Source organism: Erwinia sp. B116, from assembly GCF_002865965.1.
Taxonomy (GTDB): domain Bacteria; phylum Pseudomonadota; class Gammaproteobacteria; order Enterobacterales; family Enterobacteriaceae; genus Erwinia.
On the sequence record NZ_JRZZ01000018.1, the window covers coordinates 1 to 55,395 of the forward strand.

General features: G+C 59.2%; 49 protein-coding genes and 1 tRNA gene. 10 read left to right on the top strand and 40 right to left on the bottom strand.

Annotated features, from left to right (window positions below; translation table 11 throughout):
- The 8 genes from NV64_RS13480 to pmbA all read right to left on the bottom strand — a co-directional run.
- Window positions 1-277 (bottom strand): DUF4312 family protein (locus NV64_RS13480; protein WP_101506105.1); only part of this gene is annotated, 277 nt, incomplete at its 3' end.
- Window positions 274-636, bottom strand: coding sequence for an SFCGS family glycine-rich protein (locus NV64_RS13485; protein WP_056235504.1), 363 nt, complete (start codon window positions 634-636; stop codon window positions 274-276). The genes NV64_RS13485 and NV64_RS13480, both read right to left, overlap by 4 nt.
- A 50-nt stretch (window positions 637-686) precedes the next feature.
- On the bottom strand, window positions 687-1,025 hold the full coding sequence (locus NV64_RS24085; RefSeq protein WP_056235503.1) for a glycine dehydrogenase: 339 nt from the start codon (window positions 1,023-1,025) through the stop codon (window positions 687-689).
- 346 nt (window positions 1,026-1,371) lie between these two features.
- A complete protein-coding gene (cybC, locus tag NV64_RS13495) occupies window positions 1,372-1,758 on the bottom strand; it encodes a cytochrome b562 (protein WP_056235499.1) in 387 nt (128 codons plus the stop codon).
- Window positions 1,759-1,961: 203 nt separating this feature from the next.
- Window positions 1,962-3,221: an MFS transporter gene (locus NV64_RS13500; protein ID WP_056235496.1), complete on the bottom strand. Its 1,260-nt coding sequence runs from the start codon at window positions 3,219-3,221 to the stop codon at window positions 1,962-1,964.
- An 81-nt stretch (window positions 3,222-3,302) separates the two neighbouring features.
- On the bottom strand, window positions 3,303-5,432 hold the full coding sequence (locus NV64_RS13505) for an alpha-galactosidase (protein WP_101506107.1): 2,130 nt from the start codon (window positions 5,430-5,432) through the stop codon (window positions 3,303-3,305).
- Window positions 5,433-5,608: 176 nt separating this feature from the next.
- Window positions 5,609-6,619: a substrate-binding domain-containing protein gene (locus tag NV64_RS13510; RefSeq protein ID WP_056235490.1), complete on the bottom strand. Its 1,011-nt coding sequence runs from the start codon at window positions 6,617-6,619 to the stop codon at window positions 5,609-5,611.
- A gap of 94 nt (window positions 6,620-6,713) precedes the next feature.
- Window positions 6,714-8,054, bottom strand: a complete 1,341-nt coding sequence (pmbA, locus tag NV64_RS13515; RefSeq protein ID WP_101506108.1) for a metalloprotease PmbA — start codon at window positions 8,052-8,054, stop codon at window positions 6,714-6,716.
- 150 nt (window positions 8,055-8,204) lie between these two features.
- Between pmbA and yjgA the strand changes: the two genes are divergently transcribed.
- Window positions 8,205-8,750 (top strand): ribosome biogenesis factor YjgA, encoded by a 546-nt coding sequence (gene yjgA, locus NV64_RS13520; RefSeq protein ID WP_056235483.1) that lies wholly within the window; start codon window positions 8,205-8,207, stop codon window positions 8,748-8,750.
- Window positions 8,751-8,884: 134 nt separating this feature from the next.
- Here yjgA and mpl read toward each other — a convergent pair whose 3' ends face one another.
- A complete protein-coding gene (gene mpl, locus NV64_RS13525; protein ID WP_056235480.1) occupies window positions 8,885-10,240 on the bottom strand; it encodes a UDP-N-acetylmuramate:L-alanyl-gamma-D-glutamyl-meso-diaminopimelate ligase in 1,356 nt (451 codons plus the stop codon).
- A gap of 167 nt (window positions 10,241-10,407) precedes the next feature.
- Between mpl and fbp the strand changes: the two genes are divergently transcribed.
- A complete protein-coding gene (gene fbp / locus NV64_RS13530) occupies window positions 10,408-11,406 on the top strand; it encodes a class 1 fructose-bisphosphatase (protein WP_056235478.1) in 999 nt (332 codons plus the stop codon).
- 170 nt (window positions 11,407-11,576) lie between these two features.
- Here fbp and NV64_RS13535 read toward each other — a convergent pair whose 3' ends face one another.
- Complete coding sequence (locus NV64_RS13535) at window positions 11,577-13,133, bottom strand: methyl-accepting chemotaxis protein (protein ID WP_101506109.1); 1,557 nt, start codon at window positions 13,131-13,133, stop codon at window positions 11,577-11,579.
- Window positions 13,134-13,542: 409 nt separating this feature from the next.
- Between NV64_RS13535 and ppa the strand changes: the two genes are divergently transcribed.
- On the top strand, window positions 13,543-14,073 hold the full coding sequence (gene ppa, locus NV64_RS13540; RefSeq protein WP_056235473.1) for an inorganic diphosphatase: 531 nt from the start codon (window positions 13,543-13,545) through the stop codon (window positions 14,071-14,073).
- A gap of 55 nt (window positions 14,074-14,128) precedes the next feature.
- Here the strand turns inward: ppa and NV64_RS13545 are convergent, their stop codons facing one another.
- The 6 genes from NV64_RS13545 to NV64_RS13570 all read right to left on the bottom strand — a co-directional run bounded on the left by NV64_RS13545 (window position 14,129) and on the right by NV64_RS13570 (window position 24,296).
- On the bottom strand, window positions 14,129-16,579 hold the full coding sequence (locus NV64_RS13545; protein WP_146005489.1) for a fimbria/pilus outer membrane usher protein: 2,451 nt from the start codon (window positions 16,577-16,579) through the stop codon (window positions 14,129-14,131).
- A 3-nt stretch (window positions 16,580-16,582) separates the two neighbouring features.
- A complete protein-coding gene (locus NV64_RS13550; protein WP_072166342.1) occupies window positions 16,583-17,287 on the bottom strand; it encodes a fimbria/pilus chaperone family protein in 705 nt (234 codons plus the stop codon).
- Window positions 17,288-17,351: 64 nt separating this feature from the next.
- On the bottom strand, window positions 17,352-18,023 hold the full coding sequence (locus NV64_RS13555; RefSeq protein WP_056235469.1) for a type 1 fimbrial protein: 672 nt from the start codon (window positions 18,021-18,023) through the stop codon (window positions 17,352-17,354).
- A gap of 413 nt (window positions 18,024-18,436) precedes the next feature.
- Complete coding sequence (locus NV64_RS13560) at window positions 18,437-18,787, bottom strand: gamma-glutamylcyclotransferase (protein WP_101506111.1); 351 nt, start codon at window positions 18,785-18,787, stop codon at window positions 18,437-18,439.
- Between the two features lie 2 nt (window positions 18,788-18,789).
- Window positions 18,790-22,560, bottom strand: coding sequence for a translocation/assembly module TamB domain-containing protein (locus NV64_RS13565; protein WP_056235463.1), 3,771 nt, complete (start codon window positions 22,558-22,560; stop codon window positions 18,790-18,792).
- Window positions 22,557-24,296, bottom strand: coding sequence for an autotransporter assembly complex family protein (locus tag NV64_RS13570; protein WP_056235460.1), 1,740 nt, complete (start codon window positions 24,294-24,296; stop codon window positions 22,557-22,559). The genes NV64_RS13565 and NV64_RS13570 overlap by 4 nt, the downstream gene beginning before the upstream one ends.
- Window positions 24,297-24,771: 475 nt before the next feature.
- On the opposite strand from NV64_RS13570, the gene NV64_RS13575 reads away from it, so the two are divergent.
- The gene (locus NV64_RS13575) at window positions 24,772-26,100 is read left to right on the top strand and encodes a hemolysin family protein (RefSeq protein ID WP_056235456.1); all 1,329 of its coding nucleotides are present in this window, start codon (window positions 24,772-24,774) and stop codon (window positions 26,098-26,100) included.
- 93 nt (window positions 26,101-26,193) lie between these two features.
- On the opposite strand, the gene NV64_RS13580 is transcribed toward NV64_RS13575, so the two are convergent.
- Window positions 26,194-26,400 carry a DUF1107 domain-containing protein gene (locus NV64_RS13580; protein WP_056235452.1) on the bottom strand — a complete coding sequence of 69 codons (207 nt, stop codon included), beginning with the start codon at window positions 26,398-26,400 and terminating at the stop codon, window positions 26,194-26,196.
- 320 nt (window positions 26,401-26,720) lie between these two features.
- On the opposite strand from NV64_RS13580, the gene NV64_RS13585 reads away from it, so the two are divergent.
- Entirely contained in the window at window positions 26,721-27,275 is a 555-nt protein-coding gene (locus NV64_RS13585; protein WP_056236368.1) for a YtfJ family protein, read from the top strand.
- Between the two features lie 209 nt (window positions 27,276-27,484).
- Here the strand turns inward: NV64_RS13585 and cysQ are convergent, their stop codons facing one another.
- A complete protein-coding gene (gene cysQ / locus NV64_RS13590; RefSeq protein ID WP_056235449.1) occupies window positions 27,485-28,231 on the bottom strand; it encodes a 3'(2'),5'-bisphosphate nucleotidase CysQ in 747 nt (248 codons plus the stop codon).
- Between the two features lie 303 nt (window positions 28,232-28,534).
- Between cysQ and NV64_RS13595 the strand changes: the two genes are divergently transcribed.
- Window positions 28,535-30,472: a bifunctional 2',3'-cyclic-nucleotide 2'-phosphodiesterase/3'-nucleotidase gene (locus tag NV64_RS13595; protein WP_056235446.1), complete on the top strand. Its 1,938-nt coding sequence runs from the start codon at window positions 28,535-28,537 to the stop codon at window positions 30,470-30,472.
- Window positions 30,473-30,684: 212 nt separating this feature from the next.
- On the opposite strand, the gene fklB is transcribed toward NV64_RS13595, so the two are convergent.
- Window positions 30,685-31,305 carry an FKBP-type peptidyl-prolyl cis-trans isomerase gene (gene fklB, locus NV64_RS13600; RefSeq protein ID WP_056235443.1) on the bottom strand — a complete coding sequence of 207 codons (621 nt, stop codon included), beginning with the start codon at window positions 31,303-31,305 and terminating at the stop codon, window positions 30,685-30,687.
- A complete protein-coding gene (locus tag NV64_RS23700) occupies window positions 31,286-31,636 on the bottom strand; it encodes a hypothetical protein (protein ID WP_162237188.1) in 351 nt (116 codons plus the stop codon). The genes fklB and NV64_RS23700 overlap by 20 nt, the downstream gene beginning before the upstream one ends.
- A gap of 49 nt (window positions 31,637-31,685) precedes the next feature.
- On the opposite strand from NV64_RS23700, the gene NV64_RS13605 reads away from it, so the two are divergent.
- On the top strand, window positions 31,686-32,228 hold the full coding sequence (locus tag NV64_RS13605) for a LysM-like peptidoglycan-binding domain-containing protein (RefSeq protein ID WP_233208985.1): 543 nt from the start codon (window positions 31,686-31,688) through the stop codon (window positions 32,226-32,228).
- A 95-nt stretch (window positions 32,229-32,323) separates the two neighbouring features.
- Here NV64_RS13605 and rplI read toward each other — a convergent pair whose 3' ends face one another.
- The 5 genes from rplI to yjfP form a co-directional block, all read right to left on the bottom strand.
- A complete protein-coding gene (rplI, locus tag NV64_RS13610; protein WP_056235441.1) occupies window positions 32,324-32,776 on the bottom strand; it encodes a 50S ribosomal protein L9 in 453 nt (150 codons plus the stop codon).
- Window positions 32,777-32,816: 40 nt separating this feature from the next.
- Window positions 32,817-33,044, bottom strand: coding sequence for a 30S ribosomal protein S18 (rpsR, locus tag NV64_RS13615; protein ID WP_002210155.1), 228 nt, complete (start codon window positions 33,042-33,044; stop codon window positions 32,817-32,819).
- Window positions 33,045-33,048: 4 nt separating this feature from the next.
- Window positions 33,049-33,366 (bottom strand): primosomal replication protein N, encoded by a 318-nt coding sequence (gene priB, locus NV64_RS13620; RefSeq protein ID WP_056236364.1) that lies wholly within the window; start codon window positions 33,364-33,366, stop codon window positions 33,049-33,051.
- A gap of 6 nt (window positions 33,367-33,372) precedes the next feature.
- Window positions 33,373-33,768, bottom strand: a complete 396-nt coding sequence (rpsF, locus tag NV64_RS13625; RefSeq protein ID WP_056235438.1) for a 30S ribosomal protein S6 — start codon at window positions 33,766-33,768, stop codon at window positions 33,373-33,375.
- Window positions 33,769-34,113: 345 nt separating this feature from the next.
- Window positions 34,114-34,863, bottom strand: coding sequence for an esterase (yjfP, locus tag NV64_RS13630; RefSeq protein WP_101506113.1), 750 nt, complete (start codon window positions 34,861-34,863; stop codon window positions 34,114-34,116).
- Window positions 34,864-35,085: 222 nt separating this feature from the next.
- Between yjfP and bsmA the strand changes: the two genes are divergently transcribed.
- Entirely contained in the window at window positions 35,086-35,400 is a 315-nt protein-coding gene (bsmA, locus tag NV64_RS13635; protein WP_101506114.1) for a biofilm peroxide resistance protein BsmA, read from the top strand.
- Between the two features lie 51 nt (window positions 35,401-35,451).
- On the opposite strand, the gene rlmB is transcribed toward bsmA, so the two are convergent.
- The 14 genes from rlmB to nnr all read right to left on the bottom strand — a co-directional run bounded on the left by rlmB (window position 35,452) and on the right by nnr (window position 52,354).
- Entirely contained in the window at window positions 35,452-36,186 is a 735-nt protein-coding gene (rlmB, locus tag NV64_RS13640) for a 23S rRNA (guanosine(2251)-2'-O)-methyltransferase RlmB (RefSeq protein WP_056235428.1), read from the bottom strand.
- Window positions 36,187-36,285: 99 nt separating this feature from the next.
- A complete protein-coding gene (rnr, locus tag NV64_RS13645; RefSeq protein ID WP_056235425.1) occupies window positions 36,286-38,730 on the bottom strand; it encodes a ribonuclease R in 2,445 nt (814 codons plus the stop codon).
- A 16-nt stretch (window positions 38,731-38,746) separates the two neighbouring features.
- Entirely contained in the window at window positions 38,747-39,190 is a 444-nt protein-coding gene (gene nsrR / locus NV64_RS13650) for a nitric oxide-sensing transcriptional repressor NsrR (protein WP_056235422.1), read from the bottom strand.
- Between the two features lie 322 nt (window positions 39,191-39,512).
- The gene (locus NV64_RS13655; RefSeq protein ID WP_056235418.1) at window positions 39,513-40,811 is read right to left on the bottom strand and encodes an adenylosuccinate synthase; all 1,299 of its coding nucleotides are present in this window, start codon (window positions 40,809-40,811) and stop codon (window positions 39,513-39,515) included.
- 124 nt (window positions 40,812-40,935) lie between these two features.
- Complete coding sequence (locus NV64_RS13660) at window positions 40,936-41,136, bottom strand: DUF2065 domain-containing protein (protein ID WP_056235415.1); 201 nt, start codon at window positions 41,134-41,136, stop codon at window positions 40,936-40,938.
- A 93-nt stretch (window positions 41,137-41,229) separates the two neighbouring features.
- Window positions 41,230-42,234 carry a protease modulator HflC gene (hflC, locus tag NV64_RS13665; protein WP_056235413.1) on the bottom strand — a complete coding sequence of 335 codons (1,005 nt, stop codon included), beginning with the start codon at window positions 42,232-42,234 and terminating at the stop codon, window positions 41,230-41,232.
- A 3-nt stretch (window positions 42,235-42,237) separates the two neighbouring features.
- The gene (gene hflK / locus NV64_RS13670) at window positions 42,238-43,488 is read right to left on the bottom strand and encodes an FtsH protease activity modulator HflK (RefSeq protein WP_056235410.1); all 1,251 of its coding nucleotides are present in this window, start codon (window positions 43,486-43,488) and stop codon (window positions 42,238-42,240) included.
- A 64-nt stretch (window positions 43,489-43,552) separates the two neighbouring features.
- The gene (gene hflX / locus NV64_RS13675; RefSeq protein ID WP_056235407.1) at window positions 43,553-44,836 is read right to left on the bottom strand and encodes a ribosome rescue GTPase HflX; all 1,284 of its coding nucleotides are present in this window, start codon (window positions 44,834-44,836) and stop codon (window positions 43,553-43,555) included.
- Between the two features lie 209 nt (window positions 44,837-45,045).
- Window positions 45,046-45,357 (bottom strand): RNA chaperone Hfq, encoded by a 312-nt coding sequence (gene hfq, locus NV64_RS13680; RefSeq protein ID WP_056235404.1) that lies wholly within the window; start codon window positions 45,355-45,357, stop codon window positions 45,046-45,048.
- Between the two features lie 103 nt (window positions 45,358-45,460).
- Window positions 45,461-46,411 (bottom strand): tRNA (adenosine(37)-N6)-dimethylallyltransferase MiaA, encoded by a 951-nt coding sequence (gene miaA, locus NV64_RS13685; protein WP_056235401.1) that lies wholly within the window; start codon window positions 46,409-46,411, stop codon window positions 45,461-45,463.
- Complete coding sequence (gene mutL, locus NV64_RS13690) at window positions 46,408-48,513, bottom strand: DNA mismatch repair endonuclease MutL (RefSeq protein ID WP_101506115.1); 2,106 nt, start codon at window positions 48,511-48,513, stop codon at window positions 46,408-46,410. Before mutL ends, miaA begins: the two co-directional genes overlap by 4 nt.
- A gap of 153 nt (window positions 48,514-48,666) precedes the next feature.
- A complete protein-coding gene (gene amiB, locus NV64_RS13695; RefSeq protein ID WP_101506116.1) occupies window positions 48,667-50,361 on the bottom strand; it encodes an N-acetylmuramoyl-L-alanine amidase AmiB in 1,695 nt (564 codons plus the stop codon).
- Entirely contained in the window at window positions 50,358-50,834 is a 477-nt protein-coding gene (gene tsaE / locus NV64_RS13700) for a tRNA (adenosine(37)-N6)-threonylcarbamoyltransferase complex ATPase subunit type 1 TsaE (protein WP_056235394.1), read from the bottom strand. The genes amiB and tsaE overlap by 4 nt, the downstream gene beginning before the upstream one ends.
- Window positions 50,831-52,354 carry a bifunctional ADP-dependent NAD(P)H-hydrate dehydratase/NAD(P)H-hydrate epimerase gene (nnr, locus tag NV64_RS13705; protein ID WP_101506117.1) on the bottom strand — a complete coding sequence of 508 codons (1,524 nt, stop codon included), beginning with the start codon at window positions 52,352-52,354 and terminating at the stop codon, window positions 50,831-50,833. Before nnr ends, tsaE begins: the two co-directional genes overlap by 4 nt.
- Here nnr and queG point away from each other — a divergent pair.
- On the top strand, window positions 52,353-53,492 hold the full coding sequence (gene queG / locus NV64_RS13710) for a tRNA epoxyqueuosine(34) reductase QueG (RefSeq protein ID WP_101506118.1): 1,140 nt from the start codon (window positions 52,353-52,355) through the stop codon (window positions 53,490-53,492). The two genes, nnr and queG, sit on opposite strands and share 2 nt — an antisense overlap.
- Before the next feature lie 313 nt (window positions 53,493-53,805).
- Here queG and NV64_RS13715 read toward each other — a convergent pair.
- Window positions 53,806-53,881, bottom strand: a tRNA-Gly gene (locus tag NV64_RS13715).
- A 287-nt stretch (window positions 53,882-54,168) separates the two neighbouring features.
- Here NV64_RS13715 and NV64_RS13720 point away from each other — a divergent pair.
- On the top strand, window positions 54,169-55,137 hold the full coding sequence (locus NV64_RS13720; protein WP_082502327.1) for a siderophore ABC transporter substrate-binding protein: 969 nt from the start codon (window positions 54,169-54,171) through the stop codon (window positions 55,135-55,137).
- Window positions 55,138-55,395: the final 258 nt, after the last annotated feature.

Genomic DNA, 55,395 nt, shown 5'->3' on the forward strand with positions numbered 1-55,395 from the left:
CCTGGGCGGTATCGATGGCGGTGACGCTGACTTCAACCGCCAGCTCAACGCGGTAATGCCGCCGTTCGCGCGGCAGAAAGAAGAACAGAAACTTTTCGGTGCGCACCTGCAGCTGCGCGCTCAGCACCTGCACGTCCAGCGGCTCGATGCGCAACAGCACCTTTGCGCTCGACTGCAGCAGCTGCGGCTGCACGCGGCTCAGGGCGTCGGCAAAGGCTTTATCACTGCTGGCCCCCTTGCCGCTGACGTTCACCGTGGTGGTGAAATGTTCCTTCATCCGCCGTACTTCTTCAGCCACGCCTGCACCAGACGCTCGCCCAGCTCTTCTTTATCCATAAAGCCGAAGCCGAGCACCGTAGCCCCCTCGTTAATGGCGGTAACGCCCTCATCGATCGAGCGCATGCCGTGCTTCGCCTTGTAGCCATATTTATTCTGCGCGGTAATTGCCCCCGCGCCGCCGCTGCCGCAGAACGAGATGCCGAAGCTGGCATTCTCCGCCTTCATCACGTCGCCCAGCTTCATATCCGCCGCCACGCCGGGCACCACCACCGCGCGCCCGCCCGCTTTTTCGATGCCGGCGGCCACTTTCTGCCCTTTACCCAGACGATCGCCGATCACTACCGTAATTTGTGACATATTTTGCCCCTTGTCCGACTGTCCGCCTGAGCCGTTGCTCAGGCAGAGGATTAATGTTCTGTGGCGACTTCGATATGTACCGACAGCAGCCAGGCCTCTTCCACCGGCAGGTTGCCGAACAGATCCACCACCTGCTGCGCCAGCGCCATTGAGGCGGGAGAGATCTCGTCAAACAGCTCGGCCTCCACCTCCGGCAGCGCTTCGCCGGTCACCGAGCGCAGCGCCATCGCCTTAACGTGCGAGGTCAGCATCTGCAGCTGAACGGCGTCAGGTTGAATGCCTGCCGCGGCATACAGCCGGCTGATTTGCGCCAGTACCCGCTCTGCCAGCTGTCGGATGGCCCGATCCTGCCCGGCGATAGCCTCTGCCGGCTGCGTTCCATTACTCACGGTGTTCCCCTTGCTGTGGCTGTTACCGCAGAGTACGCAGCCGGACGGCGGCTGTTGAGAACCACTTTTTCCACTTTGAAACGGAAATCCGTCAGACGGGCGGGCGCAGGATCGCAAAACGCGACGAAACCGCCCATGCGCACGGCTGGTGCCGTCAGCTGAAGAAGCGCCTGAAGCTGAAGGTGGCTGAGTCTGGGACGGGGACCGAAAATACGCAGACAGCGCTGAACCTGTGGTGAATCCGCTGCTTTTTCTGAAAAGTGGTGGGTAATGCGTTTGCTGAGAAATAAAACGGGCCCTTAACGGGCCCGGAGAGACAGGGTGATGCTGCGTAGTGCTCTGCGGATTAACGGAACTGCTTATGGCCTTCGTTGCGGATCGCATCGAAGCCTTTGGCCTGCTCCTTCGCACCCGCCAGGTCACCGGCGTTAGCCAGCCTGAGGCTGGCGTCGATCCTGCCAATCAGCTGGTCAAGCAGGCCGTGGTACTGCTTAACCTGCTCGCTGTCCGCCGCCTGCCCCTGCAGCTTGTCCGGCGTCTGGGTTTTGGCATCGGTGGCCGCGGCGCGCATATCGGTCAGCGCGCGCACCATCTCCGCTTTATCATCGGTTTTCTGCACGGTACGGGAAGCGCCTTTCAGCACGTCCATATCGGCAGACAGGTCCTGCGCCAGGGCAGCGACGCTGGTAAATAACAGGGTGGAGCTCAACATTGCAATCAGTAATTTACGCATCAGTTCAGTCCTTAGCGCCCCTCATCCTGCGCGGGCAACGCCGCGGCAGCCGGGGACTGTTATGGGAACAAAAAAGGCGGCCGGTTAAGCGGCCGCCTTCATCATATCCCTAAAAACTGCAGGGTCGAACGGGGATTGTGTTGCTGGCTGAGAAAAGTTCTGCTGCCGTCACAGACTTCCCGGGCGCCAGCGTCAGCCGGCGGTCAGGCGGTGCTGCCCAGCGCCACCCTGCCGCGTGCGCCGCCGGACAAGGTAAAGGCCGAGATTACCGTGAAGGTCAGGGCAATCAGACCGAGGATCATATAGGTCTGACTGAAGCCGATGCGGTCATACAGGTTCCCCGCCGCCGACGAGAGGAAAATCGACATCAGCTGCTTGGAGAACTGGAAGCCCACCAGGTAGATGGTGGCCGACAGCCGCGTATCAAAGGTGCCGGCGATATACTTGAACACGCCAATCAGCAGGAACGGCACCTCAAAGGCGTGCAGCATTTTCAGGATAATCACTTCCGCCACCGTGGTGGCGAACGCGGACCCGAGGATGCGCACCGACATGATGGTGCCGGCCACCAGCAGCGCGTTCTTCGCGCCGATGCGGTTAATAATCCACGGCGACAGGAACATAATCAGCGCGTTAGCCAGTTCACCGCCGGTGGTGACGAAGCCGAACACCAGGTTACCCTGCTGCGGTGAGCTGAAGAAGGATTTAAAGAAGTTGGCGAACTGCTGATCGAACACGTCATAGATACAGGCCACGCCGACCACGTACAGCACCAGCAGCCAGAATTTACGCTGTCTGAACAGGCCGGTCACCAGGCCAAAGTTAAACGCGGGGGCGTTGGCGCCCAGCGCGTCGATCACCGTGCTTGACTGACGGGTCTCCGTTTTCGCCAGCAGCAGCAGCACCGCCAGCAGGATCGCCGCACCGGAGCCCATCCAGAACACGATGTCCGGATCCACGCTGAACAGGATGCCGGCGGTCGAAGCGCAAATCCCCCAGCCGAAGCAGCCAAACATGCGCGCTTTGCCGTACTCAAAGGCGCTGTGGCGGCTGACTCTTTCCACGTAGGCCTCAATCGCCCCGGCCCCGGCGCTGAAGGAGAAGCCGATATACAGCCCCCCCAGCAGCGCGCCGAGCAGGATGTTGAGCTTCAGCAGGGGGGCAAAGACGTAGAGGAAGAACGGCGCGAAAAACAGCAGCAGCAGGGTGATCACCCACAGCAGATGTTTGCGCACCCCGAGCTTGTCGGAGAGTACCCCGAGCACCGGCTGGAACAGGATGGCAAACAGCGACAGGCTGGAGAAAACGATGCCGGTGTCGGTCTTGTTCAGGCCGATCACCTCATGCAGCCAGATCGGCAGGAACGGGAAGCAGGTTGCCATGATAAAGAAGTAGAGGAAGAAGAACGCGCCAAAGATCCAGAAGTTGCGGTTATTTTTGTAGTAGCAAGAGGTCGTAGCCATGTGGGTTTGTCCGCGAAAAGAGTTCTGCTGTTCTGAACGACCGCTATAGCGGCCGTTCAGCGTCGGTGCATCTGCGCGCTGCTACCGGACCTGAGTCAGTCCGATCAACAGCGCACTTTCCGGTGCAATCACCGGTAGTGCCAGGCCGGCCTGCATCAGCCAGGCGCCGGACACCACCCGCGGTTCGCGCAGCCAGGCGGGCAGGTCGCGCATGGCACCGCCCCCCTCGCGCACGGTTTTAATCTCAGGTGCGTCCAGCAGGCGCACCTCGTAGTGCGCCTCGGGCAGCAGCCCCGGGAAACAGAGGTTGCCGGCCAGCGAGTAACGCAGCATGCGCAGCTGCGCCAGCATAAACACCGCCTGCGAACCGTCCTGGCTGACCACCCCGTTCACCTGCACAGAATCGTCGGGCATATCCACCCGCCAGCTGATGCCGCCGTGCAGCAGCGGCCGCAGCGTTTTATGCAGCTGGATATAGTGGCGATAGCCCTCCAGCTCCTCGTCATCGGCCTTCACCGGATCCAGCTCGATGCCCATATGGCCGAACAGCGCCGTCAGCCCGCGGAAGCCGATGCTGTGCTGACGCTGGGTGGCGTGGCAGCGGCGGTGGCCGATATGCTGGCCCATCACCTCCGGCGGGAAGAAGTAGCTCATGCCGCGCTGGATGGTCTGCCGCTCCAGCGCGTCGTTGTTGTCGGACACCCAGAAGCGCGGCGTACGCGCCAGCACGCCGTAGTCCACGCGCCCGCCGCCCGAGGCGCAGGACTCGAACTCCACCTGCGGGAAACGCTGGTTGAGCGTATCCAGCAGCCGGTAAAACTGCTTCGTCTGCGCATCGGCCGCCAGCCGTCCCTGATGGCCCGGCTGCACCAGCTCACGGTTCATATCCCACTTCACGTAGGCGATCGGATGGCTGCCCAGTAGCCAGCTCAGGCGCTCCAGCAGATACTCAAACACCTCGGGATTGCTGAGGTCGAGGACGTACTGATAGCGGCCGGTCGGCTGCTGATAGCCCGGCAGCTGCAGCACCCAGTCGGGATGCGCGCGGAACAGATCGGAGTCCGGGTTGATCATCTCCGGCTCAACCCAGATGCCGAACGCCATACCGAGCCGCCGGACGTGGTCGATTACCGGCATCAGCCCCGCCGGATATTTTTTCTCATCGAGATACCAGTCGCCGAGGCCGGCCTGGTCGTGGTCACGGCCGCGGAACCAGCCGTCGTCGATGATAAAGCGCTCGACGCCGATCGCGGCGGCACGGCTTGCCATCTGCATGATGTATTCCGGATCGTGATCGAAGTAGATGCCTTCCCACGTATTGAGGTGCACCGGACGGGTGGCACCGGCGGAAAAGGGGATCCGCGCCTGGCGCAGCCACGCGTGAAACGCCTGGCTCATACCGTTCAGGCCGTTGGCAGAGCGGGTGGCACAGACCCACGGCGTGGAGAACTCCGCCCCCTCTTCCAGCACGATCTCTCCCGGCAGGTAGAGCGCTTCCGCCTGCACCACGCGGCGGCCATCGGTTTTGATGTCGGCACGCAGGCGGTGGTTGCCGCTCCAGGCGAGGTGAACGCCCCAGACTTCGCCGCGCTGCTCGCTGAAGCCCGTATCGCCCAGCACAAAGCCCGGGAAGTATTCGTGGGAGCTGCGCCCGCGGCGGCTCTCCTGGATAAAGCCGCCGTGCGCCAGGTTAACGCGGTGGGTGTGGAACTCCCTGAGCCAGCGGCCGTGGAAGGCCATCACCTCGGCAGCGCGCTCCGGCACCGGCAGCGTTACGGCCAGGCGGTGCAGCTGCCACGGCAGGGCGTGCAGGTTTTTCAGCGTGTGGCGCACCTGCAGCACGCCGGTGTCGGCGTCGAGACGCAGCTCGCTGGTTAAGCGCAGCCCGGCCTGCGGGTCTTCAGCGGTGACGGTCAGCAGGTCACCGGTCAGCGCCACCGCGCTGGTGGTAAAAATGGGTGCGGCGTCCAGCCCCTCGCGGTGCCCCTCAATGCCGGGGGAGCCAAACTGGCCGCGCCCGTACTCCATCGCCAGCGTCAGCGGCAGGTCGACGTCCAGCCTGCCGTTGGCAATCGGGCGCTGCAGCGCCTGCACGTCCTCGGCGGAGAAGCATGCCAGCGTCGGTCCCCAGTAGACTATTTCGGCGTAAGGTCGGCAGCGCACCACCAGATCGCTGGTGGCGCTGCGCAGTCGTACAATATCGTTATTCATATCTGGCCCCTGTGTCATTGATGAGGCCATAGTTGATCTTAAACGTTTAAGTGATCAACTTAAACGTTTAAGAAATGTGATTGCGTTAAAAAAAACGCCATTACTGGCGTAAAGCGTTAATCAGGGTATATCACGCTGAAACAGGGGAGTTCAGGCGTTAAACGGCGGGGAAAAGCTCAGCCTGTGCAGGGAAAGGTGGTGATCCCCTGGCGCAGCACCGGCTGCCACAGCACCTGGATCGACCCGGCCGGTTCACCGGCGATCAGCGCCAGGGTCATGCGTGCAATCTGCGCACCAATCTCCTCGCGCGTCGACTGCACCACGGCGGTGGCGTCAATATTATTCAGCGAGTCGTCCGGCAGGCCGTCATAGATAACCAGCGCGATCGCATCCGGCCCGGTCAGCCTTCCCGCTTCGCGCAGGGCGGCCACCGCCCCTTCGCCCTGAATATTGCCGTCGGTGAGGATCGCCGTCGGCGGGGAGTGCTGCGCCAGCAGCTCCAGCGTGGCGCGGTAGCCGGCGCGGCGCGTGGCGTCCACCGCGCGGAACCCGACGTCAGGCGACAGCCCGTGGCGCTGCAGCGCATCACGGTAGCCGGCACGGCGCTGCAGGATAAACGCCTGCTCACGGTCTTCGCTGAGCATGGCAATGCGCCGGTGCCCAAGGGCGATCAGATGCTCGGTGGCCATGCAGGCCCCCTGCTGGTTATCGAAGTCAAACCAGGCGTAAGGCTGCGGCAGCTGGCTGCGTCCGAGCGCCAGAAACGGCAGGTTTTTCTGCTGCAGCAGCGTCAGGCGCGGATCATGCTCCAGGGTATGGGCGACGATCAGCGCATCGATCCGCCGGCTGTCCAGCAGGCGCATAAACGACTGCCCCTGATCGTGACGATCGTCGGTGATCAGCAGTAAATCCACGCCGCTGGCCGCCAGATGGTGGCCGATCGCCCCCACCATGGCAAAGAAGTAGTCGTTGCTCAGCGAGGAGGCGTAAGGATAGACCAGCCCCACCGCGTCGCTCTTGCCCTTTTTCAGCCGCTGGGCGTTGGTGTTGGGCTGGTAGCCAATCCGCGCCGCTTCGGCCTGGATCAGCCTGCGCGTCTCTTCCGAGATATCGCTGTGGCCGTTCAGCGCCCGGCTCACCGCCGCGATCGACAGCCCAAGATTTTGCGAGATAACCTTCAGAGACATAATGTTTTACCGAATAAAGGGCGCGCATCGCCGCGTTGAACAGGGCGGCCAGCTGAGTGAGTGGCCGCCCTGCGCGCGATGGCAGACGGGCAGACTACTGACCGGCGATTTTCATCTCCGGCAGCAGGACAGAGCCACACTGGATATTGCTGCGGGTTTCGATATCGCTGCCGATGGTCACCATATTGCGCCACATATCGCGCAGGTTGCCGGCGATGGTCACTTCGCTGACCGGGTACTGGATTTCACCATTTTCCACCCAGAAGCCGGACGCGCCGCGCGAATAGTCGCCGGTCAGCCCGCTGATCGCCGAGCCCATCAGCTCGGTGACCACCAGGCCGGTGCCCAGCTGCTTCAGCAGCTGTTCAAAGCTGTGGCCCTGGCCGGCAATGCGCCAGTTGTGGATGCCGCCGGCGTGGCCGGTGGTCTGCAGCCCCAGCTTGCGCGCCGAATAGCTGGTCATCAGCCAGGTCTGCAGCACGCCGTCTTTGACGATGTCACGCGCCGTGGTGCGCACGCCTTCGCTGTCGAACGGCGTCGACGCCAGCCCTTTCAGCAGGTGCGGCTGCTCTTCAATGGTCAGCCATTCCGGCAGGATCTGCTGGCCCATCGAGTCGAGCAGGAAGGTCGATTTACGGTAAACGCTGCCGCCGCTGATCGCGCCGACCAGATGGCCAAACAGCCCGGTGGCCACTTCCGCCGCGAACAGCACCGGCGCTTTCATGGTCGACAGCTTGCGCGGGGACAACCTTGACAGGGTGCGGCGCGCGCACTCTTCCCCGACCCACTCCGGCGACCTGAGGTCTTCAATGGCGCGGCCAATGGTGTAGGCGTAATCACGCTCCATATCGCCGTTATGTTCGGCGATCACGCAGCTGGAGAGCGAGTGGCGGCTGGAGCAGTAGCTCTGCAGCATCCCGTGGCTGTTGCCGAACACTTTGATGCCGACGTGGCTGTTAAAGCTGCCGCCTTCGGTGTTGGTGATGCGCGTATCCGCCTTCAGCGACGCCTCTTCCGCGCGGGCGGCCAGTTCGATCGCCCGATCGGCGTCGATCTCCGTCGGATGGAACAGATCGAGATCCGGTGCGTCGAAGGCCAGCAGATCGCGATCCGCCACGCCGGCGTAAGGATCGGCCGAGGTGTAGCGGGCAATGTCGATCGCCGCCTGCACGGTACGTTTGATCGCCTCGGGGCTGAGATCGGTGGACGATGCGCTGCCCTTGCGGTTTTGATGATAAACGGTGATGCCCAGCGCGCCATCGCTGTTGAACTCAACGTTTTCCACTTCGCTGTAGCGGGTGCTGACGCTGATGCCGGTGGTTTTACTGACCGCGACTTCGGCACCGTCAGAGCCGGCCTGCGCCAGCTCCAGCGCGGTGGCCACCGCCTGTTCAAGGATCTTACGCTGTTCTGCAACCTGTGAGAGTAATTTCATTGGCCTGCCATATAATTAACAGTGCGATTTCAACGCTGAGCAAACCGCGACTGGGTGATAACGATTGATTTGAGTCTAACAGACTCAGAGAACAATTTCGCAGTAGCGGCGTAACCTGATAGCATTAGCCTCTTTTTCAGGAGCCTAACCATGACCAAGCAGCCCGACGACTGGCTCGATGACGTACCCGATAACGAAGAACAAGAAGACGACGAGATTATCTGGGTCAGTAAAAGTGAAATTAAACGTGATGCCGAAGAGCTGAAACGCCTCGGCGGAGAGATGGTAGATCTGGGAAGCAACTCCCTGGATAAACTGCCGCTGGATGACGATCTGCGTACCGCCATTGAGCTGGCGCAGAAAATCAAAAAAGAGGGCCGTCGCCGCCAGATGCAGCTGATCGGTAAGATGCTGCGCTCGCGCGACGTTGAGCCGATCCGTACCGCGCTGGACAAGCTGAAGAACCGCCACAACCAGCAGGTGTCGCTGTTCCACAAGCTGGAAGTGCTGCGCGATCGCCTGGTAGAACAGGGTGATGACGCGGTGGCTGAGGTGCTGAACCTCTACCCGGACGCCGACCGCCAGCAGCTGCGTGCGATGATCCGCAACGCGCAGAAAGAGAAAGCGGCCAACAAGCCGCCGAAAGCCTACCGTCAGATCTTCCAGTATCTGCGCGAGCTGGCCGAAGCACAGTAGTCCTGCCCTTGCGGCAACGGGCGGTGATAAACCGGTACGCCTGACGCTATCTTCATAGCCATTCAGCGTCGGTTTATCACTGCTCCTGCCGGGCTGTGGGTGGCTCAGCCCGGCAGGATTGAGCCCGCTCCCCCCTACTTCGCCAGCCTGTCCAGCAGCTTCTGATGAATACCGCCAAAGCCGCCGTTGCTCATCACCAGAATGGTGTCGCCCGGCTGGGCTTTTCTGGCAATCATCTCCACCAGCGCATCAATATCCGCACTCCAGTGGGCCGGCTGCACGCAGGCTTCTGCCACCTCAGACACCTGCCATGGAATGTGGTGCGGCTGGAACAGGAACACTTCGTCGGCGCGCCCGAGCGACGGGGCCAGATCGACCTTATTCACGCCCATCTTCATGGTATTGGAGCGCGGCTCCAGTACCGCCAGGATACGCGCGGTGCCGCCAACTTTGCTGCGCAGCGCCGCCAGCGTGGCCAGAATGGCGGTCGGGTGGTGGGCAAAGTCATCATAGACCTTGATGCCTTTGCTTTCGCCGCGCAGTTCCAGCCGGCGACGGGCGTTGATAAAGCTGTCCAGCGCCCGGCCGGCGTCTTCCGGCTTCACGCCAACGTGACGGGCGGCGGCAATCGCCATCAGCCCGTTATGCATGTTGTGTTCACCCACCAGCGACCAGTTCACTTCGGCCACCCGCTCCCCCGCCAGCCACACTTCCCAGCGTGAGGCGTCTGCGTTGAGCTTTTTCGCCTGCCACTGGCCGTGTTCACCTGCCAGCTCCTGCTCGCTCCAGCAGCCCATCGCCAGCACCTGTTTCAGGTTCGTGTCGCTCTCCGGCAGGATGATTTTGCCCTGCCCGGGCACGATGCGCACCAGATGATGGAACTGCTTCTGGATCGCCCGCAGGTCGTCAAAGATATCGGCGTGATCGAACTCAAGGTTATTGAGGATCAGCGTACGCGGCGCGTAATGCACAAACTTGGAACGTTTGTCGAAGAACGCACAGTCGTACTCATCGGCCTCGATCACAAAGAACGGGCTGTTGCCCAGCTGTGCCGACACGTCGAAGTTGCCCGGCACGCCACCGATAATGAAACCGGGTTCATAGCCGCACGACTGTAAAATCCATGCCGCCATCCCGGCGGTAGTGGTCTTACCATGGGTGCCGGCCACCGCGATAACCCAGCGGTCACGCAGCACAAAATCGTGCAGCCACTGCGGGCCGGAGAGGTACGGAATATTGCGTTCCAGCACCGCTTCCACGCAGGGATTACCGCGGGTCATCGCGTTGCCGATGATCACCAGGTCCGGTGCCGGATCGAGCTGGGATACATCAAAACCCTGAATTAAATCAATGCCCTGCTTTTCCAGCAGGGTGCTCATCGGCGGGTAAACATTGGCATCAGAGCCGGTGACGTCATGTCCCTGGGCACGCGCCAGCATCGCCAGACCGCCCATGAAGGTGCCGCAGATACCGAGGATGTGAATACGCATAAAAAGTCCGTTCCTTTAAAGTTCGCCGCACAGTGTACCGCTGCCATCGTGCGGAAGAAACGGATTTACCCTATGTTCTTTAGCGTTCAATCGGCTAAACTGCGTGCACATACGTAGGCACTCTGTTAACCAGGCTGCCACTCCTCCGCAGATTCAGGGATTGTGTTATGAAAACGTTGGGCGAATTCATCGTCGAGAAGCAACACGACTTTCCACATGCTACCGGTGAACTGACCGCTTTAATCTCCGCAATTAAGCTGGGCGCTAAGATCATCCACCGCGATATCAACAAAGCCGGCCTGATTGATATTCTCGGCGCCAGCGGCGCAGAGAACGTGCAGGGTGAACAGCAGATGAAGCTGGACCTCTACGCTAATGAAAAGCTGAAGGCGGCACTGAAGGCGCGCGGCATCGTTGCCGGCATCGCGTCTGAAGAAGAAGATGAGATCGTGATGTTTGAAGGTGTGGAAAACGGCAAGTACGTGGTGCTGATGGACCCGCTCGACGGCTCTTCGAATATCGACGTAAACGTTTCCGTTGGTACCATCTTCTCGATCTACCGCCGCATTACGCCGGTGGGCACGCCGGTCACGGAAGCCGATTTCCTGCAGCCGGGCAGCCAGCAGGTCGCCGCCGGTTACGTGGTGTACGGCTCATCCACCATGCTGGTTTACACCACCGGTAAGGGCGTACACGCCTTCACCTACGATCCGTCGCTGGGCGTATTCTGCCTGAGCGCCGAGAAGATGACCTTCCCGGAGAAGGGTTACACCTATTCGATCAACGAAGGCAACTACATCCGCTTCCCGCAGGGCGTGAAGAAATACCTGAAGTACTGCCAGGCGGAAGATGAGGCTACCCATCGCCCATATACCACCCGTTATATCGGCTCGCTGGTGGCAGACTTCCACCGCAACCTGCTGAAGGGCGGCATCTACCTCTACCCGAGCACCGCCAGCCACCCGAAAGGCAAGCTGCGCCTGCTGTATGAGTGCAACCCGATGGCCTTCCTCGCCGAGCAGGCGGGCGGTAAAGCCACCGACGGTAAAAACCGTATTCTCGATCTGCAGCCGTCCGCGCTGCACGAACGCTGCCCGTTCTTCACCGGCAACGAAGATATGGTCAATGACCTTGAGCGCTTCCTGCGCGAGTACCCGGACAACTGATTCCGGACGGGCGGCCTGCGGGTCGCCCGGCATCTTCCTGCCTGACCAACCACTACTGCCTGCTTAACCGACCAGCTGCCGGGCTCCTGCTTCCTGACATCGCTATCATCATGCATTACGCCCGATAAAGGCGATACGTCAGCTTCGCCTTTATCGGGCTACGGGACCTGTCAGGCCACCTTAAACACCGCCATGGTCTCTACCAGCTGACGCGCCTGCTCTTCCAGCGACTGGGTGGCCGCCGCCGCTTCTTCCACCAGCGCGGCGTTCTGCTGCGCCACCTCGTCCATCTGCGTTACCGCCTGATTGACCTGCTCAATGCCGTTACGCTGCTCGTCGGAGGCGCTGGAGATCTCCTTCATCAGCGTGGTCACCCGCATCACTTCGCTGGAGATCTCATCCATCGTCTCGCCGGCTTTGGTGGCCATGCTGTTGCCTTCGTTGACCCGCGCCTGTGAATCACCGATCAGCGTGCGGATCTCTTTGGCTGCGGTGGCGCTGCGCTGCGCCAGCGTGCGAACCTCATTGGCGACCACCGCAAAGCCCCGCCCCTGTTCACCGGCGCGTGCGGCCTCCACCGAGGCGTTCAACGCCAGGATATTGGTCTGGAAGGCAATGCCGTCAATCACTTCGAGAATGTCACCGATGCGCTGCGAGCTGTTGGTGATCTCGGCCATTTTTTCCATCACGTAGCACACTACTTCCGCGCCGCGGTCGGCTGTATCAGAGACCGAACGCGCCAGCTGGTGAGCCTGACGGGCATTCTCGGCGTTCTGCTGCACGGTGGCGGTGAGCTGCTCCATGCTGGCGGCGGTCTCTTCCAGCGAAGCGGCCGACTCTTCGGTACGCTGCGACAGGTTGAGGTTGCCGGCGGCCAGTTCGCGGCTGCCGACGTCAATCTGCAGGCTGGCGTCACGCACCTGGCTGACCGAGTTCAGCAGCGACTGCTGCATGCTCGCCAGCGCGGCGTTCAACCGGCCCAGTTCGTTTTTACCGCCGGCGGGCAGCGGCTGGGTGAGATCGCCGTCGGCGACATATTCCAGGTGTTCAATCGCCCGATCCAGCGGTTGCAGCAGCAGCGCACGCAGCAGCCACCAGGACAGCGCCACCAGCAGCAGGGTCAGCACGCCGCTTACCGCGATCAGCAGCGTCATCAGCCGCTGGTTATGCGCAGCCTGCGCCAGCTGCTGCGCGCTGACCTCGTCTGCGTAGACGTCAAAATCGGCCACCGTGTTGGCAAATGTCACCGCCAGATCGGAGATGTTTCCCTCCAGCAGCGCGTAGTAGCTACCGATGTCCTCTTTTTGCAGTGCGGCGACCAGCGGGGCGATACCGGTATCAAAATAGACCGCATAGCTGGCGGCGATGGCCTCCGCCAGCTTTTTACCGTGAGCGGTCACAGTCCCGGCCTCAATAAATTTCTGCATCTCTTGCTGCGACTTTTCCGCATAGCTGGCGGTGCGTTTGACCGTAGCGGCATAACGATCGTGGCGACCGATCTCCAGCTCCCGTATCGCCTGTGCGGCCGTAGCGCGCGTGCGCAGCAGGGTGCCGTTGGTAATGTAGAGCGCGTTAAGTTCTACCCCCTGAATGCGCTGAATGGCGTCCAGTGATTTGTTGCCTTTGTGAATGGCGGTGATGCCCATTACGCTGACCAGCAGCAGCAGCAGCGTCATGGTGGCCAGTAACACTAACAGCCCGGTGCGGATTGAGATTTTTTTTAGCATGATTATTTTCCCGATTGGTGAGTCTGGTTATTCCTGGTACTAAAAACGACGCAGTTATCGGCAATAAACCAACTTAACTTTATAACTTATGATGATTCTTGAAGGTTAACATACAGATCACATGGACTTCATTGATAAAAAACATGGAAAAATAAGCAAATAGAATTAAATATCGCGATTAACCGTAGAATGATCATCACGTAAAACAACAAATAAAATTAATACTTTATGATTAAGCTAAATCCACTCGTCACCTGAGGCGCTCTGCCGCGTGGTCAGCACAGCCACTGTGCTGACGGGCGCTGACTGACTCAGGAGAGTCTGAAAGGCAGATAAAAGGGGAGTGCAACAGAGGGAGAGATGGCTATAATAGCCGCCACTCAACCTGCAACGATTGAAGGAATTCATCATGAGCCTGAACCACGTGCCAGCTGGCAAAGATCTGCCAGACGATATCTATGTTGTTATCGAGATCCCGGCTAACGCCTCACCGATCAAATACGAAGTCGACAAAGAGACGGGCGCACTGTTCGTTGACCGCTTTATGGCGACGGCGATGTTCTACCCGGCCAACTATGGCTACATCAACAATACCCTGTCGCTGGATGGGGACCCGGTTGACGTGCTGGTGCCAACCCCGTACCCGCTGCAGCCAGGTTCAGTGATCCGCTGCCGTCCGGTGGGCGTGCTGAAGATGACCGACGAGTCAGGCGAAGATGCCAAGGTTGTTGCAGTGCCACACAGCAAGCTGAGCAAAGAGTACGATCACATTAAAGATGTGAACGACCTGCCTGAGCTGCTGCGCGGCCAGATCACCCACTTCTTCGAGCAGTACAAAGCGCTGGAAAAAGGCAAATGGGTGAAGGTTGACGGCTGGGAAGGCGTGGACGCGGCGAAAGCCGAAATCGTCTCTTCCTTCGAGCGTGCTGCGAAGAAATAAGTGCCCGGCGGGCGCCCCGGTGCCCGCGTTAAGGCATTCGCGTCAGGGCTGAGGTTTACCCGGCCCTGACCGCCGCACCGGTTGGTTCCCCACCACCGGGCAGCAGCAGGCAAACCCCGCTGACCTGCTGATAAGGCGCATCGTTTTCTCCCTCATCGTTCAGCTGATAATCCACGCGACAGCGGCGGTTTTCTCCGTTAATCGCGATTTCCAGCGTTCCCTTCACGGGTGAATTCTCCAGATAGATCGTGCCATCATCCAGTACCGTGGTGATGATATTTTGCCGATCGTCCCGTACCAGCCCGCCACGGGGTACGGGTCTGCCGTCCGGCAGACGCAGCGTCAGCAGTACCCGCCGGCTGGTCAGTATGTTGTAGCGGATTCGTTTCACCGACCCGCGCGCCATTGCCAGGCGGTGATGCCCGTTCCCCACGTCACTGTTTTTAGGCAGGCTTTCCGTATCAAGATCGAACATCGCGGGGTGCCAGGCAGGAATATCCGCTGCCAGCGCCAGGCCACGCCAGTCGGTCCAGCTGGTGCCACCGGGGGTACGAACAGCCACGCCCGCCAGCCGTTCGCTCAACTCAATCATGCCGAAAGTCTGCCCGACCGGCTGGGGGGAGAACAGCAGATGGCTGCCGACCAGCGCCATGCCACCGCTGCCGCTGAGCGAGACATTTCCCGCCTGTTCGCTGTTCATGCTGGCGGCCAGCGCCATGCGCGTATAGTGCAGGTTGGCGGAAACGCTCCCCTGAACGGACTGCATGCGCGCCTGCATATCCCGGCCGGACGAGAGGTAATAGGTGCCGTTTTTCCCCAGCGCACCGTCGATCTGCGCACCCAACTGCCCACCGCTGCCTGAGCGGCGATAATAGCTGCTGAAATTCTGCCCGCCGAGCGGCAGGCTGAAGTTGACCGAGAGCTGCCGGTTACTGCTGTTGCCGCGGTTGCGGGAGACGTTAACCGACAGCATGGCCTTTCTGAAGGGGAGGCTCCATGACAGCATATCGTAACGGGAAATACCGTTATCCCCGAAGCGACTGCTGGCAGAGTAGCTGTAAGAGAAGTAGCCTGCCGACGGGCTGTTCCAGCCAGCCGAGAGCCTGTACTGCAGATTGTCGTTTTCATATCGCTCAGCAAGGCGGGCGCTGGCCGTGGCGAGGGATACAAATCCTGGCGTATTTTTACTGACGCTGGCATTGAAGGAGAGCGAGGACGTCAGGCTGTAGCTGCCTGACAGCGACAGCTGCATGCTGCTGGTATGCTGCTGCCTGTCATTCGCCGCAACAATTTGCGCGGCCAGCTGCGCCCCCTGTAGCACCGGCCCGGCCAGCGAGGCCCCCAGTGACTGATACATTTTCGTTAACAGCAGCCCGCTTTGCAGCGACAGGCGACGAACCTGCCAGTTCTGATTCAGAGTTAGCAGTGCCGGGACGCCGCTCCCCGACTCCCCGGCCTGGTTCAGCCGCCCGGCGGCGATTGACAGCCCCCGGTTTCCGGAAGGGTTAACCCGCATCGCGCTGGCGGGCACGGTGAAACGCTGCTGATGGCCATCGGTTTCCAGCACCGTGACGTCCAGGTCGCCGTTCAGATTGTGCAGTGGAATGCCGTTTAAATGAAACGGCCCCGCAGGCACCAGCGTGCTGAACACCAGTGCGCCATACTGACGGACCTCAACCCGGGCCTGCGAGGTGCCGGCAATGCCCTCAATGCTGCCGCTTTCGCTGCTGTCCTTTTCCAGCCCCCGATCCGGAATGACCTGGATACCGTCAATCTCTCCCAGCGAGAACAGCGTATTGCTGACGCCGATTTGCCCAAACTGAATCCGCTTGCGCCAGCCGGGAACGGGGCGTTCGGCATACAGCGTTCCCCGGTTAATATTTACCTTTCCCCGATCTTCATTCAACTGCTGACGGCCACGCAGCATCCAGTTGGCCATATTGATGCCATCTTCCAGCATCAGGTAGCTGTAGCGGCTCTGCCTGCCGCGCACGCGGCTGACGCCGCTGTAATAGTTATAGTTAAGCAGCGCGCCATGCCCCCCCATCTCCCCACTGTACTGTGGCTCATCCGCCAGCGCCTGCTGCGGTACCACAATACTGAGCGCCAGCTTTTGCGGGTCGGCTTTGAGGTTAAAACCGGGCTGCTGCGACAAATCAATACAGCCTGGATCAGCCAGCTGTGCGGGTTGCTTCAGCCCAAGCTGGTCAATTAAGTCGGGGGTAAAACAGATCTGCCCCTGTCGGCCAGTCATCACCCGCTGCGAACTTTTCAGCTCTCCGTTCACGCTGATATCCAGCAGGTTTTCACCCGCAGGCAAAGCGTTCGCCTGATTGAGGGAGCTGAGAATGTCAGGATCGATCCCACGGGCTCGCAGGATCTGCGCGGCTCTGGACTGTTTTTTTTCGTTTTCATCTGCAGCAACCTTTGCCGACAACAGCAGGCTCGCGACCAACAGCATCAGCTGACCGAGTCGCTTAAGCTGCCGGCATTGCAGGGCAGGCATCAATCAGCGGCCAGTGGCGATCGGCTGTTCCACCTCTCCGGCCTTAAAGCCATAATCAGACAGCGTTGCAAAGCGCACTTTACTGGCGGCCAGCGGCGCGTTTGCTGCAGCCAGGGAAAGAGTCAGCTTTTGCCCGGGCAGGAGATAGCCCTGCGGCAACTGCACGCTCTTCACGGCGGGCAGCACCGTGATATCCTGCCCCATTCTGACCACGTAAGCGCCGGGGTTGTGCACCGTTAATTGTCCGTTACTCAGGGACCAGTTCAGCGCTTTCCAGGGTTCTGGATTTTCCGGCAAGCCACGCGGATGAATAATCACCGGCAGGTTCTGGCGAATATTGACGTCAACGCGGTTTTGCCCGGCATCATCAACCAGCGGAATCCCCTCAAAGGTGACACGTTTCAGGTGTTCGGTGGTTAATGGCCCTTCGGTGGTCAAAATAAAACGTACCCGCTGTATACCCCCAGCGGCCACACGCACCACCGGCTGAGTCACCACCAGTCGGGGCTTTTTGTCATCCGCCAGGTCAATGACCTTAACGTAAAGTAACGCATCTTTGTCATCGGTATTGGTCACATTGATGCTGCCGCCACCGGCCGACTCATTAATTAACACCATCGACGTTTGCGGTTGCATTACTGCGCTGGCGGGGAACAGGCTGAAGAGGGTCAGCAGTGACAGGATCTGTGAGAGTGAAAAGCCGGGCATCTTATTCCACCATGAGCGGTAAAAAAACCGGCATGAACTCAGTGAATCATGCCGGTGGTGGGAGTTACATATAAATAACTTCGAACGTGGTGCTGCCATTCAGATTAATACTGCTCTGCACGCCATTTTTGCCCACTGGCGCAATAGAAGGCTTAACCTCAAGCGAATAAACTTTGTTTGATACCGCTTTACGTTCCGTGTCACTGGCTAAGTCCATACCGGAAACAGGAACCAGCTGTGCGTTTTTGAAATAATAGCCGCTCTCATCAGTGACAAATTTCCAGATATTATCGGGCTGCAGCGAATACGCTTTCTGAACCTGCTGATCTTCCACGCTGCTGCTATCCCGGTCAAGCTTGATGGTGTAGACGCCGATAGCTTTACCATTCGCATCGTTACCGAGGCTAAACAGGGTCTCTTTGTTGGCACCCGGCTTTTCAGCCACCGCGCCACTGTTATCCACCGCGCGAATACCATAGTAGGATGCACCATCGCACCCAACGGTGACCCGGGTTTTTTCCGCTTTCAGATCGGTAAATTTGTCTTTACTTAGCGAGCCAGGGTTGATGTTATTGAATGAGAGAGCCCCCTCAAGGCTGATGTTACAGGAAGGCGGCAGAATGGTGCCCTGTACCTTCATGGTCGCTTTAGCACCGGTAACCATTCCCTCGGCCATTGCGGCTCCGGAAGCCATCATCCCGCCCATCAGCACCGCGATTAGCGTAATTTTTTTCATTGCATATTCCTTTATCTGATTAACGACGTAGCTTGCAGGGAAATAATTCCCTGTCAATACAGTCAGCTAAGATCCGGATCGACAACATGATAATATTGTTAACCCTGCTTATGTTCTGACACGTGCCTGCCAATATAAAAAGACAACAGGCATCCGCAGAATCCACAAGAATAATAAACACACCACACCGTAAAGCAATTGGATGTTTTGCTATTTATCAAAAGCAAACTAATAGCACAAAAGTCAGCGTAGTTTAATAATGACAAATGTCGCATAAAAATATAATACAGATCAATATTCTGTTTTTTTATTTTTCAAAGTAAAAATCTGCACTATTTACGACCGGGAGAGAGCGCCATAAAAAAACACCGCACAAAGCGGTGTTTTCGTATTGTTTCAACGTCTGACTGCGGTCAGGCGTTTTCCCGATCCCGCAGCAGCCAGTCGCCGCTTTCGATGCGTTGCCTGCCCGCCACCGATCGCTGATAGACATACAGCCAGGCGCTGCCGTACGGCGTTTGCAGCAGCTCCCGTTTGTACTCCCCGCCCTTGCTGCGCAGCGCATCCAGCTCGCCCAGCGTTGACGCATCAATCCGGTAAACTTCGCAGTAAACCTGACCGTCCCCGGGAACCACCCCAGGGTAATGGCCCAGACTGTAAAGTTCGTAACCGTCGATCAGATGATCGCCCAGCCACTGCCCGTTCGTCATCCAGTGACTGTTGCCCTGCTTACGTCGCAGGCTGCCATAGACAATTATTCGCATTGCTAGAACTCGAACTGATAGAGCACATCCAGCGCCTGGTCGATACCAGACACGGCTTCCAAATAGAGTTTAGGCATCAGGCGATAACGTAACGTTAAGGTCGCCAGTGAATCAAAGATGCCAACACCGTATTTTACCTGTAGACCCGGCAGCACATAGCCGCTGACCTGCACCTGCTGGCTGTCGCCAACCCCTGCAGTGTCCAGCGCCAGATTGCTGACGCCGAAGGTCTCACCGATTTTACCCACAATCTGCCCACTTTGTGCAACCCCCAATCCCACTAATGCTGAGGTTAATGCATCGCTGTCGCTGCCGGAGGCGTTCAGCCCCTGGCCTCTGAGCAGATAAGAGAGCGCTTCCTGCTGCGACATCGCCGGATCAGAGAAGACTTCCGCCTTCGGCTCGTCGGCCAGCCCGGTGACGCGCACCCCGGCGGTGACGTCATCTTCCGTCGCTTCCGGATTACGGATCGCCTCGATATTCAGGTAAGGCTGGTCCGGCGGCCCGGCAAACTGCAGCTCGCCTTTACGCACGATCAGGTCCTGACCGTACGCGTGGAAGCGGCCGGACGGGATGTTGATCTGGCCATTCAGCCCAAGCCCGCGCTTGTCCTGCACCAGCTTCAGGTCGCCGTTCAGCTTCGCTTTCAGGCCGAAAGCGCTCAGGCGTACGTCGTCACCCACATGGATAATCAGGTTGCTGTTGATCGGGATCGCCGTCGACTTCGGTGCGATCGGCTTCAGCTGCGGGTCCAGCAGCACTTCGTCGGCGGAGACGCCCACCGCGCTCTCCGGCACCTCCTGCACGGTGATGCGCGCCCAGGGGATATCCACCCGGCCGTCGAGGTTGAACAGCGACGGCGTGGCCTCAAACACCAGGTCCGGCGACACGTCCATGCGCACCATCGGCGGCACCGTGACGCGGATTTTCTGGCCTTTGGCCGCCACCCGCGCCCGCCAGTTATCCAGCTGGCTCCAGTCGGCGTCGCCGTTCAGCGCAATCTGCCCCTGAGAGGTCTGAATCACTCCTTCGAGCGTCGAGCTCATGCCGTTAAACAGCATGCTCAGGTTAGCAGTGGTGAGATCCACCGGCATAAAGCTGCCTTCAACGTCGACGTTGCGCAGCCCCAGCTGGCCGAACACCTGCGGCCGCTGCAGGTTACCGCCCAGCCGCAGGTTGCTGTTCAGTACCCCGGCGACCTTCTCGCCGCGCATCAGCGCCGGATTGAGCATCGCCAGCGACAGGCTGGTGATATTGACGTTGCCGGAAAGGGCGCGCCGCCCCTGCGGATCGGCGATCTGCACGTTGCCGTCGAGCTGGCCGTTACCGGCGATGCGGATCAGCCAGTCGAGCTGCGCCTGGCCATTTTTCAGCGCGGCGTTAAGGTTCAGCGTATTAAAGGCCACCGGCAGCGTATTGCCCTGCACGTCCTGCGCCAGCTTCACGCCGTTGCCTTTCAGCGACACGCGCCCGGTTGGCAGCCTGCCGTCGGCGGTCCAGCTGACGTCGGCATCGCCACTGAAGCCGCCGTTGACCTGGGTGCCTTCCGGCATAAACGGCTTGATCATCGCCAGGTCGAAGCGTTCCAGCACCACGCGGGCGTGGCCGGACGGGCCGGCCTCCACCGTCTGCGGCACGCACAGCTGCGCATTGGGGTTCTGCCAGCAGTGCGGGCCGATCGACACCGTCTGCTTCGCGTTAAGGTAATCCAGCGCGATCGCGCGGGTCAGCCGCCACTCGCCCACCGGCGTATCGAAGCGGGTGTTGTTCAGTTGCCCCTGCCAGCGCTGGGCGGCACGGTCAAAACTGCCGCTTAAGGCCAGCTGACCGGAGACCGGCTCACCCTGCAGGTTCAGCTTCAGCTGGTGCTGTTTCTCGCTGCCGCTGGCGTCGAGGGTCAGCAGGTTCACCGCCAGCGCATCCTGCTTCAGCTGCTCCACGCGCAGTTTGAGCTTGCCCTGGATCTGTTCGCCGGAGCTGACGTCGCCGTCAAGCTTGATGCGGCCGACGCGCAGCGCCTGCCAGCGCAGCCCGCTGGCGGTGAGGTCCGCCAGCAGCTGCGGCGTTTTCAGATCGCCACGGGCGCGGATCGTCCCTTTCGCCACGCCACCAAGGCCCGGCAGCGCGTTATCCAGATGCTGCGCGTCGATGTCGGCGTCCAGATTCAGCTTATCGCCCAGCGAACCTTTCAGGCTGACGTTGTTGCGCCCCAGAATCAGCTTAATGCCGGGAATATCCCACTGGTTATAGCTGTTGCCGTACAGGGTGCCGTCGGCGCTCACCGCGTTATTACGCACGTTGCCGCGCAGCCTGAGCTCCGGGACGCGCATCTGCCAGCTGCCGCCGTACAGGCTGCCGCGGGTGGTGATTTTGCCCTCCAGCTTCGCCGGCCAGTCCGGGTACTGTTTCGCGGTATTGATGCCGTTCAGCTGCAGTTCGCTGCGCCAGCTGATGGCTTTACTCCAGTCCACCAGCGCGCTGAGATCGGCGGTGCCCTGCAGCGCCGCCAGCCGCAGCTTCTCAAGGTTAAACTGTTCGACGTTGCCTTTGCCGTTCAGCGTCACGGTGGCCGGTGGCAGCCCCTGTCCCTGCAGTGCCGCCTTCAGCGACAGCGCATAGTCCGTCACTTTGCCCTTAAAGCTGAAGCTGAAGTTATCCGCCGCCATCTGCGCCTCGCCGGCCAGCGGCCAGCGCAGCTGCGGGCTTTGCAGCGTCATATTCAGCGGCAGACCGGCTTCCGCCAGCCGGGTATCGGCATCCAGCTGCGCGCGCAGCGGGCCGGAGAGATTCAGCGCCAGCGTCAGCGTTTCACGCAGGTTGCCGTCAAGGGCCATTTTGATCTTCTGCCCTTTAATCGGATCAAAATTCAGCGCGCTGTTCAGATTAAAGCTGACCGGCCAGTTCCCGCTCAGCGTCGCCTTACCGCTGGCATTGAGCTGCCCCTGCGGTGAGTCGACGTCAAAGGTTTGCAGCTGCAGCTGGTCGTTAACGGTATCCGCCCTGACCAGCAGGCGGTTAACGGTGATATCGGTGTCGCCGGTCAGGCGCAGCTGCTCGCCGAGGATCTGCTGCACACTGAGATCCAGCGGCAGGCTGAACTGCGGCAGATCGGGCAGCAGCGGTTTGGCAAACATCGCCTGCAGCGTTTCGCCCAGCGGCTTTTCATCCGGCTGCGGGTTCTGCACCTTCGGCTGTACCACCTGCTCATCGGCAACGATCGCCGCCTTCGGCAGTGCGATCAGTAATCCCTGAATATGGGTTGGCGTCAGCGTCAGGGAGCGTCCCTGCCAGCTCATGCCACTGGTAAAATCGGCCAGTGACACCGCGGTATCGTCGATTTTGACGTTGATATTGTGCAGCGCGATGCGCTTCAGGCTCAGCGGGTACGGCGTGCTGAAGTCACCGCTGCTCTGCTGCTCTTCCGGCTGTTCTGCCGCCGGCGACAGCTTGCTGCTGTCCACCACCACGTTGACGTCTTTCAGCGACAGGTCGTTGATGCAGAAAGCGCTGTTCTTCAGGCAGCTGAGCTGCACGGCGAGGTGGAACTCCCCGGCGCTGACCGCCACGCCCGGCATCTCATACTTTACGCCTTTAAGCGTCAGGTTACGCCAGCCGCCGTCCACCTGCTGGATCGCCAGCCCCGGAACCCAGCGCGCCGCGGAATTCAGCACCAGATGTAAGCCACTGGTGGTGCCGATTAAGAACGCCACGCCGCCCAGCAGCAGTACGATAAAAATCAGAATGCCAGTCAGGCCCTTTTTCCACCACTTCATAGTTCAGGCCCCAGTCCAATGTAAAACTGAATGTCACGATCGTCCCTGTCACCGATTGGCCGGGCGATATCGACCTTAATCGGCCCCACCGGTGATTGCCAGCGCACGCCGAAGCCGGCACCGGTCTTAACGTTGCTCTGCTTGATATCGTTTACCGCTTCACCGGAATCGACAAACACCGCCCCCCACCACTTGCCGGTGACGTTGTACTGATACTCCAGCGAGCCGGTAGCCAGTTTGGAGGCACCGGTCAGCTTGCCTTCATCGTCACGCGGGGAGATGCCCTTGTATTTGTAGCCGCGAATGCTGCGATCGCCACCGGCGAAGAAACGCAGGTCCGGCGGCACTTTCTCGAAGTTGTTGGTCTCGATCCAGCCGAGATTGCCGCGCACCACAAAGCGGTGCTTCTCTTCCAGGGTGCGGATCCAGACGTTCTGCGCCTGCATCACCGCGAAATCGACGTCAGAGCCCCAGGTGGTGTCGGAGACGTCCAGCGAGTAGCGCTGCGAATCCCCCCAGTCCGGCATCAGCCCGCCGCGCGAGCGGGTACGGTTAACGCTGACGCCAGGGTAGATCAGCATGGTGGTGTTGGTGACTTTACCCTGGGTAAAGTGGTCGAGGCTCCAGCGCAGGTTAATGGCGCGCTGCCAGCCGCTGGAGCTGTCCCAGTAGCGTGAGCCGGCCAGGGTGGTGGAGTCGGATTTGGTGTCGTTGAGGTCGGTGCGTTTCACCCCGCCCTGCACCAGGTAGTACTGCTCAAGCGGGCTTTTACGCAGCGGCATTTTGTAGCTGAAATCCAGCTGCTGCTCGGGCGCAGAGATATTGGCGCTGGTGGAAAAGCTGTGACCACGATCGTTGACCCAGGGTTTTTTCCAGGTGGCCTTCACCCGCGGGCCGACGTCGGTGGAGTAGCCCACGCCGGTTTCAATGGTATTCTCGGTACGCGGCGACATCACGCCATGTAGCGGCAACACTTTGCTGTTACGCGCTTGTTTAAAGTCCGGTGCCACCACCACCGAGTTAAACCAGCCGGTGGCCGACAGGCGGCGGTTCATCTCCGCCAGATCGCGTGAGTTGTAGTAATCACCCTGCTTGAACGGCACCAGGTTTTGCAGATAGTCTTCGCGGATCTGCGACCCTTCAAAGGTCACTGCGCCAAAGCGGTAACGCTGCCCGCTGTCATAGTCGATATCCCAGAACGCTTCACGCCGTTCCACTGCCACGCCGAGCTGGCTCTTTTTAAAATCGCCGTCAAAGTAACCTTTGCGCAGAGCCATATTACTCAGCGAACTTTTAAACTTATCGTATTTGCCGTGGTTGAGGATGCTGCCGATGGCCGGTTTGCCGTCGCGTACCAGCTGCTGGTAGTCGCTGTCCGTCCGCGCATCACCGCGCAGGATGATGGTTTCTCCGGCGATCTTTACCGGTTCCCCGGCGCTGACTCTGGCCAGCAACACGGGACGGCCGCCTTTGGCCGGAGCGGGCAACAGTTCGAAGTCTATCTGCGGCTCATAGTAGCCCAGCGCCTTCAGCCCCTGTTTGATCGCGTCACTGACCCTTGCGCGAAAGCGCCCGTCGGCGTTCACTTCATCGCTGCTGATGGTGGACAAACGTGCCCTGACGTTTTTTTGTAACTCTGCGGATAATCCGGTGACCTGCAAGCGCACGTTGGCCGCCTGAGCGGCCGGTGCGGCGATCAGCAGGCCACAGATGCAATAGATTGGAAATCTCGGCACGCGTGCTCCCCTGTGTTATGCCAGCCCGCACTCCGCCGGGCCCACCCTGGTAACTATAAAGTAGCTTAATGTGCGCTACGGATTGGCAAAAATGACGATAAGTGATGAAAAAAAGCTGAGGATCGGCAATCCGGTTAAATTAACGCAAATTAGCTGAATATTGTCGGCGAAACCCCACAGGGTTACAACCCCGGTTAAGGTCAGCGATTAATGCCGCAATTGTAAGCATTCACCGGCAAGGCTATAATCACTGCCGGTGGCTGTTCAACAGCCCCGATAACCCTTCTGCCCCGGCGTTTCAGCCGACCTGGCGCAGACATTTTTGGCACGGATAGCCCTGTAAGCACCATCTATTGCCCGCAGAATCTCGCGCGCTGCCCAGGCCAAAAATGACAAGTACTTAACCCGGCCACGCGATGCAGCGCAATTTCAATGCAGATTGACGATCGGCGCCGAGCCATTGTATGGATGTTCTATGTTAGACAGCTTGCTTGTCATCTTACTGCTGATTGCCATCAGCTCATTCTTCTCATTGTCGGAAATCTCTCTGGCGGCCGCACGCAAAATTAAGCTTAAGCTGCTGGCCGACGAGGGTAACGTCAACGCGCAGCGCGTGATGAAAATGCAGGAAACCCCGGGCATGTTCTTCACCGTGGTGCAGATCGGCCTGAACGCGGTGGCGATCCTTGGTGGTATCGTCGGCGATGCCGCCTTCACCCCGGCTTTTCGTTCCCTGTTCGAGCGCATCGTCGCACCGGAGCTGGCCGAGCGCCTGAGCTTTATCTGCTCATTTACCCTGGTCACCAGCCTGTTTATCCTGTTTGCCGATCTGTTCCCGAAACGTCTGGGCATGATTGCGCCGGAGTCCATGGCGCTGAGGATCATCAACCCGATGCGTTTCTGCCTGTTCCTGTTCACCCCGCTGGTGTGGTTCTTCAACGGCGGCGCCAACATCATCTTCCGCCTGTTTAAGATCCCGCTGGTGCGTAAAGACGATATCACCTCCGACGATATTTACGCGGTGGTGGAAGCCGGCGCGCTGGCCGGCGTGCTGCGTAAACAGGAGCACGCGCTGATTGAGAACGTGTTTGAGCTGGAGTCACGCACCGTGCCGTCGTCGATGACCTCACGCGAGAACGTGGTGTGGTTTGACCTGCATGAAGACGAAACCAGCCTGAAGCAGAAGATTGCCAGCCACCCGCACTCGCGTTTCCTGGTGTGTAACTCAGATATCGATCACGTGGTCGGCTACGTCGATTCAAAAGAGCTGCTGTTACGCGTGCTGGGCAATCAGAGTATGACCCTGAACAGCGGCGTGCAGATCCGTTCGGCGCTGATCGTGCCGGATACGCTGACGCTGTCAGAGGCGCTGGAAAGCTTTAAAGCGGCGGGTGAAGACTTCGCGGTGATTATGAACGAATACGCGCTGGTGGTCGGTATCATCACCCTCAACGACGTGATGACCACGCTGATGGGCGACCTGGTCGGCCCGGGGATGGAAGAGCAGATTGTCGCGCGTGACGAGAACTCGTGGCTGGTTGAGGGAGGAACGCCGATTGAAGACGTGATGCGCGCGCTGGATATCGATCAGTTCCCGCAGTCCGGCAACTATGAAACCATCGGTGGCTTTATGATGTTTATGCTGCGCAAAATCCCGAAGCGTACCGACTTCGTCAAGCTGCAGGGCTATAAGTTTGAGGTGGTGGATATTGATAACTACCGCATCGACCAGCTGCTGGTGACGCGAGTGGATGAGCGTCCGGCCGCGGCAATATTGCCGAAGGCGGCAGAGACCGAAAAGTAAAAGGCGGAAGATTGCGCCCGTAGCCGCACTGAGCGATCGATGCGGCCTGCAGCTGACTCTCTAAAAAGGCACCCACGGGTGCCTTTTTTCACTTTAGTTAAACTCAGACTGCAGACGCAGTACCTGACGGTTAACCTCTGACATCACGCTGTAATGTTGCTTGTCTTTAACACGCGGCACCAGGATTTTGCCCTTATCAAATTCAAATGCCCCGACGTCCTTGATATATAAACGGCCGCGGAACAGGATTTTGACGTACTTTGCCACCTGCAGTGGGTTGTAACGCTGGAAAATTTTCATTCTCTTTCTACTCCTGAATATTGAACGTACGCTTCGTCGCGGCCTAATCGGGCCAGCATCCGTGAAGCGCAAAGTACCTGTACTATAGAACACAGCCAGCGGCGAATGTTCCTAAAATTGAATTTTTTTACTGATTTTACACATCATGACAGAACTCTCTGTTGCCTGACGCTCTGCAGCCAGTATAAACCTTCAGTTAAAAGGGATTTGTGCGGCAGCTAGCAAAGCTGACACTTCGCTGCGACAGGCGCATCATCCGCACTTATTATTGCAGTGATATGACCAACTGGTCGGATCACACAAACAGTGGAGCTTCCATGATGAGTGCATCGCGTTTTACCGCCCTTCTCTGCCTGTTACTGCCGCTCGGCGTTGCGGCCCACAACTTCCATACCGGCCAGCGCGTGGCCCCGGTCGGTATCGCCGATCGCGGAGAACTGCTGTGGCAACATGATAAGTTTAGCTATAAAAACTGGAACAGCGCGCAGTTACCCGGAAAAGTTCGCGTGCTTCAACATATTGCCGGCCGCTCTTCCGCTAAAGAGCAGAACGCCGCGTTGATCGAGGCGATTAAAGCGGCAAAGCTGCCGCACGATCGTTATCAGACCACCACCCTGGTCAACACCGATGACGCCATTCCCGGCACCGGCATGTTTGTGCGCAGCAGCATTGAGGGCAATAAGCAGCAGTTCCCCTGGTCACAGTTTATCGTCGACAGCAACGGTGCAGCCAGGCAGGCGTGGCAGCTGAATGAAGGCGGTTCGGCGATCGTGGTGCTGGATAAGCAGGGGCAGGTGCAGTTTGCCAAAGACGGCGCGCTGACTCAGGACGAGGTTAAGCAGGTGATGGCATTACTGCACAAACTGCTGGAATAAGAAGCCGCTGCTCTGAAAAGACGCTACTCCCGGAAGCTGCGGCAGAACGGGCAGGAATTACCCTCTGACGTTTGCTAAAATCAGCCACTGCGCAGAGGCTGCAGGGTGCTTAGCGCCGGGACTGAGTACCGCATCATCTCGCTGGCGATAAAGGCCAGGCGTTTCTGGCAGCCTGAATAAGGCCGCCAGAGGTATCCGATCGGTGCCAGTCAGAAGATCGACACGCGGAAGCCCGGATTGAGGAACGACTCGCGCGGGGTGTAATCCAGCGTGTTGCCCTGCCAGTCGGTGACGTGCGCCCCGGCGGCCAGCGCCACGGCGTGGCCGGCACCGGTATCCCAGATATTGGTCGGTCCGAAGCGCGGATAGAGCTGCGCTTCGCCTTCGGCCACCAGGCAGAACTTCAGAGACGAACCGATGGCGGTGGTCTGATGCTCGCCAAGCTGGCTGAGATACTCCTTCAGCTCCAGATCCTTGTCGGCGTGGGAACGGCTGATGACGACCAGCGGCGGATGCGCCTCACGCACCCGGATGCGCGTCTTCTCACCGTTGGCCTCTTTCCACGCGCTGCCCCCGGCCGCCGAGTACATCACGTCCGTCACCGGCGCATACACCACGCCCAGCACCGGCTTACCGCCCTCGATCAGCGCGATATTGACGGTGAACTCGCCGTTACGCTTGATAAACTCCTTGGTGCCGTCCAGCGGATCGACCAGCCAGTAGCGCTGCCAGTGCTGACGCACCTCCCAGCTCGCCGGATCCTCTTCTGACAGTACCGGCAGCTCCGGGGTCAGCGCCTGCAGCCCGGCCATAATCACCTGATGTGCGGCGATATCGGCGGCGGTTACCGGCGAATCATCCGACTTGTGCGCTACGTCCAGCGGCGCCTGGCCGTTATAGACCTGCATAATCGCCACGCCTGCGTCACGCGCCAGCTGGCAGATGTTATCTAACATGTTGACCTCCCGATAGCCTGATAGGATGCGGCATCATCGCCGTGCGCTCATCGATCGCGGGTGAGCCACTGGCCGGCGCAACGCTGCACGGCCTGCGCTTTGTGATGCCGTTAATTATCAACAGCATAACCCAGAACATGAGGCAGAGACATTTTTTCTGCCGTCATCCGCACTATGGCTTCAGCCGCCCGATGCAGATGAAAAACCTGCATTCCATCACGTTTTCCACTGACGACTCAACACAGTTTCACACTATTCTGCGATGGTTATACCAGTTTGCCGAATCACAAAAAGGGAGAAACCATGTTCAGACCTTGCATCACGCTCAGCGCTCTGCTGGTCAGCAGCACGCTGCACGCCGCCACGGTGGATTTTCGCATTATGGAAACCACCGATCTGCACAGCAATATGATGGATTTTGACTACTACAAGGACACCGCTACCGATAAGTATGGCCTGGTGCGCACCGCCACGCTAATCCACCAGGCGCGCGCGCAGGTGGCTAACAGCGTGCTGGTGGATAACGGCGATATCATCCAGGGCAGCCCGCTGGGCGACTACGTGGCGGCCAAAGGGCTGCATGAGGGTGAGGTGCATCCGGTGTATAAGGCGATGAATACGCTGGACTACCGCGTTGGCAACCTCGGGAATCACGAGTTCAACTACGGGCTGGATTACCTGCAAAAGGCCATTAAAGGCGCGCGCTTCCCCTATATCAACGCCAACGTGATTGATGCCGTCAGTAAAAAACCGCTGTTTACCCCGTATCTGATTGAGCCGCTAACGGTGCGGGACCGCGACGGCAAAACGCATACGTTGAAGGTCGGCTATATCGGCTTTGTGCCGCCGCAGATTATGACGTGGGATAAGGCCAACCTCAGCGGCAAGGTGACCGTTGATGATATCACCGCCACCGCGAAGAAGTGGGTGCCGGTAATGCGTGAACAGGGCGCGGATATCGTGATTGCCATCCCCCACTCCGGACTCTCCAGCGAGCCGTATCACGCGCTGGCGGAAAATTCCGTTTACTACCTGAGCCAGGTGCCAGGCATCGATGCGATTATGTTTGGCCACGCCCACGCGGTGTTCCCCGGTGAGGATTTCGCCGGCATCAAGGGCGCGGACGTTAAACAGGGCACGCTGAACGGCGTACCGGCTGTGATGCCCGGCATGTGGGGCGATCATCTTGGCGTGGTCGATCTGGTGCTGAACGATGACGCGGGCCGCTGGCAGGTCAGCTCGGCGCGGGCCGAAGCGCGGCCGATTTACGATCGCGCGGCGAAAAAATCGCTGGCGGCAGAAGATCCGGCGCTGGTGAAGGTGCTGGCCGCCGACCACGACGCCACGCGCCAGTTCGTCGGCCAGCCGATTGGCCGCTCGGCGGCGGTGATGGCCAGCTATCTGTCGCTGGTGCAGGATGACCCGACCGTGCAGATCGTCAACGATGCCCAGGCGGACTATACCCGCAAGGCTGTTCAGGGCGATCCGGACCTGGCGCGGCTGCCGGTACTTTCTGCCGCAGCGCCGTTCAAGGCCGGTGGCCGTAAAAACGATCCGGCCAGCTACGTTGAGGTCGACAAGGGTGCGCTGACCCTGCGCAACGCTGCCGACCTCTATCTCTACCCGAATACGCTGGTGGTGCTTAAGGTCAGCGGCGCGCAGGTCAAAGAGTGGCTGGAGTGCAGCGCCGGGCAGTTTAATCAGATCGATATTCACAACAGCCAGCCGCAGTCGCTGATTAACTGGGATTACCGCACCTACAACTTCGATACCATCGACGGGGTGAACTACCAGATCGACGTGACCCAGCCCGCACGCTACGATGCGGCGTGTCAGTTACGTGATAAGAACGCCTCGCGCATCCGTAATCTGACCTGGAACGGCAAACCCGTCGATCCGGCGGCCTCCTTCCTCGTTGCCACCAATAATTACCGCGCCTACGGCGGCAGCTTTGCCGGTACCGGCGAGCAGCAGGTGGCGTTTGCCTCGCCGGATGAAAACCGTTCGGTGGTGGCCGCCTATATCAGCGCGCAGACTAAAGCCCACGGCGAGGTAAAACCGCAGGCGGATAATAACTGGAAGCTGGCACCGATCGTCAGCAGCACGCCGCTGGATATCCGCTTTGAGACCGCGCCGGGGGAAAAGGCTGCCACCTTTATTAAGAGCCACGCGCAGTATCCGCTGCAGCAGGTGGGCAGCGATCAAAACGGCTTTGCTATTTACCGCATTACGCTGAACTGAGCCTGCACTCCCCCGGACGGGGTAACAACCGGCCCCGTCCCACCTGAAGCCACAGGCCGGTAACCCGGTCAGGCTGCAGACGTGACCGGATGGGGATCCCGCCGGGGATTATCAGAATGGCAGCCGCCGGTAATAAAAAAGCCATCACCGTGAAGACGGTGATGGCTTTTATTTTGCCCGGGCGGCGATCGCACCGCCCGCCGCAAAGCGGCTTACAGAATTTCCAGCAGCTCGACTTCAAATACCAAGGTGCTGAACGGCGGGATCGAGGCACCGGCGCCGCGCTCGCCGTAGGCGAGGTTGTGTGGGATCACCAGCTGCCATTTAGAACCGACCGGCATCAGGGTCAGCGCTTCGATCCAGCCTGGGATCACGCCGCTCACCGGGAACTCAGCCGGCTCGCCGCGCTGTACGGAACTGTCGAACACGCTGCCGTCGATCAGTTTACCGGTGTAGTGCACGCGCACGCGGTCCTGACGGGACGGGATCGCACCTTCACCCTGGGTCAGCACGCTGAACTGCAGACCGGTTTCGGTGCTGTTCACGCCTTCACGCTGGGCGTTCTCTTCGAGGAATTTCTGACCTTCTACGGCCAGCGCCTGCTGGCGCTCGCTGCGCACCACTTCTGCACGCTCGTGGACTTCGCGCAGCGCACGGTGTACCACGTCAACCGGGACAGCAGGAGCATTCCCTTCCAGCGCGTCGCGCAGGCCCGCTAACAGCGCTTCGGGCTGCAGACCCTGCAGGCCGGATTCCTGTAACTGCTGACCGACCTGTAAGCCGATACCGTAACTTGCTTGCGCTTCAACACTGTCAAAAGAAGGGGTAGACATGAATTTTCCTTTCATCATTGATAAAAACCAGCCCGAAGCATAACAGCGCAGCGAACGGGCGTAAAATCTCATCTTCCGCAGGTGACTTTTGTACCGGAAAAAGAAACAATATCATTACCAATTTTAAGCCTTGCCTGATTGTCGCCGGGCAAAAAATCCGATCTGATGCGAAATGCGTGAAAAAACGCGTCGTGTGAGATGAAGATGACCAACAAAGTTTCCCGGCCAAGAGTGGTTCAGCTACAGTGTACTCAGAGGTATTAATGGGCCAGATTGCCCGCAGGAAACGCAGGAGCCCGCCGCTTGCCGCTTCCTGGTTGAAGATCAGCACGATCAAAAACTCACTGACTGCGCGTTTTTCGCGTCAGAAGGAGAACGACATGCCAGGAGCATTCCGCGCGCTGCGCGCCCCCGAATGGCTGATCCGGCTCTGGCACCTGCCGGATCGGATCAGCTGGATGGATCCGCTGCCACTACCGCACCGTCGCGGCATTATCATTGCCGTGCTGGTGATTTTACTGGCCTTTTTATGGCCGTCCGCCGCACCGCAGCGCGCGGTGGAAACCCCGTTACAGAACGGCTCCGCGCCGCGAGAGGTGCCGCTGCAGGCTACGATCGAAGGCGATTTAAACGCCCCGGCCACCGCCCAGCGTGATATTCAGGGGCAGTGGAGCAGCTACACTATCTCTTCCGGCCAGACGCTGGCACAGCTGTTCCGCGACAATAATCTGCCGGTCAACGACGTGTTTTCGATGGCACAGGTAGAGGGGGCGGATCGTCCGCTGAGTACCTTACGTAGCGGTCAGCAGGTCAAAATTCGTCAGAACGCGCAGGGGGTGGTGAACGGCTTAACGCTGCAGGGGGCCAGCGGTGAGATCCTGTTTACCCGTCAGCCGGACGGCAGTTTTATCCGGGCACAGTAACCGGCGCATCGCCGCCGGCAGCAGGAAGAACGCCCGCTGCCGGCAGAAATAAAAACGCCGGCGCGAGGCCGGCGTTTTTACTGCGCTGGGAGCAATTACGCGCCAGCGACTACTTTCACGATCAGCTTAGCGAAGACTTCGCTGTGAACCTGGAAGTCCACTTCGTGCTCACCGGTAGTACGCAGAACGCCGTTCGGCAGACGAACTTCGCTCTTAGCCACTTCAACGCCAGCTGCAGTTACAGCGTCAGCGATGTCGCGGGTACCGATAGAACCGAACAGCCGGCCTTCGTCGCCTGCTTTAGACACGATGGTAACGGTGCCCAGTGCACTGATGGTCTCAGCACGTGCGTTAGCTGCAGACAGAACGTCAGCCAGTTTGGCTTCCAGTTCTGCACGGCGGCCTTCGAAGAACTCAACGTTTTTCTTGGTAGCAGGAACAGCTTTGCCCTGTGGTACCAGGAAGTTACGAGCGTAGCCCGCTTTAACGTTGACCTGGTCGCCCAGGGTTCCCAGGTTTGCTACTTTATCAAGCAGAATAACTTGCATTACCTTATCCTCTTTAAGTCGTTAATAGACGGCGGCCGTATTACTGATGACGATCAGTATATGGCAGCAGGGACAGGTAGCGGGCGCGCTTGATGCAGCGAGCCAGCTGGCGCTGGTATTTTGCACGAGTACCGGTAATACGGCTCGGGACAATTTTACCGCTTTCGGTAATGTAGTTTTTCAGCGTAGCGATGTCTTTGTAATCAATCTCTACAACGCCTTCCGCGGTGAAACGGCAGAACTTGCGACGACGGAAATAACGTGCCATTAGGCTAGTCTCCAGAATCTATCAATTCAATCTGCTCGGCATGCAGTACCATTTTGTTCAGACCGTTGCGCCCTTGATGGCTGCAAATAAAGCCCTGAACGGTAAGCTGCGTACCGACCGTTATACTTTGAGTAATGGCCTGATGGGCTTTGCCGCTGATAATCACCGGCATCCGGCACCAGGCCTGCCGGTTAAAACCGGCTTCCACCTGTTCAGAACGGTGCTCAAGCACGAACTGACAGTGTGGAATTCCTGACGGGCTTATTTTTCGCACTGGCGTCTTGCACACGGTACCAGACAGCATCAGGCGATTGACCGTCACGGACAATTACTCTTCAGAATCCCCAGCATCTGCATCATCAGAGGTTTCGTTAACGAAATCTTCACGACGCTCACGGCGCTCGTCTTTCGCTTTAACCATCGGAGATGCTTCAGTTACGGCGTGCTTAACGCGCATAACCATGCTGCGGATAACGGCGTCGTTGAAGCGGAAGTTAGTTTCCAGCTCATCGATCGCTTCCTGCGGGGCTTCCACGTTCAGCAGAACGTAGTGAGCTTTGTGCAGTTTGTTGATCGGGTAAGCCAGCTGACGGCGGCCCCAGTCTTCCAGGCGGTGGATCGTACCCTGAGCACCAGTGATGGTTGCAGAGTAACGCTCGATCATGCCAGGAACCTGTTCGCTCTGGTCAGGATGAACCATAAAAACGATTTCGTAATGACGCATCGTATTTTGCTCCTTACGGATTATTCAGCCTCCTGTCAGGGTCAACCGTGGCCCATGGAAGCAAGGAACGTGTTTGTGAACGGCTGAAAAATTGACGCGTAATCATACTGGCGATAGGGGGTTAACTCAAGGTAAAGATCGAAGAAGCCGTAAATAACTCGCGCGCGGCGCAAGGCGAGCGGATGCGAATGCAGATTAACAGGAGATCGCTACGGCAGACCCGCCCGTAACTGGCCCCGGCCAGGCAGGCAGGGGCGCTCAACCGGTTGCGCAAGACAGGGTTAACCCGGCATCACGCAGGCGGGGCCAGTACGGCATCAGATCGGTACTGGCCCCGCCGGACGATTACAGGTGATGCGTAAAGAACGCTGTCAACGCCGTCAGCGCCGAAGGCGTGATGCGATGCCCGATGCCGGTTTCGGTCAGATACGTCAGGTTATCGTTCAGACCGGCCTCGCGCAGATCTTTCTCCAGCCGCACGCTTTCGGCAACCGGCACCACCTCATCAGCATCGCCGTGCCACACCAGCAGCGGGCGACTGGCAATCTTCGCCAGCTGATGGCTGACCTCGTACTCCGCCAGCGGGGCCAGCCGGGCGGCCAGCTGCGCCTTTTGTTCCGGCGAGCGGGCCACCAGCGGCGGGAACAGCGTCTGCCCCAGCTGGCTGAAGTAGCCGGAGCCCATCAGGCTGGCACCGCTGGTCAGCTGCGGATAACGCGCCAGCGCCCCCAGCGCGGTCATACCGCCCTGCGACGCCCCGGCGACCGCCAGCCGGCTGCCCGCGATCAGCTGCTGCTCACGCAGCGCCTGCTCAATCTGCGGCAGTTCATCGATATTGCTGCGCAGGATCTCCCAGAAATGGCTGAGCCGGTGCTCTGTATCACCGTTATAGCGTGAGCCATGTTGATCGGCATCAGGCAGGATGGCGCGGAAACCGGCCTGCGCCAGCGCCACCGCGAAGTAAGCATAAACCTCTTTGGAGGAGGTAAAACCATGATAAAACAGAACCGTCGGCAGCGGTTGTTCACGCTTACCGGCCGGCGCAGCATGCAGGCACTCGATGCCCGCGAAGGTTTCGGTATTCAACTCAATCATCGGCTCTCCTGGTGAAATCAGCCGCGGCAGCAAGCGGCAATGTAAAACGCGACAACGCGACAACGCGACAACGCGACAACGCGACAACGCGACAACGCGACAACGCTCAACAGTGTAAGCGGGATAAATTAATCCTGCGCACAGAAACGTCCAGGGTAAACCCGATTATTTTTCATATCCATAGCCTAAACTTAAACAAAAGATGAGGAGAGTGGGTCAACTATGCGCAACGTCCTTCTGATTACCGCGCTGCTGCTCGGCGGCTGCAGCGTATTCACCACCACGCCGCAGCCAGCGCCGCCGCCAACCGGCCAGCCGCAGGAGATCAACCGTGCGCAGAGCGCTGGCCTGAGCAGAATCGGCAGCACCACCGTCACCGTGCGCGGCTCACTGGATGACGCCGAACGGGCGCTGGCCGCTAAAGCGCAGGCGGCGGGGGCAACGTATTATCAGATTCAGTTAGTAAGAGAGACGGTAGCACCTGGCATGTGGTACGCCTCGGCGCTGCTGTATCGCCCGGCGGCAGGCGTGCAGTAACGCGGGTCGGCAGGCAGAGGATAAACGGGGCGCGAACGCGCCCCGGAATACTTATTTCGCGCGCTGACGTACCGCTTCAAACAGACAGACGCCGGTGGCGACCGAAACGTTAAGCGAGGAGACGCTGCCCGCCATCGGAATGCTGATCAGTTCGTCACAGTGCTCGCGGGTCAGGCGACGCATGCCTTCACCCTCGGCACCCATCACCAGCGCCAGCGGGCCGGTCATTTTGCTCTGATAGACGTCGTGATCGGCTTCCCCTGCGGTGCCGACGATCCATACGTTGGCTTCCTGCAGCACGCGCATGGTGCGCGCCAGGTTAGTCACACGGATCAGCGGAATATGCTCCGCCGCGCCGCTGGCCACTTTTTTAGCCGTCGCGTTAAGCGCCGCAGAACGATCCTTCGGCACGATGATCGCGTGTACGCCGGCCGCATCCGCGCTGCGCATGCAGGCGCCGAGGTTGTGCGGATCGGTAACGCCGTCGAGGATCAGCAGGAACGGATTCTCCAGGCTGGCCAGCAGGTCCGGGATATCCCCTTCCTGATACTGACGCCCCGGCTTCACGCGGGCAATGATGCCCTGGTGGGACGCCTCTTCGGATTTGTTATCCAGCACCTGCTTGCTCGCCACCTGGATGACGATGCCCTGCGCTTCCAGCGCCTTTACCAGCGTGGTCAGGCGGCGGTCATCGCGGCCCTTCTGGATAAACACTTCCTGGAAACGCTGCGGATCGCTGTCCAGCAGCGCCTGCACGGCGTGAATACCAAATACAATTTCACTCATCTCATCAATCCGGTGGTTCGTTAATTATGCTGCCGGGGCGCAGACAAGCTGCGCCCCGGACGTTAAGAGCAACGGGCGACACGCGCCGCCCGGCAGGCGCTACTGCTCGCTGCCGCTGTTTTTCTTGCTGCGTTTTGCCCGGGTGGCTGCAGCAATTTTGCGGGTTTTATCAGACGGTTTGCGCGGCTTTTTCTCCGCTTTATCACCCGGCGCGGCTGCCTGCTCTTTCGGCGCACGGGCGCTGCTGTCACGCTCGGCACTGGCACCTTTACGCGGCGCACGACGGCGGCTGCCGCTGTTTTTCGCACCGCCACGCTTCTCACGCTCGCGCTCGGTTTTACCTTCGCCACGTGGTTTACGGGCGCTGGAGATCAGCGCAAAGTCGATTTTGCGCTCGTCCATATGCACCGCGTTAACCCGTACTTCAACCGTATCGCCGAGGCGATAGCTGCGCCCGCCGGATTCGCCGATCAGGCGCTGGCCGACGGCGTCAAACCGGTAGTAGTCATTATCCAGCGAGGAGACGTGCACCAGGCCATCGATAAACAGGTCGTTCAGGCGCACGAAGAAGCCAAAACCGGTCACGCTGGAGATCACGCCGGTAAAGGCTTCGCCGACCTGGTCCTGCATAAAGTCACACTTCAGCCAGTCCGCTACGTCGCGGGTGGCTTCATCCGCCCGGCGTTCGGTCATCGAACAGTGCTGGCCGAAATGCAGCATCTGCTGCAGATCGTAGTGGTAGCCACCGGTCGGCGTGGTGTTGGCCTCACTGCCGTTCTCTTTTGCCAGCAGGTACTTAATCGCACGGTGCAGCAGCAGGTCCGGGTAGCGGCGGATGGGTGAAGTGAAGTGGGCGTAGGAGGCCAGCGCCAGGCCGAAGTGGCCACGGTTTTCCGGATCGTACACCGCCTGCTTCATTGAGCGCAGCAGCATGGTCTGCAGCATTTCGTGATCCGGACGGCCGGCGATCTGCTTCAGCAGGTCGGCGTAGTCCAGCGGCTGTGGCTTCGTTCCACCCGGCAGCGTCAGGCCCAGCTCGTTCAGCACCGAGCGGAAGCTCTTGATGTTCTCATCGCTTGGGCGATCGTGGTCGCGGAACAGCGCCGGTTCGTTGTTCTTCTCAACAAAGCGCGCCGAGGCGATGTTCGCCAGGATCATGCACTCTTCAATCAGCTTGTGGGCATCGTTACGCGCCACCAGCTCAACGCGCTCGATGCGGCGATCGGCGTTGAAGACAAACTTGGCTTCATCCGTTTCGAACGAGATGCCGCCGCGCTGCTCGCGGGATTTCTCCAGCGCCAGGTACATGCGGTGCAGTTCTTCCAGGTCCTGTACCAGCGGCTCGTACTGCTGACGCAGCTCCTGATTGCCCTGCAGGATGTTCCACACCTTGTTGTAGGTCAGGCGGGCAAAGGAGTTCATTACCGCTTCGTAGTGCTTGTAGCCGGTCAGCTTACCGGTAGACGAGATAGTCATCTCGCACACCATACACAGGCGGTCTACTTCCGGGTTCAGCGAGCACAGGCCGTTAGACAGCACTTCCGGCAGCATCGGTACCACCTGTGAAGGGAAGTAGACCGAGGTGCCGCGGTTGACCGCTTCATCATCCAGCGGAGTCCCCGGGCGCACGTAGTAGCTGACGTCAGCAATCGCTACCCACAGCCGCCAGCCGCCGCCGCGTTTACGTTCGCAGAACACTGCGTCATCGAAGTCACGGGCGTCTTCGCCGTCGATGGTCACCAGCGGCAGGTCGCGCAGGTCAACACGACCGCGTTTCGCCTCTTCCGGCACCTCTTCGCTCAGGCCGGCAATCTGTTTTTCCAGCGCTTCCGGCCAGACGTGCGGAATATCATGGGTGCGCAGCGCCATATCGACGGCCATGCTGGTGCCCATATTGTCGCCCAGCACTTCCACCACTTTACCGACGGCTTTGCTGCGGCGGGTCGGACGCTGGGTCAGCTCCACCACCACCACATAACCCATGCGCGCGCCCATCAGCTCTTCGGCCGGCACCAGGATATCGAAGCTCAGGCGGCTGTCGTCCGGGACTACAAAGCCCACACCGCTCTCGGTGAAGTAGCGACCAACGATCTGGCCATTGCGCGGCTCAACCACGCGCACCATACGTGCTTCACGGCGGCCCTTGCGGTCGGCGCCCATCGCCTGCGCGAGGATCACGTCGCCATGCATACACATTTTCATCTGTTCGGCAGAGAGGTAGAGATCGTCCTTGCTGCCTTCAATACGCAGGAAGCCAAAGCCGTCGCGGTGGCCGATCACTTTGCCTTTCAGCAGGTCGAGGCGTTCCGGCAGCGCGTAGCACTGGCGGCGGGTAAACACCAGCTGACCATCGCGTTCCATGGCGCGCAGGCGGCGGCGCAGCGCTTCAGTCTGCTCCTCGCCGCTAATGGCGAGTTCGTCTGCCAGCTCTTCACGGCTGGCCGGGCTCGTCCGTTTATCCAGATGAGCAAGAATAAATTCGCGGCTGGGAATCGGGTTTTCGTATTTCTCAGCTTCGCGGTCCTGAAAAGGATCTTTTGACATCGAGGTTCCTCCGTTGTCAGCTGCTGAGTGAAGGTCGTTCAGTCAGCAAAATTTTGTAGAGCGGATGGTTGTCTTCAACCAGATCGGCCAGAGTGTAATTATCCAGTTCGCGCAGAAAACTCTGCACGGCGTCATACAGCGCCTTCTTCAGGCGGCAGGCGGAGGTAATATGGCAAAACTCCACGCTGCAGTTGACCAGCTGCAGTGGCTCCATATCGCGCACCACCTGGCCGACAACGATATCGCTGGCTGGTTTACCCAGACGAATACCGCCGTTTTTACCCCGCACGGCAGCGACATAACCGTTACGGCTAAGTTGATTGATAACTTTGACCATATGATTACGCGACACGCCGTAGGTGTCGGTAACTTCGCTAATGCTGGTCATCTTCCCCTCCGGCAGAGAGGCAAGGAAGATCAGCGCGCGTAAACCGTAATCGGTGAAGCTGGTTAGCTGCACAGTGACCTCAGAGAGACAGCCTGAACTCATGCCGTCATCCGCTTAAAACAGGAATTAACAATGATAATAAACCAGCCACTGCTAAAGCGGGCTATTTTATTTATTGCGGGAAAAATCATGGTGGCACAGCAGACGGGAACGGCAGGAAACCGGTGCGGGAGAATAACTGACCGGGCAATGCCCGGCCAGTATACACGTCATCCTTCAAGCTGCCTCTGCGTTGGCTGCTCTCGTTCACCCCAGTCACATAGTTTTCTATGTTCCCGGGGATTCACTCCTTTGCCGCCTTGATGCATCTTGAATGATTTTGTGTAGAGCATAATTATGCGTCAAACGGGTCGCGCAGAATCATGGTTTCGCTACGGTCAGGTCCGGTTGAGATAATATCAATCGGCACACCGGTCACTTCTTCAACGCGCTTGATGTAGTCCAGCGCAGCCTGCGGCAGACCTTCCAGCGTTTTCACGCCGAAGGTGGTCTCAGACCAGCCAGGCAGGGTTTCGTAAATCGGCTCAATGCCTTCCCAGCCTTCTGCTGCCAGCGGCGTGGTAGTCACTTCACGGCCGTCAGGCATACGGTAAGCCACACAGATCTTAACCTCTTTCAGGCCATCCAGCACGTCCAGTTTGGTCATGCAGAAACCTGACAGGGAGTTGATCTGTACGGCGCGGCGCACGGCAACCGCGTCCAGCCAGCCGGTACGACGACGGCGGCCGGTGGTAGCGCCGAACTCGTTACCCTGCTTGCAGAGGAACTCGCCGGTTTCGTCGAACAGTTCGGTCGGGAACGGGCCTGCACCCACGCGGGTAGAGTAGGCTTTGACGATACCCAGCACGTAGTCAACGTAACGCGGACCGATACCGGAACCGGTCGCTACGCCACCGGCGGTGGTGTTAGACGAGGTGACATACGGATAGGTACCGTGGTCGATGTCCAGCAGGGTGCCCTGGGCGCCTTCGAACATGATCAGGTCACCGCGCTGACGCGCACCGTCCAGCACTTCTGAAACGTCAACCACCATACCGGTGAGGATATCGGCAATCGCCAGCGTATCCGCCAGCACTTTGTCGTAATCCACCGCATCGGTTTTGTAGTAGTTAACCAGCGCGAAGTTATGGTATTCCATCACTTCTTTCAGCTTCTGTGCGAAGGTCTCTTTGTTGAACAGATCGCCAACGCGCAGGCCACGACGGGCCACTTTATCTTCGTAAGCCGGGCCGATACCACGACCGGTGGTGCCGATCGCTTTCGCGCCACGCGCTTTCTCACGTGCCACGTCCAGCGCCACGTGATATTCCAGAATCAGCGGGCAGGCTTCAGAAATGAACAGACGCTCACGTACCGGGAAGCCGCGATCTTCCAGACCTTTCATCTCTTTCATCAGCGCAGCCGGAGACAGCACCACACCGTTGCCGATGATGCTGGTGACGTTTTCACGCAGAATGCCTGATGGAATTAAATGGAGGACGGTTTTCTCACCGTTGATGACTAGCGTATGGCCAGCGTTATGGCCGCCCTGATAGCGCACTACGTATTTAGCACGTTCCGTCAGGAGGTCAACGATCTTACCTTTACCTTCGTCACCCCATTGGGTGCCCAGTACGACAACGTTCTTACCCATTTCTCAAAATCACCGATTGCTTAAAAATGGATTCTACCATCGTCATTTTCGTCTTTCAGCTGTTTTAGCATACGATTGCGTACTTTTTTGCCGGAGCCGCGCCACAGCGCGCTACAGCTCACACTTAACCGCCGTTGCCCCGGCTGACCATGTAGAAAATTACGGCCCCGGCCACCGCCAGCCCGCCGCCAATACGCCGCAGTAAACTGTCAGGCAGCTGTGCCATCGACAGGATCATCCGCCGCCACAGGCGCGGTACCAGCATCGGCCCCAGTCCTTCCAGCACCAGTACCAGCCCCACAGCCATCCATACCGCTGTATTCATTGAAATGCGTCTCGTAGGTTCACATGATGAGTGGCGAATGTCGCCCATAAAAAAAGGCCGGAAAATCCGGCCTCTGGCAGTCACAGCAAAGGATTAGCGGGCGGTAGCAGACGGATTCTTCATAAAGCGGAAGAAGTCACTGTCCGGGCTCATCACCATCACGTCCTGATTGCTCTTAAAGCTGTTTTCATAGGCGCGCAGGCTACGGATGAAAGCGTAGAAATCCGGATCCTGGCTAAAGGCGTTGGCAAACAGCTTGGCCGCTTCCGCATCACCTTCACCCTGAGTGATCAGCGCCTGACGACGGGCCTCAGCCAGCGTGCGCTCAACCTCGTAATCGGCCTGAGCACGAACCTTGGCCGCTTCTTCCGCACCCTGGGCGCGCTGACTACGCGCGACGGACTCACGCTCGGCACGCATACGGGCATAGATCGCGTCGGAGACTTCGGTCGGCAGGTTGATCTGCTTGATCCGCACGTCCACCACCTGAATACCCAGCGCGGCCATACTGTTCGGGTTGATCGACGGCTCGTTGCCGGTGGTTTCACGCTCTACGCGCGCCGCCACTGAGGCAATCGCATCATCCGCTGCCGGCGTGGCAACTTCATCATCCTGACCGGCACTACCGGTGTTCAGCGCATCACGCACGTCGGTGGTCAGACGGCCGCGGGAATCGGTGACGATATCCTTCACGTCCAGACGGCCAATCTCAGAACGCAGACGGTCACTGAACTTACGCTTCAGCAGCACTTCGGCCTGAGAAACATCACCACCGCCGGTGGCGAGGTAGTAACGGCTGAAGTCGCTGATCCGCCATTTGATGTAGGAATCGACGATCAGATCTTTCTTCTCTTTGGTCACGAAGCGGTCAGCCTGGTTATCCATGGTCTGGATACGGGCGTCGAGGGTCTTCACTGACTCAAGGAACGGGATCTTGAAGTGCAGGCCCGGTGCATACACCAGCGGCTTGTTCTCATCGTCACGCAGAACTTTGCCGAAGCGCATCACGATGCCACGCTGCCCTTCCTGAACCACAAACAGTGACGCGTACAGCACCACCAGCACAACAATCAATAATACGATTAATGGCTTACGCATCGTTTACTCTCTCCCTTCGCGCTGGGTATCGGTACGCTGAGCGTTCACCCGGCGCTGATCCATAATGTCGTCCGGACTGAACGACGTACTGCCCGTGGCGCGATCGTTACTGCCTGAAGATGTCGGCAGACGAGACAGGGGGTTGCTCCCTTCGCGACTGCTGGTCGCTCCGCCGGCCTGTCCACGCATCAGTTGATCCAGCGGCAGCACCATCAGGCTGTTGCCTTTATCGTTAACCAGCACCTTGCGGGTGTGGCCAAGCACGCGTTCCATGGTCTCGATATAGAGACGCTCACGGGTAATCTGCGGTGCCGCTTTGTATTCCGGCAGAATACGCGCAAAGCTGTCGACTTCACCCTGCGCTTCCAGCGTTACGCGGGACTTGTAAGCACGGGCTTTTTCGAGAATACCCTGCGCATCACCACGCGCACGCGGCAGCTTATCGTTGGCGTAGGCTTCCGCTTCACGGACTGCCTGCTCGCGGTTTTCACGCGCGGCGATCGCATCATCGAAGGAGGCCTTCACATCTTCCGGTGGACGCGCGGTCTGGAAGTTGACGTCCAGCAGGGTGATACCCATATCGTACGGGCGCACGGTCTCTTCCAGCTCACGCTGGGTTTCGCTACGCACCACGGTACGCCCTTCGGTCAGGATACGATCCATCGTTGAGCGGCCAATCACGCCGCGCAGCGCGCTGTCGGTGGCCTGACGCAGGCTGTCGTCTGCGCTGGTGACGGCGAACAGATAGCGTTCCGGGTTAGTGACGCGGTACTGCACGTTCATCTCAACGCGGACCACGTTCTCATCGGAGGTCAGCATGGTGCCGGAAGCTGACAGCTCGCGTACCGCCTCTACGTTCACCGCGCGAACCTGGTCGATAAAGGTCGGCTTCCAGTTAAGGCCCGGCTCAACCAGATGGCTGAACTTACCAAAGCGTGTCACCACGCCACGTTCTGCTTCTTTGATGGTGTAGAAACCGCTGGCGGCCCAAATCACCACCGCCGCAACGCCGACAATCCCGACCAGACGCCCGCCGTTACCCGGCCTGCGCTGACCACCGTCACCGTTATCACTATTCTTGTTACCACCGCCCAGGCCACCGAGCTTGCTGCTCAGCTTACGGAAGATATCATCAAGATCGGGAGGCCCCTTATCGCGCCCTCCCTTATTTCCCCCAGAGTTGCCGCCTTGATTATTGCTGCTTCCCCACGGGTCGCGGTCCTGTCCGTTATTCCCGGGCTGATTCCACGCCATGTTTATACTCCATTAATTGTGTGTGCGGTGGTACCCCAGGCCGGGATACGCGTGTCAGGCAAAATCAGTTAACAATGTAATTCGCCAGCGTCGGTTCCTGTTTACACAGGCGTCGCCAGTCGACGATCGGCATACGCACGTGCATTCCCACGCTGCCATCCTCTTCGTTCCACTCTTTTTCTATCGCGTGAAGCTGATAAAAACGGCTGCGCAGCCGCCCCGCTTCCGGCGGCAGACGTAAATCAACCTGAGCGATCTCGCCGGCCAGCCGCTCGGTCAGCGCCTGGAACAGCAGCGGCAACCCGACGCCGGTTTGGGCAGAGAGCCAGACCCGAATGGGCCGGTTCTCTTCATCGCGATCGATACGCGGCTCAAAACCGTCCAGCATATCGATTTTATTCATCACCAGCAGGCTGGGGATCTGATCGGACTCAATCTCTTCCAGCACCACGTTAACCGCCTCGATATTTTCCTCAAGGCGCACGTCGGCGGCGTCAATCACGTGCAACAGCAGCGTTGCCTCGCGCGTCTCCTGCAGCGTGGCCTTAAACGCGGCCACGAGGTCGTGTGGCAAATGGCGAATAAAGCCGACGGTATCGGCCAGCACCACTTCACCGACGTCGGCGACGTCCACCCGGCGCAGGGTCGGGTCGAGGGTGGCAAACAGCTGGTCTGCCGCATAAACGTCGGCAGAGGTTAAGCGGTTAAACAGGGTGGATTTACCGGCGTTGGTATAGCCCACCAGAGACACGGTCGGCACATCGGCCTTGTTACGCGCCTGCCTGCCCTGCTCACGCTGTTTTTCAACGCGGGACAGGCGGGAAAGAATCAGGGTAATGCGGTTACGCAGTAAACGACGGTCGGTTTCCAGCTGAGTTTCCCCTGGGCCACGTAAACCAATACCGCCTTTCTGGCGCTCAAGGTGCGTCCAGCCGCGAACCAGACGGGTGGCAAGGTGGCGCAGCTGCGCGAGCTCTACCTGCAGTTTACCTTCGTGGGTGCGCGCGCGCTGGGCGAAGATATCAAGGATCAGTCCGGTACGGTCAATTACCCGGCACTGACACAGCGCTTCCAGATTACGCTCCTGCGCCGGCGTTAAGGCATGATCGAACAGTACCACCGTGGCACCGCTCTCTTTTACCGCCTCGGCAATTTCAGCCGCTTTACCTTCACCCACAAAATATTTCGGGAGGGGCGCTTTGCGGCTGCCGGTTACGACACGCAACGCTTCCACGCCGGCGGAAGAGACCAGAGATTCAAACTCCTGGAGGTCTTCCATATCCCGATCCTGGGTAAAGTAGATGTGAACCAGTACGGCGTGCTCACCGGCATCATAACGGTCAAACAATATTGCAACCTCTCGGAACCCTGTGAAACCTGATGCGCGATGGCCTTACGGCGTCAAATTCAGATTAATTTGCGCGTTCGGCTCGGCGAACGGCTTGTATGCGCGATTTCGCTCCGCTCCGGGCGAATGAGGAAACCGGCTTAACGTCTTTGCCAGGACGGGGTGTCTGCTGGCTGGCAGAGCCCCGTCATGGTGGGACAGTGACTTACTTACTCAGCGTCGTCATTGTCTTGTGCAGGCTGGGAAGACCCACCCTGATTGCTACCGCCGTGATGATAGTTGCTGCTTCCGCCACCCGCATTGTTGCTGTGGTGGGAGACCGGACGGGACGGGACAACGGTAGAGATCGCGTGCTTATACACCATCTGGCTAACCGTGTTTTTCAGCAAAATAACAAACTGGTCAAACGACTCGATCTGCCCCTGCAGTTTAATGCCGTTGACCAAATAAATTGAAACCGGAACACGTTCGCGACGCAGTGCGTTCAAGAACGGATCTTGCAAAGATTGCCCCTTAGCCATTCTATCTTTTCCTTATATGCTTGTTGTTTATAACTTTAAGAACCTTGCAGTTCGAAATACGACCTAAAAAATTTGCGCACGATAACAAACCAATTGTACACAATCACCCATGCTTAGCACTAAGAACCTGTAGCACGCTGGCATACGCCGCCTCAGGATGTTCGCTGTCAAGCCAGTGAACGTTTTCCCAACCGCGTAACCAGGTTATCTGGCGCTTAGCCAACTGCCGGGTCGCGCAAATTCCCCGATAAACCATTTCATCGTAATCAATTTCGCCCGACAAAAATAACCACATCTGGCGATAACCAACACAACGAATGGAAGGCATATCCGTATGCAAATCACCTCGTGCAAACAGTGCCCGAGCCTCCGCTTCAAACCCTGACGCCAGCATCTGATGAAAGCGCTGCTCAATACGCTGATGGATTAGCTCGCGATTCGCGGGTGCGATAGCAAACTGGGCCACATCATAAGGCAGAGCTTCACCGGATGTTTTCGTCAGTTCCGTTAAAGTTTTACCCGAAATAAAAAAAACTTCCAGTGCTCGCGAGAGTCTCTGGGGATCATTCGGATGAATACGAGCGCCAGCAACGGGATCTATGTCACATAACTGACCGTGCAGCGCTTCCCAGCCCTGCTCACTCGCCATCTGCTCTATACGCTGACGCACTTCAGGATCCGCCGGGGGCAACGGCGACAATCCTTCCAGCAACGCCTTGTAGTAGAGCATGGTGCCACCAACAAGCAGCGGGATGTTGCCCCGCGCGGTAATCTCCGCCATTTCAGCCAGCGCATCACGACGGAATTCGGCTGCGGAATAGCTTTCTGCCGGATCGCGGATGTCCAGCAAACGATGGGGTGCCAACGCCAGCTCATCACTGGTGGGCTTAGCGGTTCCGATATCCATCCCGCGGTAGATCAGCGCAGAGTCCACGCTAATCAGTTCAACCGGCAGGGTCTGGCGTAGCGCCATGGCCAGAGCCGTTTTACCCGAGGCCGTTGGCCCCATCAAAAATATCGCCTTCGGCAGGCCAGCCTTAGATTGTTCACTCATTGCTTCAGGGCGTTCATCGCCATTGTGATATCAACGTCTTGCAATAATCCGGAAGGTGGCGATTTAACCAGCTGCGGGCAGAGACGTTCCACGTCGGCCAGCAGAGCAATCGCCTGCGAGTGATTCCAGTGCGCATGTTCAGAAACCGACTGGCGCGCTAACCACTGCGCCGTCTGGCTGGCTGAAACATCCTCCTGCCGGGCTAAGTAGCCTAACAGTTCTGGAATCAAGTTTTGTAAATTTTGTTGGCGTAATGGTAAAGGCACGGCGCGCAGCATCACCCGCTGCGCGTCGTTGTGCAGATCGATACCCAGCTGGTTGAGCAACCCGGCACAGCGGTTGAGGGTGGCCACTTCGGCCTTATCCAGCTGCAACCGCACCGGGATCAGCAGCGGCTGTGGCTTGAGCCCTTCACTTCCCGGCTCCAGCTGGGCCTGCTTCAGCCAGCGCTCGGCCACGGTCAGCGACAGCAGCGCAAGGTGCTGTTTATTTTCCAGCAGCGCATACTGCTGTTGTACCACCGTCAACACGCGGCCAAAGCTCTGAGAATGGCCGCTTAACGGGGCGTCGACCGCTGCCGTGGTACGCGGCGCAGTGGTGGCGGGCGGGGAAGGAACATCAGCCTGCGGATAAGGCTGCTTCGGCTCTTCTCCACGCCCCGCCGCCGGCGTGGTCATCAGCTGGCGGTACAACGCTCCTTCGCGCTGCTGATACTGCGGCAGCTGGCCGGGCCAGCCCGCCTCCGTGGCGGCGGCAGCCCCGGCGCGGCTGCCGTTGTCTGCATGTGTCGTTGGGTAGGTTCGTGCCTGTATGCCTGCCTCAGCACCTGTGTCTGCGCCTGCATTTGTGCCCGCATCTGAATTTGTGTCTGCAGTTGTGCCTGTACCTGCATTTGTACCGGCACCCACATTTGCGGCTGAACCTGGCCTGGTGTCTGTTCCGGTAGCGGCATCGGGCGCGGGTGCGGCGAACCCGCCCCGTTCTGTATCACCGCGGTTTCGCCCGGCGGCCGGTGATGCAAAGTGATTCTCTCCCGCCGCCTGACGGTTTTCCGGCTGCCAGCGTTCGGACGACTGCGCAGCAACGTCTGGCAGCGTGGGCGCTTCACAGGCCTGCAGCACGCTGATCACGCCCTGGTAAATAAAATCGTGCACCAGCCGCGACTGATGGAAGCGCACCTCATGCTTGGCCGGATGCACGTTGACGTCAACCTGGTGCGGGTCGATCTCCAGATAGAGCACATAGGCCGGTTGATGGCCATCGCCGAGCTTGTCCTGATAGGCCTGGCGAATCGCATGGCCGATGAGCCGGTCGCGCATCATGCGGCCGTTGACATAGCAGTACTGCAGCTCGCTCAGCGCCTTCGACCCGACCGGATCGGCCACCCAGCCCTGCAGGATCAGATCGCCATGCTGCCATTCAATGCGCAGCGCATGGCTGATAAAGGTGGATCCGCAGATCGCCGCCAGCCGCCGTTCACGCTGCGTGGGATCGCTGGCACCGCGATACTGACGCACCAGCTTGCCGTTGTGGCTGAGGGAGAAAGCCACGTCGAAGCGCGCCAGCGCAATACGGCGGATCACTTCATCAATATGGGTAAATTCGGTTTTCTCGGTGCGCATAAACTTGCGCCGCGCCGGGGTGTTGTAGAACAGGTCCAGCACTTCCAGCGTGGTGCCCTGCGGGTGGGCGGCCGGTTTCAGGGTTACCGCCTGGTCACGCCCTTCGGCGTAAGCCTGCCAGGCTTCGCTCTGCTCCGCCGTACGCGAGGTCAGCAGCAGGCGCGACACCGAGCTGATGCTGGCCAGCGCCTCACCGCGAAAACCGAGGCTGGCGATCGCTTCCAGATCGTCGAGAGTGCTGATTTTACTGGTGGCATGACGCGCCAGCGCCATTGCCAGCTCCTCTTTACCGATGCCGCAGCCGTTATCGCGAATGCGGATCAGCTTAGCCCCCCCCTTCTCGATATCGATATCGATGCGGGTCGCGCCGGCATCCAGGCAGTTTTCCACCAGCTCTTTCACCACCGACGCCGGGCGCTCAACCACCTCACCGGCGGCAATCTGATTGGCAAGCTGGGGGGGTAAGATCTGAATGGGCATCATCACTCCTCAATTATTCCATCGCGGCATTGACCGGCAGTACGCGGTGCTTAAGCCAGCGTCCGTCTCCGGCCGGGCGGCTGCAAGGGGGCCAGCCCGGATCTTCTCAGTGTGCACCCGGCCAGGAAACCGGGAACCGCCACGTTCAGCCGCTCAGGATGCCGGAATGGTCAGCGTCTGCCCCAGCATCACGTTCTGCGACTTCATTTTATTCGCCTGCTGGATCGCCTGCGGGCTGACGCCGTAGTGCGCCGCGATCGCCGTCAGCGAGTCACCGCGCACCACCTTATGCCGCTGGGCGCGTTTCGGTCTGGCGTGGTTTGCTGCCTGTGTTACCACGCGGGCCGTCTGCGCCCCTGCCGGCACCTTCAGCCGCTGACCAACCCATACCACATCTTTCTTCAGCGTATTCATACCGCGCAGGGTGGCCATGCTGGCACCGTACTGCGCGGCGATACCGGACAAGGTTTCCCCGCGCTTAACCACGTGACGCTGCACGGCACCGGTGTAGACGGTGCCAGCCGGGGCCGGTTCAGGCTCTGCATTAACCGCCGCTGCGGACTGCAACGGTCGGTTTTCCTCCTTTGGGACGGATTGTAGCGGGTGCGCCAGGAAGTAGTTGCGCAAGCCTTTATAGATCGACTCGGCAATCTTCTGCTGGTATGCGCTACTGCCAAGCAGTCGCTCCTCCGAAGGGTTGCTGATAAAGCCGGTTTCCACCAGCAGGGAAGGAATATCCGGCGAGCGCAGGACGCCCAGGCTGGCATGTTCCGGTCGGCGCTTGTGCAGCGCGCCGACGCGCTGCAGCTGAGCAATCACTTTTACCGCCACGTCGTAGCCTACACGCTGTGAGTGGCCGAACTGCAGGTCGAGCACCGCCTGGCTGAGGTACGGGTCTGCCTGGCTGTTGGCCAGCAGGTCGCCGGCACCGCCCAGCAGTTCGGACTGTTTCTCGTGCTGTTCCAGCCAGCCGGCCATTTCGCTGTTGGCGCGACGGTTAGACAGCACCCACACTGAGGCACCTGACGCGCTGCGGCTGGGGGCGGCATCGGCATGGATCGACACCAGAAGATTCGCATTCTGCTTGCGCGCCACGTCGGAACGCCCCATCACCGAGATAAAGTAGTCGCCGTCGCGGGTCATCACCCCCTTAAACATCGGGTCGGCGTTCAGCAGCTCTTTCAGCTTGCGGGCGATGGCGATGGTAACATTTTTCTCTTTTAGCCCGCTGGGCCCGATGGCACCCGGGTCCTGACCGCCGTGGCCGGCATCAATCGCCACGATCGCCACATCGCTGCTGCTGGCACGGGAGGTACGCGGACGTGCAACCTGGTTACCGCTGGTGACGGTGGTCACCGGATTTGCGCCAAACGGATTTTTCGCCGGTTCACTGCTGACCGGTGCCGGACGTGAGGTACCCGCACTGCTGACCGGGGCCGGACGTGCGGCCGGTTTCGCCGGCTGGCGGCTGCTGATGGTAAACACCACGTTATAAGTGCTGCCGTTGCGCTGGGTTACCGCGCGGGTTTTACCGGCTTCCGTCAGCTCAAACACCAGACGGATGCTCTGGCTGTCTTTCGCCTCGCTGGAGCGGATGCGTTTAACCAGGTTCTCGCCGCTAAATTCGAGCGGTAGCCCCTTCACCACGCCGCTCTGGCGGATATCCAGCACCACCCGCTCCGGGTTATGCAACGGGAAAAAGGCGTACACCGGCTGCCCGGCAAAGCTGAGTTTTACCGTGGCTTCGTTGCTGCCGTTAGCCACCTGAATATCCGAAAGATTGGCCGCCAGCGTACTGAAGGTGCAGCACAGCAGCGCCAGCATCAGCCAGGACTTCACCTGCCTCATGCTTCCCCCTCCGCGCGCGCGAACTGCTGCAGCATCTGCTCACCGTTAGCCGAGCGGGCACGCAGCTCGGCCTGGCGCGCGTGGCCCTGGTAGCTGAGATGCAGTTCGAGATCGGGTTCAGGCAGCACGCCGGTGCCCTGCTGCGGCCACTCGACCAGACAGATACTGTCGTCACCGAAGTAGTCACGGATGCCCATAAATTCCAGCTCTTCCGGATCGGCAAGGCGGTACAGGTCAAAATGATAGACGCGGCGATCGGGCAGCACGTAGGGCTCCACCAGCGTATAGGTCGGGCTTTTTACGTTGCCCTGATGCCCCAGCGCCTGCAGGAATCCACGGCTGAAGGTGGTTTTTCCTGCACCGAGATCGCCATAAAGATAGAGGGTCGCCGCGCCATCACAGGCGCGGGCCAGCCGGGCACCCATTGCGAGAGTTGCTGCCTCATCGGGCAACGCGATTACACAGGTCATCATTCTTTTATATTCGACATCTCAGGATTAACAAACAGATACAGCCAGGAGAACAGATCGGTTGCCAGCATACCACGCGTACCATAGCGCCGTGCTACCGCGTCTGCCGCTGCGCCGTGCGCGACACAGCCCGCGCAGGCTGCGTCAAACAGTGAGAGCCCTTGCCCCGCCAGGCTGGCAATAATACCGGATAACACATCGCCCATGCCGCCGCTGGCCATGCCGGCATTGCCGACATCGGCAATCGCCAGCGCCCCCTGCGGCCCGGCAATCAGTGTGCCGGCACCTTTCAGCACCACCACGCCGCCATAGCGTTTTGCCAGGCGCTGTGCCGCAAGTAAGCGGTCACTCTCAATTTCGCTAACGTTACTGTTCAGCAAACGCGCCGCTTCACCCGGATGTGGCGTAATAATGCGATTTTGACGTTTATCGGGGCTGATTGCCAGCAGGTTAAGCGCATCGGCATCCCAAAGCATCGGTTTGTTTGAGTTTTCGACCTTCTTTAAGGCCTTTTTACCCCAGTCGCGCTGTCCCAGTCCCGGACCGATGACGATCGTATCGGCCCATTCCAGGCCGTCATCCAGCGTCTGTGCGTCCAGCTCCTGCACCATCAGCTCCGGGCGGGCGGTCAGCAGCGGCGCCACATTATCTTTGTGAGTAAGTACTCGCACCAGGCCTGATCCTGCGCGCAGCGCCGCTTCAGCGGCCATACGTATAGCACCCGCCGTACCGTGATCGCCGCCGATTACCAGCAGCTTACCGTGATCGCCTTTGTGTGAGGTGGCTTTGCGCGGCTGCAGCCAGCGCGTGAGGTGCGTTGCGTCAAAGCGGGCGATGGCGGGAGGCTGACTGGCCAGGAATGCTTCCAGTCCCAGCGCGTGATAATGCAGCCGGCCCCGGTAGTCGCGCGCTTTTCCGGTCAGTAGCCCGGGCTTAAGGGCGATAAAGCTTAGCGTATGCGTAGCGATAATCGCCGCACCGGGCGTTGTACCGGTAGTGGCCGCTAACCCTGAGGGCACATCCACGGCAAATACCGGGGCCGGATGGCCGTTTGCCCGCTCAATCAGCCGCGCGTAAGGTTCAGCAGGGGCGCGGTTCAGCCCACTACCGAGCAGCGCATCGACGATAACGTCCACACTCTGCGGCCAGGCCGCCGATGCTGCGTGGATCACACCGCCCGCCGCCCGCCAGGCTTCCCGTGCCTGCCGGGCTTCCTCGGGCTGCGACGTATCACTCTCCACCGCCAGCAGCGTCACGCTGATGCCCGCTGCCTGCGCCAGCCGCGCCACCACATAGCCGTCGCCACCGTTATTACCGTGGCCACACAGCACCAGCCAGTGACGGCTATCGGGCCACAGGCGCTGCAGTGCGCTGAACGCCGCCTGCCCGGCGCGCTGCATCAGTTCATACAGCGTCAAACCCAGGCTGTCCGCCCCTTCGCGCTCCAGCCGGGCAATCGCCTCCACAGGCCAGACAGATTCAGGTAAACTTAACGGGTCTTCCAGCTGGTTCAGGTTATTCATGTCGCATCCTCTCGATCTCCATCAACTCGCCCGGGATATTAAACAGTGGGGGCTTGAACTCGGCTTTCAGCAGGTCGGTATCACCGATACCGATTTAACGCTGGAGGAGCCGCGCCTGCAGGCGTGGCTGGATAAACAATACCACGGCGAGATGGACTGGATGGCGCGCCACGGTATGATGCGCGCCCGCCCCCACGAACTGCTGCCCGGCACCCTGCGGGTGATCAGCGTTCGTATGAACTATCTGCCGGCCAAAGCCGCCTTTGCCAGCACGCTGAAAAACCCCCGTCTGGGCTACGTCAGCCGCTACGCGCTGGGCCGCGACTACCACAAAGTATTGCGCAATCGCCTGAAAAAGCTCGGTGATATGATCCTTGAGCGCTGCGGCGACGCGCAGTTCCGGCCGTTTGTTGACTCGGCCCCGCTGCTGGAGCGCCCGCTGGCGGCCAAAGCCGGGCTGGGCTGGACCGGTAAACACTCGCTGATCTTAAACCGTGAAGCCGGATCGTGGTTTTTCTTAGGGGAACTGCTGATCGACCTGCCGCTGCCGATTGACAGTCCGGTGGAGGAAAACTGCGGCCGCTGCGTCGCCTGCATGACCACCTGCCCGACCGGTGCCATCGTCGAACCCTACACGGTAGACGCGCGTCGCTGCATCTCCTATCTGACCATCGAGCTGGAAGGGGCGATCCCGGAAGAGTTCCGCCCGCTGATCGGCAACCGTATCTACGGCTGCGACGACTGCCAGCTGATCTGCCCGTGGAACCGCTATGGCCAGCTGACAGATGAAGATGATTTCAGCCCGCGCGCGGTGCTGCACGCGCCGCCGCTGACCGAGCTGTTTGCCTGGGATGAGGCTAAATTCCTGCGCATCACCGAAGGCTCGGCCATTCGCCGGATTGGTCATCTGCGCTGGTTGCGCAATATTGCCGTCGCCCTGGGTAACGCACCGTGGGATGAACACCACCTGCAGGCGCTGGAAAGCCGCCGCGGCGAAAACACGCTGCTGGATGAGCATATTGCGTGGGCTATCGCCCAACAGCTGGCCCGCCGGGAGGAAAATGCGGTAGAGGTGCAAACCAGCCAGCAAAAACGCCTGGTACGGGTAATAGAGAAAGGATTACCCCGTGATGCTTAATTGCGCAAGGTGACGAATTTCAGCCACGCGAAAACTATCCACACGCTGTGAATAAAATTAAAAAAGCGTTGTCATTCAACCGGGACAAAAAGCACAAGCGATCTGCATAACAGAATGAAACATTAACAATAATAATAAAAACAGTATGTTACGCAGAATATGTAAGAATTTACTGAGATCGTGGAAAAAACCACTGCCAGCGTAAGCTGTGGATAACTCTGTTTACGATTTTTCACTATCCGGATCGACAAGACCACCGCACGGCGCCCGGCGCTGTGGATAATTATGCTGCGTATTGAGAAAGTTTATTATCTGGAGCGGGAAACGAGACTCGAACTCGCGACCCCGACCTTGGCAAGGTCGTGCTCTACCAACTGAGCTATTCCCGCTTGGGTGGTGCAATCAAACATTTGGTAATTCTTTGATTCGATTCATCTTTTAATTCCTGAATCAGGAATGGGCGCTATTATGGCGTGCCGGGGCGGCGCTGGCAAGCCCTGATAACGGCTTTTTTCACCGATCCGTGCTGACTGCTATAAAAACCTCCAGTTTCGCCATGTTACGGCGAAAATCTCGCCATTTTCGCCCGGTTTACCTGGGCGCTGTACATCCTGAATGAAATCCGTATTATTTATTGAGAACGATTATCAATTACACTTACATAGGATGTGACTATATGCCTCTCTCACGTTTGACCCGTGCCTGTCTCGCCAGCTGCCTGTTACTGACCGCCGGTGCCGGTTTCACCACTATCGCCACCGCCGCCACTCCTTCTGCTGCTTCCGACAGCGTAGCAATTACCGACAGCATCAATACCCAGACCATTAAGAAGAACCCGAAGAACGTGGTGGTCTACGATCTGGCAATACTGGAGATCCTCGATGTGCTGGACGTGAAGGTTTCCGGCCTGTCGCTGCCACAGAAAAAAGGCAGCTTCCCGCCGTTCCTCAGCCAGTATGAGTCCGGCCCTTACTACAACGCCGGTAATCCGTTTAAGCCGGACTTCGAGGCGTTGCGTAAAGAGAAGCCGGACCTGATCATCGGCGGTGAGCGCGCCTTTGAGTCAACCGACAAGTTCCGTGAAATTGCGCCGACGCTGGATCTGACCATCGACCACCCGCATCTGCTGCAGAGCCTCTCACAGCGCACTCGCTCGCTGGGTGAACTGTTTGATAAGCAACCGCAGGCTACAGCTGCGATTAAGGCGCTGGAAGACGATGTGAATAAGGTGCGCCCGCTGGCGGAGAAGGCCGGGACCGCGATGACCATCCTCACCACCGGCGATAAGCTGATGGGCTACGGCAGCGGCGGCAAGTATGGCTTTATCGCCGACTTTATCGGCTTTAAGGATGCGACGCCGTTAACCCATAACAGCCGCTTCGGCGAAGTGATCGACAGCGCCCGTATCGCCAAAGCCAATCCGCAGTGGATCTTCGTTATTGACCGCGACTCGGTGCTCGGCAAAAGCCCGGACTACAGCAACGCGAAAAAGCTGCTGGATAATGCCGATGTTAAAGGCACCGATGCCGCCAAAAACAACCGCATCATCTACCTGAACGCGCAGGAAATTTACGGCTCCGGCGGTATCACCACCTACCGCAACCAGGCGCAGCGGATTTACCAGCTGCTGAAAGACGCGAAATAAGCGCAGGCGTTACAGAAAGGGCGGTGGCAGCATCGCCCGTTTAGCCACGTCATGACCTGAATGCGTCGTTACGCCAGTGCCTGATGCACGCAGATAGCGGATGGCACAGCGCTGTGGCTGAGAAACAAAAAAAGGCCCCCGAAGGGACCTTCTTTCGCATCCGGCAGACTACAATCTACCGGATTAATCTGGAGCGGGAAACGAGACTCGAACTCGCGACCCCGACCTTGGCAAGGTCGTGCTCTACCAACTGAGCTA

What these genes read in the sequence shown, in the direction of transcription:
- NV64_RS13485 (WP_056235504.1), bottom strand. Translation starts at nt 636, where the DNA reads ATGTCACAAATTACGGTAGTGATCGGCGATCGTCTGGGTAAAGGGCAG.
- cybC (WP_056235499.1), bottom strand. Translation starts at nt 1,758, where the DNA reads ATGCGTAAATTACTGATTGCAATGTTGAGCTCCACCCTGTTATTTACC.
- NV64_RS13500 (WP_056235496.1), bottom strand. Translation starts at nt 3,221, where the DNA reads ATGGCTACGACCTCTTGCTACTACAAAAATAACCGCAACTTCTGGATC.
- NV64_RS13505 (WP_101506107.1), bottom strand. Translation starts at nt 5,432, where the DNA reads ATGAATAACGATATTGTACGACTGCGCAGCGCCACCAGCGATCTGGTG.
- NV64_RS13510 (WP_056235490.1), bottom strand. Translation starts at nt 6,619, where the DNA reads ATGTCTCTGAAGGTTATCTCGCAAAATCTTGGGCTGTCGATCGCGGCG.
- pmbA (WP_101506108.1), bottom strand. Translation starts at nt 8,054, where the DNA reads ATGAAATTACTCTCACAGGTTGCAGAACAGCGTAAGATCCTTGAACAG.
- yjgA (WP_056235483.1), top strand. Translation starts at nt 8,205, where the DNA reads ATGACCAAGCAGCCCGACGACTGGCTCGATGACGTACCCGATAACGAA.
- mpl (WP_056235480.1), bottom strand. Translation starts at nt 10,240, where the DNA reads ATGCGTATTCACATCCTCGGTATCTGCGGCACCTTCATGGGCGGTCTG.
- fbp (WP_056235478.1), top strand. Translation starts at nt 10,408, where the DNA reads ATGAAAACGTTGGGCGAATTCATCGTCGAGAAGCAACACGACTTTCCA.
- NV64_RS13535 (WP_101506109.1), bottom strand. Translation starts at nt 13,133, where the DNA reads ATGCTAAAAAAAATCTCAATCCGCACCGGGCTGTTAGTGTTACTGGCC.
- ppa (WP_056235473.1), top strand. Translation starts at nt 13,543, where the DNA reads ATGAGCCTGAACCACGTGCCAGCTGGCAAAGATCTGCCAGACGATATC.
- NV64_RS13545 (WP_146005489.1), bottom strand. Translation starts at nt 16,579, where the DNA reads ATGCCTGCCCTGCAATGCCGGCAGCTTAAGCGACTCGGTCAGCTGATG.
- NV64_RS13550 (WP_072166342.1), bottom strand. Translation starts at nt 17,287, where the DNA reads ATGCCCGGCTTTTCACTCTCACAGATCCTGTCACTGCTGACCCTCTTC.
- NV64_RS13555 (WP_056235469.1), bottom strand. Translation starts at nt 18,023, where the DNA reads ATGAAAAAAATTACGCTAATCGCGGTGCTGATGGGCGGGATGATGGCT.
- NV64_RS13560 (WP_101506111.1), bottom strand. Translation starts at nt 18,787, where the DNA reads ATGCGAATAATTGTCTATGGCAGCCTGCGACGTAAGCAGGGCAACAGT.
- NV64_RS13565 (WP_056235463.1), bottom strand. Translation starts at nt 22,560, where the DNA reads ATGAAGTGGTGGAAAAAGGGCCTGACTGGCATTCTGATTTTTATCGTA.
- NV64_RS13575 (WP_056235456.1), top strand. Translation starts at nt 24,772, where the DNA reads ATGTTAGACAGCTTGCTTGTCATCTTACTGCTGATTGCCATCAGCTCA.
- NV64_RS13580 (WP_056235452.1), bottom strand. Translation starts at nt 26,400, where the DNA reads ATGAAAATTTTCCAGCGTTACAACCCACTGCAGGTGGCAAAGTACGTC.
- NV64_RS13585 (WP_056236368.1), top strand. Translation starts at nt 26,721, where the DNA reads ATGAGTGCATCGCGTTTTACCGCCCTTCTCTGCCTGTTACTGCCGCTC.
- cysQ (WP_056235449.1), bottom strand. Translation starts at nt 28,231, where the DNA reads ATGTTAGATAACATCTGCCAGCTGGCGCGTGACGCAGGCGTGGCGATT.
- NV64_RS13595 (WP_056235446.1), top strand. Translation starts at nt 28,535, where the DNA reads ATGTTCAGACCTTGCATCACGCTCAGCGCTCTGCTGGTCAGCAGCACG.
- fklB (WP_056235443.1), bottom strand. Translation starts at nt 31,305, where the DNA reads ATGTCTACCCCTTCTTTTGACAGTGTTGAAGCGCAAGCAAGTTACGGT.
- NV64_RS13605 (WP_233208985.1), top strand. Translation starts at nt 31,686, where the DNA reads ATGCCAGGAGCATTCCGCGCGCTGCGCGCCCCCGAATGGCTGATCCGG.
- rplI (WP_056235441.1), bottom strand. Translation starts at nt 32,776, where the DNA reads ATGCAAGTTATTCTGCTTGATAAAGTAGCAAACCTGGGAACCCTGGGC.
- rpsR (WP_002210155.1), bottom strand. Translation starts at nt 33,044, where the DNA reads ATGGCACGTTATTTCCGTCGTCGCAAGTTCTGCCGTTTCACCGCGGAA.
- rpsF (WP_056235438.1), bottom strand. Translation starts at nt 33,768, where the DNA reads ATGCGTCATTACGAAATCGTTTTTATGGTTCATCCTGACCAGAGCGAA.
- yjfP (WP_101506113.1), bottom strand. Translation starts at nt 34,863, where the DNA reads ATGATTGAGTTGAATACCGAAACCTTCGCGGGCATCGAGTGCCTGCAT.
- bsmA (WP_101506114.1), top strand. Translation starts at nt 35,086, where the DNA reads ATGCGCAACGTCCTTCTGATTACCGCGCTGCTGCTCGGCGGCTGCAGC.
- rlmB (WP_056235428.1), bottom strand. Translation starts at nt 36,186, where the DNA reads ATGAGTGAAATTGTATTTGGTATTCACGCCGTGCAGGCGCTGCTGGAC.
- rnr (WP_056235425.1), bottom strand. Translation starts at nt 38,730, where the DNA reads ATGTCAAAAGATCCTTTTCAGGACCGCGAAGCTGAGAAATACGAAAAC.
- NV64_RS13655 (WP_056235418.1), bottom strand. Translation starts at nt 40,811, where the DNA reads ATGGGTAAGAACGTTGTCGTACTGGGCACCCAATGGGGTGACGAAGGT.
- NV64_RS13660 (WP_056235415.1), bottom strand. Translation starts at nt 41,136, where the DNA reads ATGAATACAGCGGTATGGATGGCTGTGGGGCTGGTACTGGTGCTGGAA.
- hflC (WP_056235413.1), bottom strand. Translation starts at nt 42,234, where the DNA reads ATGCGTAAGCCATTAATCGTATTATTGATTGTTGTGCTGGTGGTGCTG.
- hflK (WP_056235410.1), bottom strand. Translation starts at nt 43,488, where the DNA reads ATGGCGTGGAATCAGCCCGGGAATAACGGACAGGACCGCGACCCGTGG.
- hfq (WP_056235404.1), bottom strand. Translation starts at nt 45,357, where the DNA reads ATGGCTAAGGGGCAATCTTTGCAAGATCCGTTCTTGAACGCACTGCGT.
- miaA (WP_056235401.1), bottom strand. Translation starts at nt 46,411, where the DNA reads ATGAGTGAACAATCTAAGGCTGGCCTGCCGAAGGCGATATTTTTGATG.
- mutL (WP_101506115.1), bottom strand. Translation starts at nt 48,513, where the DNA reads ATGCCCATTCAGATCTTACCCCCCCAGCTTGCCAATCAGATTGCCGCC.
- amiB (WP_101506116.1), bottom strand. Translation starts at nt 50,361, where the DNA reads ATGAGGCAGGTGAAGTCCTGGCTGATGCTGGCGCTGCTGTGCTGCACC.
- tsaE (WP_056235394.1), bottom strand. Translation starts at nt 50,834, where the DNA reads ATGATGACCTGTGTAATCGCGTTGCCCGATGAGGCAGCAACTCTCGCA.
- queG (WP_101506118.1), top strand. Translation starts at nt 52,353, where the DNA reads ATGTCGCATCCTCTCGATCTCCATCAACTCGCCCGGGATATTAAACAG.
- nnr (WP_101506117.1), bottom strand. Translation starts at nt 52,354, where the DNA reads ATGAATAACCTGAACCAGCTGGAAGACCCGTTAAGTTTACCTGAATCT.
- NV64_RS13720 (WP_082502327.1), top strand. Translation starts at nt 54,169, where the DNA reads ATGCCTCTCTCACGTTTGACCCGTGCCTGTCTCGCCAGCTGCCTGTTA.